Source organism: Streptomyces sp. NPDC047841, from assembly GCF_040704085.1.
Lineage (GTDB): Bacteria > Actinomycetota > Actinomycetes > Streptomycetales > Streptomycetaceae > Streptomyces > Streptomyces argyrophylli.
Genome location: NZ_JBEYRP010000017.1, coordinates 150,838 through 206,584, shown reverse-complemented (window position 1 = coordinate 206,584; position 55,747 = coordinate 150,838). Strand labels below are relative to the sequence as shown.

At 73.0% G+C, this 55,747-nt stretch carries 52 protein-coding genes, 2 pseudogenes and 1 riboswitch (1 of these 55 cut by a window edge); of the genes and pseudogenes, 24 read left to right on the top strand and 30 right to left on the bottom strand.

Going from position 1 to position 55,747, the window contains the following annotated elements; translation table 11 throughout:
* From AB0947_RS28675 to AB0947_RS28655, 5 genes are all read right to left on the bottom strand, one after another.
* A protein-coding gene (locus tag AB0947_RS28675) for an AAA family ATPase (protein ID WP_366753215.1) crosses the window boundary here: on the bottom strand, positions 1-156 show its 5' portion. It extends 2,592 nt beyond the left edge of the window; the window shows 156 of its 2,748 coding nt (coding positions 1-156); it begins with the start codon at positions 154-156; the stop codon falls past the left edge of the window.
* A gap of 135 nt (positions 157-291) precedes the next feature.
* On the bottom strand, positions 292-1,356 hold the full coding sequence (locus tag AB0947_RS28670) for a helix-turn-helix domain-containing protein (RefSeq protein WP_366753214.1): 1,065 nt from the start codon (positions 1,354-1,356) through the stop codon (positions 292-294).
* Between the two features lie 155 nt (positions 1,357-1,511).
* Complete coding sequence (locus AB0947_RS28665) at positions 1,512-2,363, bottom strand: NmrA family NAD(P)-binding protein (protein ID WP_366753213.1); 852 nt, start codon at positions 2,361-2,363, stop codon at positions 1,512-1,514.
* 742 nt (positions 2,364-3,105) lie between these two features.
* Positions 3,106-3,681: a DNA starvation/stationary phase protection protein gene (locus tag AB0947_RS28660; protein ID WP_058083357.1), complete on the bottom strand. Its 576-nt coding sequence runs from the start codon at positions 3,679-3,681 to the stop codon at positions 3,106-3,108.
* A gap of 131 nt (positions 3,682-3,812) precedes the next feature.
* Positions 3,813-4,256 (bottom strand): SsgA family sporulation/cell division regulator, encoded by a 444-nt coding sequence (locus tag AB0947_RS28655; protein ID WP_366753212.1) that lies wholly within the window; start codon positions 4,254-4,256, stop codon positions 3,813-3,815.
* A 249-nt stretch (positions 4,257-4,505) separates the two neighbouring features.
* On the opposite strand from AB0947_RS28655, the gene AB0947_RS28650 reads away from it, so the two are divergent.
* The 8 genes from AB0947_RS28650 to AB0947_RS28615 all read left to right on the top strand — a co-directional run bounded on the left by AB0947_RS28650 (position 4,506) and on the right by AB0947_RS28615 (position 13,917).
* Positions 4,506-5,495, top strand: coding sequence for a pirin family protein (locus AB0947_RS28650; protein WP_366753211.1), 990 nt, complete (start codon positions 4,506-4,508; stop codon positions 5,493-5,495).
* A 21-nt stretch (positions 5,496-5,516) separates the two neighbouring features.
* Entirely contained in the window at positions 5,517-5,855 is a 339-nt protein-coding gene (locus AB0947_RS28645; RefSeq protein WP_366753210.1) for a GNAT family N-acetyltransferase, read from the top strand.
* A 266-nt stretch (positions 5,856-6,121) separates the two neighbouring features.
* On the top strand, positions 6,122-8,398 hold the full coding sequence (locus tag AB0947_RS28640) for a xanthine dehydrogenase family protein molybdopterin-binding subunit (RefSeq protein WP_366753209.1): 2,277 nt from the start codon (positions 6,122-6,124) through the stop codon (positions 8,396-8,398).
* Positions 8,395-9,327 carry an FAD binding domain-containing protein gene (locus AB0947_RS28635; RefSeq protein ID WP_366753208.1) on the top strand — a complete coding sequence of 311 codons (933 nt, stop codon included), beginning with the start codon at positions 8,395-8,397 and terminating at the stop codon, positions 9,325-9,327. Before AB0947_RS28640 ends, AB0947_RS28635 begins: the two co-directional genes overlap by 4 nt.
* On the top strand, positions 9,324-9,806 hold the full coding sequence (locus AB0947_RS28630; protein WP_366753207.1) for a (2Fe-2S)-binding protein: 483 nt from the start codon (positions 9,324-9,326) through the stop codon (positions 9,804-9,806). The genes AB0947_RS28635 and AB0947_RS28630 overlap by 4 nt, the downstream gene beginning before the upstream one ends.
* 65 nt (positions 9,807-9,871) lie before the next feature.
* A complete protein-coding gene (locus AB0947_RS28625; protein ID WP_366753206.1) occupies positions 9,872-10,861 on the top strand; it encodes an amidohydrolase family protein in 990 nt (329 codons plus the stop codon).
* A gap of 20 nt (positions 10,862-10,881) precedes the next feature.
* Positions 10,882-12,096, top strand: coding sequence for an XdhC/CoxI family protein (locus AB0947_RS28620; RefSeq protein WP_366753205.1), 1,215 nt, complete (start codon positions 10,882-10,884; stop codon positions 12,094-12,096).
* Positions 12,097-12,174: 78 nt separating this feature from the next.
* Positions 12,175-13,917 (top strand): pyruvate dehydrogenase, encoded by a 1,743-nt coding sequence (locus AB0947_RS28615; protein ID WP_366753204.1) that lies wholly within the window; start codon positions 12,175-12,177, stop codon positions 13,915-13,917.
* 12 nt (positions 13,918-13,929) lie between these two features.
* Here the strand turns inward: AB0947_RS28615 and AB0947_RS28610 are convergent, their stop codons facing one another.
* Positions 13,930-15,579: an MFS transporter gene (locus AB0947_RS28610; RefSeq protein ID WP_366753203.1), complete on the bottom strand. Its 1,650-nt coding sequence runs from the start codon at positions 15,577-15,579 to the stop codon at positions 13,930-13,932.
* Between the two features lie 201 nt (positions 15,580-15,780).
* On the opposite strand from AB0947_RS28610, the gene AB0947_RS28605 reads away from it, so the two are divergent.
* Entirely contained in the window at positions 15,781-16,761 is a 981-nt protein-coding gene (locus tag AB0947_RS28605) for a helix-turn-helix transcriptional regulator (protein WP_366753202.1), read from the top strand.
* 76 nt (positions 16,762-16,837) lie between these two features.
* Here AB0947_RS28605 and AB0947_RS28600 read toward each other — a convergent pair whose 3' ends face one another.
* The 4 genes from AB0947_RS28600 to AB0947_RS28585 form a co-directional block, all read right to left on the bottom strand.
* Complete coding sequence (locus AB0947_RS28600) at positions 16,838-17,575, bottom strand: YoaK family protein (RefSeq protein WP_366753201.1); 738 nt, start codon at positions 17,573-17,575, stop codon at positions 16,838-16,840.
* The gene (locus tag AB0947_RS28595) at positions 17,556-18,080 is read right to left on the bottom strand and encodes a DoxX family protein (protein WP_366753200.1); all 525 of its coding nucleotides are present in this window, start codon (positions 18,078-18,080) and stop codon (positions 17,556-17,558) included. Before AB0947_RS28595 ends, AB0947_RS28600 begins: the two co-directional genes overlap by 20 nt.
* Positions 18,081-18,133: 53 nt before the next feature.
* Positions 18,134-18,796, bottom strand: a complete 663-nt coding sequence (locus AB0947_RS28590) for a hydrolase (RefSeq protein WP_366753199.1) — start codon at positions 18,794-18,796, stop codon at positions 18,134-18,136.
* A gap of 104 nt (positions 18,797-18,900) precedes the next feature.
* Positions 18,901-20,769, bottom strand: a complete 1,869-nt coding sequence (locus tag AB0947_RS28585) for an amidohydrolase (protein WP_366753255.1) — start codon at positions 20,767-20,769, stop codon at positions 18,901-18,903.
* Positions 20,770-21,197: 428 nt separating this feature from the next.
* On the opposite strand from AB0947_RS28585, the gene AB0947_RS28580 reads away from it, so the two are divergent.
* From AB0947_RS28580 to AB0947_RS28555, 6 genes are all read left to right on the top strand, one after another.
* Positions 21,198-22,169: an alpha/beta hydrolase gene (locus AB0947_RS28580; RefSeq protein ID WP_366753198.1), complete on the top strand. Its 972-nt coding sequence runs from the start codon at positions 21,198-21,200 to the stop codon at positions 22,167-22,169.
* A gap of 17 nt (positions 22,170-22,186) precedes the next feature.
* Entirely contained in the window at positions 22,187-22,903 is a 717-nt protein-coding gene (locus tag AB0947_RS28575) for an alpha/beta hydrolase (RefSeq protein ID WP_366753197.1), read from the top strand.
* Between the two features lie 177 nt (positions 22,904-23,080).
* Complete coding sequence (locus tag AB0947_RS28570) at positions 23,081-23,503, top strand: hypothetical protein (protein ID WP_366753254.1); 423 nt, start codon at positions 23,081-23,083, stop codon at positions 23,501-23,503.
* Positions 23,504-23,615: 112 nt separating this feature from the next.
* Positions 23,616-24,815 (top strand): pyridoxal-phosphate dependent enzyme, encoded by a 1,200-nt coding sequence (locus AB0947_RS28565; protein ID WP_366753196.1) that lies wholly within the window; start codon positions 23,616-23,618, stop codon positions 24,813-24,815.
* Entirely contained in the window at positions 24,812-26,053 is a 1,242-nt protein-coding gene (locus tag AB0947_RS28560) for an MFS transporter (RefSeq protein WP_366753195.1), read from the top strand. Before AB0947_RS28565 ends, AB0947_RS28560 begins: the two co-directional genes overlap by 4 nt.
* 50 nt (positions 26,054-26,103) lie before the next feature.
* The gene (locus AB0947_RS28555; protein ID WP_366753194.1) at positions 26,104-27,270 is read left to right on the top strand and encodes an aminotransferase class I/II-fold pyridoxal phosphate-dependent enzyme; all 1,167 of its coding nucleotides are present in this window, start codon (positions 26,104-26,106) and stop codon (positions 27,268-27,270) included.
* A gap of 11 nt (positions 27,271-27,281) precedes the next feature.
* On the opposite strand, the gene AB0947_RS28550 is transcribed toward AB0947_RS28555, so the two are convergent.
* The 5 genes and pseudogenes from AB0947_RS28550 to AB0947_RS28530 form a co-directional block, all read right to left on the bottom strand.
* Complete coding sequence (locus tag AB0947_RS28550) at positions 27,282-29,198, bottom strand: cellulase family glycosylhydrolase (RefSeq protein WP_366753193.1); 1,917 nt, start codon at positions 29,196-29,198, stop codon at positions 27,282-27,284.
* 248 nt (positions 29,199-29,446) lie between these two features.
* Positions 29,447-31,768: a Tat pathway signal sequence domain protein gene (locus tag AB0947_RS28545; protein WP_366753192.1), complete on the bottom strand. Its 2,322-nt coding sequence runs from the start codon at positions 31,766-31,768 to the stop codon at positions 29,447-29,449.
* A gap of 306 nt (positions 31,769-32,074) precedes the next feature.
* Positions 32,075-33,187 carry a glycoside hydrolase family 19 protein gene (locus tag AB0947_RS28540; RefSeq protein WP_366753191.1) on the bottom strand — a complete coding sequence of 371 codons (1,113 nt, stop codon included), beginning with the start codon at positions 33,185-33,187 and terminating at the stop codon, positions 32,075-32,077.
* A gap of 130 nt (positions 33,188-33,317) precedes the next feature.
* Positions 33,318-33,593 carry a septal ring lytic transglycosylase RlpA family protein gene (locus AB0947_RS28535; RefSeq protein ID WP_366753253.1) on the bottom strand — a complete coding sequence of 92 codons (276 nt, stop codon included), beginning with the start codon at positions 33,591-33,593 and terminating at the stop codon, positions 33,318-33,320.
* Positions 33,594-33,650: 57 nt separating this feature from the next.
* Positions 33,651-34,106 (bottom strand): annotated as a pseudogene (locus tag AB0947_RS28530) (lectin); the annotation flags it as partial.
* A 283-nt stretch (positions 34,107-34,389) separates the two neighbouring features.
* Here AB0947_RS28530 and AB0947_RS28525 point away from each other — a divergent pair.
* On the top strand, positions 34,390-35,607 hold the full coding sequence (locus tag AB0947_RS28525; RefSeq protein ID WP_366753190.1) for an alginate lyase family protein: 1,218 nt from the start codon (positions 34,390-34,392) through the stop codon (positions 35,605-35,607).
* A gap of 23 nt (positions 35,608-35,630) precedes the next feature.
* Here AB0947_RS28525 and AB0947_RS28520 read toward each other — a convergent pair whose 3' ends face one another.
* A complete protein-coding gene (locus AB0947_RS28520) occupies positions 35,631-36,533 on the bottom strand; it encodes a DUF6424 family protein (protein ID WP_366753189.1) in 903 nt (300 codons plus the stop codon).
* Between the two features lie 201 nt (positions 36,534-36,734).
* Complete coding sequence (locus AB0947_RS28515; RefSeq protein ID WP_366753188.1) at positions 36,735-37,211, bottom strand: SRPBCC family protein; 477 nt, start codon at positions 37,209-37,211, stop codon at positions 36,735-36,737.
* 327 nt (positions 37,212-37,538) lie between these two features.
* Here AB0947_RS28515 and htpG point away from each other — a divergent pair, with 327 nt between their 5' ends.
* Positions 37,539-39,449, top strand: coding sequence for a molecular chaperone HtpG (htpG, locus tag AB0947_RS28510; RefSeq protein ID WP_366753187.1), 1,911 nt, complete (start codon positions 37,539-37,541; stop codon positions 39,447-39,449).
* 173 nt (positions 39,450-39,622) lie between these two features.
* On the opposite strand, the gene AB0947_RS28505 is transcribed toward htpG, so the two are convergent.
* The 4 genes from AB0947_RS28505 to AB0947_RS28490 form a co-directional block, all read right to left on the bottom strand.
* Entirely contained in the window at positions 39,623-40,048 is a 426-nt protein-coding gene (locus AB0947_RS28505; protein WP_366753186.1) for a pyridoxamine 5'-phosphate oxidase family protein, read from the bottom strand.
* A gap of 96 nt (positions 40,049-40,144) precedes the next feature.
* The gene (locus tag AB0947_RS28500; protein ID WP_366753185.1) at positions 40,145-40,360 is read right to left on the bottom strand and encodes a hypothetical protein; all 216 of its coding nucleotides are present in this window, start codon (positions 40,358-40,360) and stop codon (positions 40,145-40,147) included.
* Positions 40,361-40,485: 125 nt separating this feature from the next.
* Positions 40,486-42,003 (bottom strand): MFS transporter, encoded by a 1,518-nt coding sequence (locus AB0947_RS28495; RefSeq protein WP_366753184.1) that lies wholly within the window; start codon positions 42,001-42,003, stop codon positions 40,486-40,488.
* Between the two features lie 79 nt (positions 42,004-42,082).
* On the bottom strand, positions 42,083-42,982 hold the full coding sequence (locus AB0947_RS28490) for a LysR substrate-binding domain-containing protein (protein WP_366753183.1): 900 nt from the start codon (positions 42,980-42,982) through the stop codon (positions 42,083-42,085).
* A 142-nt stretch (positions 42,983-43,124) separates the two neighbouring features.
* On the opposite strand from AB0947_RS28490, the gene AB0947_RS28485 reads away from it, so the two are divergent.
* On the top strand, positions 43,125-44,132 hold the full coding sequence (locus tag AB0947_RS28485) for an aldo/keto reductase (RefSeq protein ID WP_366753182.1): 1,008 nt from the start codon (positions 43,125-43,127) through the stop codon (positions 44,130-44,132).
* Between the two features lie 40 nt (positions 44,133-44,172).
* Entirely contained in the window at positions 44,173-44,589 is a 417-nt protein-coding gene (locus AB0947_RS28480; RefSeq protein WP_366753181.1) for an SRPBCC family protein, read from the top strand.
* Between the two features lie 35 nt (positions 44,590-44,624).
* Here AB0947_RS28480 and AB0947_RS28475 read toward each other — a convergent pair.
* Positions 44,625-45,294, bottom strand: a pseudogene (locus tag AB0947_RS28475) (TetR family transcriptional regulator).
* A gap of 127 nt (positions 45,295-45,421) precedes the next feature.
* Here AB0947_RS28475 and AB0947_RS28470 point away from each other — a divergent pair.
* Positions 45,422-45,667, top strand: a complete 246-nt coding sequence (locus tag AB0947_RS28470; RefSeq protein WP_366753180.1) for a hypothetical protein — start codon at positions 45,422-45,424, stop codon at positions 45,665-45,667.
* A 15-nt stretch (positions 45,668-45,682) separates the two neighbouring features.
* Here the strand turns inward: AB0947_RS28470 and AB0947_RS28465 are convergent, their stop codons facing one another.
* From AB0947_RS28465 to AB0947_RS28435, 7 genes are all read right to left on the bottom strand, one after another.
* Positions 45,683-46,474, bottom strand: a complete 792-nt coding sequence (locus AB0947_RS28465) for a beta-glucanase (RefSeq protein ID WP_366753179.1) — start codon at positions 46,472-46,474, stop codon at positions 45,683-45,685.
* A 162-nt stretch (positions 46,475-46,636) separates the two neighbouring features.
* Positions 46,637-46,810: a hypothetical protein gene (locus tag AB0947_RS28460; RefSeq protein ID WP_366753178.1), complete on the bottom strand. Its 174-nt coding sequence runs from the start codon at positions 46,808-46,810 to the stop codon at positions 46,637-46,639.
* Between the two features lie 29 nt (positions 46,811-46,839).
* Complete coding sequence (locus tag AB0947_RS28455) at positions 46,840-47,196, bottom strand: PRC-barrel domain-containing protein (protein WP_366753177.1); 357 nt, start codon at positions 47,194-47,196, stop codon at positions 46,840-46,842.
* Positions 47,197-47,259: 63 nt separating this feature from the next.
* Positions 47,260-48,471: a spore photoproduct lyase family protein gene (locus tag AB0947_RS28450; RefSeq protein WP_366753176.1), complete on the bottom strand. Its 1,212-nt coding sequence runs from the start codon at positions 48,469-48,471 to the stop codon at positions 47,260-47,262.
* Positions 48,472-48,591: 120 nt separating this feature from the next.
* Positions 48,592-48,933, bottom strand: a complete 342-nt coding sequence (locus AB0947_RS28445; RefSeq protein ID WP_366753175.1) for a DUF3140 domain-containing protein — start codon at positions 48,931-48,933, stop codon at positions 48,592-48,594.
* Between the two features lie 5 nt (positions 48,934-48,938).
* A complete protein-coding gene (locus tag AB0947_RS28440) occupies positions 48,939-49,175 on the bottom strand; it encodes a DUF2945 domain-containing protein (protein WP_366753174.1) in 237 nt (78 codons plus the stop codon).
* A gap of 130 nt (positions 49,176-49,305) precedes the next feature.
* Positions 49,306-49,923, bottom strand: a complete 618-nt coding sequence (locus tag AB0947_RS28435) for a hypothetical protein (protein ID WP_366753173.1) — start codon at positions 49,921-49,923, stop codon at positions 49,306-49,308.
* A 342-nt stretch (positions 49,924-50,265) separates the two neighbouring features.
* Positions 50,266-50,347, top strand: a riboswitch (cobalamin riboswitch).
* A 129-nt stretch (positions 50,348-50,476) separates the two neighbouring features.
* Here AB0947_RS28435 and AB0947_RS28430 point away from each other — a divergent pair.
* The 3 genes from AB0947_RS28430 to AB0947_RS28420 are packed head-to-tail and all read left to right on the top strand — an operon-like array spanning position 50,477 to position 53,309.
* Positions 50,477-51,532, top strand: a complete 1,056-nt coding sequence (locus AB0947_RS28430) for an iron ABC transporter permease (RefSeq protein ID WP_366753172.1) — start codon at positions 50,477-50,479, stop codon at positions 51,530-51,532.
* Positions 51,533-51,534: 2 nt separating this feature from the next.
* Positions 51,535-52,302, top strand: coding sequence for an ABC transporter ATP-binding protein (locus AB0947_RS28425; RefSeq protein ID WP_366753171.1), 768 nt, complete (start codon positions 51,535-51,537; stop codon positions 52,300-52,302).
* Between the two features lie 8 nt (positions 52,303-52,310).
* Positions 52,311-53,309, top strand: a complete 999-nt coding sequence (locus tag AB0947_RS28420) for an ABC transporter substrate-binding protein (protein ID WP_366753170.1) — start codon at positions 52,311-52,313, stop codon at positions 53,307-53,309.
* A gap of 101 nt (positions 53,310-53,410) precedes the next feature.
* Here the strand turns inward: AB0947_RS28420 and snpA are convergent, their stop codons facing one another.
* Positions 53,411-54,100 carry a snapalysin gene (snpA, locus tag AB0947_RS28415; RefSeq protein WP_366753169.1) on the bottom strand — a complete coding sequence of 230 codons (690 nt, stop codon included), beginning with the start codon at positions 54,098-54,100 and terminating at the stop codon, positions 53,411-53,413.
* Between the two features lie 181 nt (positions 54,101-54,281).
* Between snpA and AB0947_RS28410 the strand changes: the two genes are divergently transcribed.
* Complete coding sequence (locus tag AB0947_RS28410; protein WP_366753168.1) at positions 54,282-55,286, top strand: LysR family transcriptional regulator; 1,005 nt, start codon at positions 54,282-54,284, stop codon at positions 55,284-55,286.
* The last annotated feature ends 461 nt before the right edge of the window (positions 55,287-55,747 follow it).

The following is a 55,747-nucleotide window of genomic DNA, read 5'->3' as shown; positions in this document are numbered from 1 at the left end:
GAGCGTGGTCTTGCCGATGCCCGGTTCCCCGCGGAGCACGGTGAGCGCGCCGCCTCCGGTGCGGGCCACCGAGTCGATCAGTGTCCGCAGCACGTCCAGTTCGGCCTCCCGGCCGCGCAGCCCGCTGCGCGACAACGGTCCGCCTGACCCCGCCACCTGAGCCCTCCCCGTCCGCACGCGCCGGTCGGGCCGGCGCCCCAGGGCCACTATGGCAAAAACGGCAGCTCAGCGCATTGTGGGGAAGTGACGACGCGTGACCCCGCTCACTGCCGGCCGGCTCGTCCGACCGGCTCAGGCCGACACGGGCGGCGCGACCGACGGTGACGCGGGGTGTACGGGCGTCCCGCCCCGCAGCGACGCGGTCCGCGGACTCAGGGCGGAGTCGCGCCACGCGGCGGGGGAGGTCCCGTAGGCGGCGCGGAACACCCGGCTGAAGTGGGAGGCGCTGGAGAAGCCCCAGCGGTGCGCCACCGCGGCGACGGTCAGGCCCGCCGCGTCCCGGCGGGCCAGGTCGCGACGGCAGTGCTCCAGCCGGCGCTGCTGGATCCACCGGCTGACGGTGATGTCCTCCAGCTCGAACAGCTTGTGCAGGTAGCGCACGGAGATGTGGTGGGCCCGGGCGATGGAGTCCGGCGACAGCTCCGGGTGCGCGAGGTGCCGGTCGATGTACGCCCGGATCCGGACCAGCGACGTCCGGGCGCCGCTCGCCGAGTCCTCGGTTCCCCTGCCGCACCGCTCCTCGGCCAGGGTCCGCACCAGGTCCACCACGTTGCGGGCGATCAGCTCGCCCGTCCGCTGGGGATACGTCGCCGCGCTGTCCACGAGCCGGGACAGGAGCGGGGTCAGCAGGCCGCCGACCGCCGATTCGGGGCCGAGCGGGGCCGCCGTGATCTGCCGCAGGTCCGACTCGCCCAGACCCAGGACCTCCCGGGGCAGCACCAGGGACTTCGTCCGGAAGTGCTCGGGGAGGGTCAGCCGGACGGGCCGCGCCATGTCGTAGAAGAACAGCTGCCCCGGACGCACGTGGGCCTCGCGGCCGTCCTGTTCGATGCGGGCGGCGCCCGCGCAGAGCAGCTTCACCACGACGTAGTCGTCGTTGTCGCTCCCCGCGATGAGCCGCCGGGTGCGGTGGGCCCGCAGCGGATCGCTGTCCACCGTGACGGTCTGCACCGGGCCCAGCGACGACGTACGGATCGTGCCGCGGTCGACCTCGTCGGGAACGCCCATGTCCACGGCACTGAACGTCTGGGCCAGGGCATCGCGCCAGTACGCCCGGCGTCGGTGGGCGGGAACCGTCTTCGTGGTGTAGTGGGTGCCCGGGGTCCCCGGGTCCAGTGTCGAGGGATTCGACGACATGATCTCCGCCCTTCGGCCGCTGCGCTTTCGAAAACACAGCGTGCCAGGGCGGCCGGATGACCACATCGCGCGAACGCGTGAGACCAGGGGTACGGGACGACGAGCCGTGCTCAGGCCGGCCGGATCAGCGGGGACCGGTTTCAGCGGGGCCGGTTTCAGCGGGCCCCCGCCCAGGTGCGCCGTGCCCAGTCCGCGAAGGACGTCCAGCGCACCTCCGGGTGGGCGGCGTGCAGTGCGGGGATGTCGACGCGGTAGCCGGGTCCGTTCAGGAAGGTCCACATGGCGTGCATGTCCGGATTGCCGATCGCCGCCAGCGGGACCTGCTCGTGCCGGACCTCCCGCCCCAGCGCCGCGCCGAGCGCGGCCGCCATCTGGGCCGGGGTGGGCGCGTCGCCGGCCAGCTCGATCCGCCGCCCGGCGTAGGGGGCGGGGTCGAGCAGCACCTCCGCCGCGAACGCGCCGAGGTCCGGACGGGCGAGCTGCTGCAACGGCCGGTCGGGCGGCAGCGGCAGATCGAGGACGCCGTCCAGGATGCGCTCCGCTCCGCCCAGCGCGTTGTCGAAGAAGTAGGTCGGCCCCAGGATCGTGTACGGCACGTCGCCGGCGGCCAGCTCCGCCTCGATGCGGGCCTTGCTCTGGAAGTGCGGCACCCCGCTGTCCTGGTCGGCCCCCGCCACGGAGCTGAACACCAGATGGGGAACGCGTGCGTCCGCCGCGGCGGCGAGGATGGCCCGCCCCTGGTCCACCTCCGCGTCGACTCCGGCCTCGAAGGGCGTGGTGAACGCGAAGACGCCCGCCACCCCTCTCATCGCGGAGGCCAGCGACGCACGGTCGCCCAGCGATCCCGCCACCACCTCGACGCCCCGCTCGGCCAGTTCCCGGGCGGAGCTCCGGCCCGGGTCACGGACCAGCGCGCGGACCCGCGCCCGGCGGCCCAGCAGCGCGTCGGTCACCGCCCCGCCCTGCCCTCCGGTCGCCGCGAGCACCAGAACCGGTTGGTCGTTCATCGGGGTTCTCCCTCTCTCGTACGTGGTGATGGGCGCCGGCCGGAGCGCGCGGCCCCCGGCCACCTTCCACCCTGGCCGGCCGTACCCGGCGTCACGGCGCGCGGGTGGCCTTGACCGTCCCCGTGGCGGACGACCTGGCCCGTGCCCGGTCCGGGTGCCGGCCGGGGTGCCGCCCGGCACGGACCGGCGGCCACGGTGGCGGCTCCGCCTGCGGTGGTGTCCGCCTCCCGCCGGGGCCGGTCACGGCGGGCACCGTCGTCGTGGCTGCGCGAGCAGCGCCCGCGGCCTCGGTCGGCGGGGGTGGACGGCGCAGGGCAGGCAGGCTGTGGGGGCTGGGCTGGGCTGGGCCGGGCCGGGCCGGTGGGCGGCCCCGCTCGTGACGCGTCCTGCGCCGGGCATGGCCGTCGCCGTGGCTGCCATTGGCAGCGCCCGCTGGTACGGAGGGCTCGGACCGGAACCTCGATCGAGCGCGGGGCAGGCCGGGCCGGCTGGCGGCCCTGCCCATGGCGCGTCCACCCTCCCGCCGCGGGCCGGTGCGCCGGCGCCGGGCGCGCGATCCTGGTGGGCGGCCGTCGCGAGCGACGCCCCGCCGGGTCGCGTTATCCGCTCGCGCCGCGCCGCGCCTCCCCGCGCCGCCCCTCCCCGGGCCCGGTCCGCGTGGGATCACCGCGTGGGCGGCGGGGCGGGCGGGGTCGTTGCCGGACACGCCGCCCGTTCCGCCGTGGGCGGTCCCCGCCGGGCCTCAGGAGCGGACGAGCGGGGTGTCCACCAGGTGCTCGGCCAGGAACCAGGCCTGGAGTTCGCCGGTGCGGATGATCTGGGACACCAGCAGGTCGTTGGTGCCGTCGTCACCCAGCTCGACGGTGCGGGCGGCCGCGTCGTGGGCCTCGGTCAGGATGGTCTCGTGGGCCTCCAGGAGCCGCGAGAGCATCGCCGGGACCTCCTCCACACCGTCCGGCGGGCGCGGGATCGACGTGATCTCGGCGACGTGCCGGGGGTCGCCCACCGCGACGCCGCCCAGGGTCTGGACGCGCTCGGCGAGGGTGTCGACCAGTTCCAGCTGCTCGCCGGCGTGCTTGTCCAGCAGCAGGTGCAGCTGGTAGAAGGTCGCGCCCCGCATGATCCAGTGGTGCTTCTTGTAGAGGCCGTAGAGGATCTGGGTGTCGGCCAGCACCTTGTTCAGGCGCTGGCAGGAGTACATGCGCGCCTCGTAGGACAGGGCGATGGGGAACTGCTTGACGGTTCCGAACTCCTGGATGACCGCGCCCTTCTGGTGCAGCCAGGGCTGGCTGCTCGGGGGCTGGGTACCGGTGGTCATGTCGTGCCTCCTGCGGATGGCGTGCTTGCGTACGAGGTCGACGCTAGGTGCCGAACCGGGGGGCGGGTTGCCCGGGAGTGCACGCATGGGTGCTCGTCAGCGCACCGGGCGGAACCCGCGGCACGGGCGGGTCACTCGCTGCCGGCCGTGAGCTGTTCCACGACACGGTCGAGGTCGATGTGGCGGTGCTCGGTGCCCGGCGGCACCAGTACCTCGGTGCGGTGCAGGAAGGCCGTGACGGAGGCGCTCGCCAGGTCCAGGAGCGCCGATCCGGCGCGCGTCCGGAGCAGGACGCGGACCGAGCCCGGCCGGCCCTGGTGCCGCGGGTAGACCACCACGTCCCCGGCCCCGGCGGGCCGGCGCAGCCCCTGGGCGAGGAGTGACCGGGCGAAGACCCACTCGACGCGGAGCGCGGAGGGGGTGCCCAGGCACAGGCGGACGGCGTAGGGGTCCGCGGCGGAGTACTGGAGTTCGGCCGGTACCGGTATCGGCAGTTCGTCGGCCACGGTGACGCGGACGCTGGTCTTGCATACGATCGGGTCCTCGTCCGCGGCCCCGGAAGAATCGTTTCTCATGCCGTCCCCCTGTGTGTGACGTCTCGGTTCGGTGTGCCGGCCCGTGCCCTGACGGGCCGGGGTGCTGACGACGGTACGGCGGGTCCGGGGGAGTGGCTTGCCGACGAGCGCACGGGTTGTTGCCCGAAGAAGAAGCACCCGCGTACGCGGCCCGCGGGGCGTCCGGGGGCCGGTCCGCCTGGCGTCCGGGCCGGTCCGGCCGGATGATGGTTGAATGTAGAACAATTACTGGGTGGAGAGGTGATCCCGATGAGCAATGTCGAGACGGAGCCCGTCGAAGTGCGCTGCGGCACCGAGGCGGACGGCGGGCCGCCGGCCGGGACGCCCCGGGTTGAGGTGCTGACCCCGCGCGACGTCCCCCTGGGCGGCCCGCGCGCGATGACCGTACGGCGCACCCTGCCGCAGCGCGCCCGGACCCTGATCGGCGCCTGGTGCTTCGCCGACCACTACGGCCCCGACGACGTCGCCGAGACCGGCGGCATGGACGTCGCCCCGCACCCCCACACCGGGCTGCAGACGGTGAGCTGGCTGTTCAGCGGGGAGATCGAGCACCGCGACAGCCTGGGCAGCCACGCCCTGGTACGGCCCGGCGAGCTGAACCTCATGACCGGCGGGTACGGCATCAGCCACTCCGAGGTCTCCACCCCGCGCACCACCGTCCTGCACGGCGTCCAGCTCTGGGTGGCGCTCCCGGAGGAGCACCGTGCCACCGCGCGGGACTTCCGGCACCACGTCCCCGAGCCCGTGACGGCCGACGGCGCCGAGATCCGGGTCTTCCTCGGCTCCCTCGCCGGCAGCACCTCCCCGGTGCCGGCCTTCACGCCCCTGCTCGGTGCCGAGATCGTCCTGGAGCCGCACGCGGCCGTCACGCTCGCCGTGGACCCCGGCTTCGAGCACGGTCTCCTGGTCGACCAGGGCACCGTCCGCCTCGCCGACGTCCCGCTGAAGCCGGCCGAGCTGGGCTACGTGCACCCGGGGCCCGGCACGCTGACCCTGGCCAACGAGTCGGACGGTGTCGCGCGGACGGTCCTCCTCGGCGGAACGCCTTTCGAGGAGGAGATCGTCATGTGGTGGAATTTCATCGGCCGGAGCCACGAGGATATCGTCAGGGCCCGCGAGGACTGGCAGAATTCCTCCGATCGCTTCGGCGCCGTCGAAGGATATCCGGGAGACCGTCTTCCCGCCCCCGTCCTGCCGAATGCCACCATCACCCCGCGCAGGAATCCGCCGCGTCACTGACGCCCTTTCGAAAGGCACCCCATGACCCAGCCTTCCGCCACCCCGGTCGTCGAGCGTGTGGACGCCAGGAACCGCTACGAAATACACGTCGACGGCAAGCGCGCCGGCCTGACCGCCTACCGCGACCGCGACGCGCAGCGCGTCTTCTACCACACCGAGATCGGCGACGCCTTCGCCGGACAGGGCCTGGCCTCCCGGCTGGTCCAGGAGGCGCTCACCGACGTACGGGAGTCCGGGAAGCGGATCGTGCCCGTCTGCCCGTACGTGGCGAAGTTCCTCCAGCGGCACGAGGAGTTCGCCGACCTCGTCGACCCCGTGACGCCCGACGTCCTGCGGTGGCTGGAGACCGAACTGGGCTGACCGGCCACGACCCGGCCGCCGGCCGTCCAGGGCCGGCGGCCGGCTGTCCGGGCAGCGCACCAGCTCTGGCCTCACAGTGCACACCGCCCGTGTTCCCCTCGCCCCGCGGCCGCTCGTGCGGTTAGTGTCCAGGCAGTCGAATTCCACCGGCGTGGGCGTTCCCCGCGAACGCCCACGCGGCGACGGGCCGCATATTCCGCACACCTTCGCATTCGAATAGGGCCGTCGCCGGTCAATTCCCGCCACCACACGAACGAGGTGTTGTCGTGGAGCGATGGACAAGGCGCGAGGACGAACGGCTGCTCACCGGGAAAGGCCGGTACGTCGCCGATATCCGGGTGCCCGGATGCCTGGACGCCGCATTTGTGAGAAGCAAGGTCGCCCACGGCTCGCTGCGCGGCGTGGACTGTGCCGCGGCGCGGGACGTGCCCGGCGTCGTGGGCGCCTGGTCGGCCGCGGACCTGCCGGACCTGCCGCCGGTCCCGTACACCCTGCTCGCCGGGCTGTCGACGCGGGAAGCGGTCGCGGGCCGGGAGTGGCCGGCGCTCGTCAAGGACCGGGTGCGCTATCCCGGCGAGGCGCTGGCCGTGGTCCTCGGCGAGGACCGCTACCGGGCCGAGGACGGGGCGGCCGAGGTCACCGCCGTGGTCGATCCGCTGCCCGCCGTGGTGACACCGTCCGAGGCCCTGGACGACTCCGTCCGCCTGTTCGACGGCCTCAGCAACACCGCCCTGCGGGGCGAGGCCGGCACGCCCGTCGACCCGGCCGTCTGGCAGGACGCGGCCGCCGTGGTCGAGGCCACCTACCGGCAGCAGCTGCTGATGCCCAGCCCCATGGAGTGCCGCACGATCCTCGCCGTGCCCGAGGGGGACCGGCTGACCGTGTGGTCGGGCCACCAGATGCCGCACCGGCTGCGCCGCGAACTCGCCGCGCTGCTCGGCTGGTCCGCCGACCGCGTCCGGGTCGTCGTCCCGGACACCGGAGGCGCCTTCGGCTCCAAGAGCGCCGCCTTCCGCGAGTTCGTGGTCGTCGCCTACCTGGCCGTCACGCTCGGCCGGCCCGTGCGCTGGATCGAGGACCGCCTGGAGTCCATGCTCGTCGCCACCCGCGGCCGGGGCCAGGACCAGACCGTCCGGCTCGCCGCCGACGCCGAAGGGCGCCTGCTGGCCTACGAGTTGACCATCCACGCGGACGTCGGCGCCTATCCGCACCTCGGCGCGGGACTGCCCATGCAGACGGCCTGGATGGCGCCCGGCGCGTACACCACCCCGCACGTCCACGCGACCCTGCGCTCGGTGCTCACCAACACCATGGTGACCTACCCCTACCGCGGCGCCGGACGCCCCGAGGCCGCCATCGCCATCGAGCGCACCATGGACCTGCTCGCCCGGCGGCTCGGCATCGACCCGGTCGAACTGCGGCGCCGCAACTTCGTCCCGCCCGACGCCTTCCCCTACGACACACCCACCGGCCGACGCTACGACAGCGGGAACTACGCCGCCGCGCTGGACCTCGCGCTGGAGACCGTCGGCTACGAGAAGTGGCGCGCGGAGCAGGCCCGCCGCCGTGGCGACCCGGACGCGCTGCCGCTCGGCATCGGCGTCTCCTGCTACGTGGAACGCTCCGGCGGCGAACCCGGCGGACTGCACGAGTTCGGCAGCCTGGAGGTCCACGAGGACGGCACCGTCACCGCCCGCTGCGGCGCCGCCCCCAGCGGCCAGGGGCACGAGACGGTCTTCCCGGCGCTCGTCGCCAAGACCCTCGGCATCCCCGAGGCGCGGGTGCGTCTCGTCGAGGGCGACACGGACCAGCAGCCCGAAGGAATCGGCTCCTTCGCCAGCCGGTCGGCACAGGTCGGCGGCGCGATGTTCCAGCAGGCGGCCCACCGCCTGATCGAGCAGGCCCGCGAGCGGGCGGCCCGGCTGTGGGGCCTGCCGGCCGACGAGGTCGCGTGGGCCGACGGCACCGTCCACGCGACCTCCGGCGGCCCGGCCGTCCTGGGCCTGGCCGAACTGGCCGGGGCGACCGGGCCGCTGCGCGTCGAGACCCGCTACGAGGCCGCGATGGCCTTCCCGTTCGGCGCGCACGTCGCCGTGACCGAGGTGGACCCCGACCTCGGCACCGTGAACGTCCTGCGCCTGGTGGCCGTGGACGACTGCGGAGTGGTCCTCAACCCCACCGTGGTGCACGGACAGGCGTACGGATCCGCCGTGCAGGGCATCGGCCAGGCCCTCTACGAAGGAATGACGTTCGACGCGGACGGCGTACCCCACCTGGCGAACGGATTCCTGGACTACCTGCTGCCCACGTACACGGAGATCCCGCCCATCGAGATCAAGGACACCTGCACCCCCAGCCCCGGCACCCCGCTGGGCGCCAAGGGAGCGGGCGAGTCGGGCTGCATCGGCACACCGGCCGCCATCGTCAACGCCGTGGCCGACGCCCTGCGCGTCGCCGACCCCGACCTGCTCCAGATGCCGCTCACGCCGGACAGCGTCTGGCGGGCGGCCCGCGCCCCCCAGCACGAGGAAGGTGTCCGGTGAAACCCGCGTCCTTCGACTACGTCGTCCCGCGCACGGTCGCCGAGGCCGTCCAGGCGCTCGGCGACACCGGCCGCACGGCCCAAGTGCTTGCCGGCGGGCAGAGTCTGATCCTGGAGATGCACCTGCAGCGCGTCCGGCCGCGGCTCGTCGTCGACATCAACCGCATCCCGGAACTCGACGGCATGCGCGTCGACGGCGACGAACTGCGCGTCGGCGCCCTCGTCCGGCACGCGGCCTTCGAGCGGGCCGGCGCCGTCCCCGGCCCGCTCGGCACCCTGCTGTCCCGGGCCGTCGTCAACATCGCCCACCCGCCCATCCGTTCCCGCGGCACCATGGCCGGCAGCTACGGCTGGGCCCACCCCGCCTCGGAGTGGTGCGCCATCGGCGTCGCCCTCGACGCCACCGTCGAGGTCACCGGTCCCGACGGCGCCCGCTCCATCCCCGCGCGGGACTACTTCCTCGGGCCGTACCGCACCGCGCGCCGGCCGCAGGAGCTGATCACCGCCGTACGCCTGCCGCTGCTCGGCGGGAACACCGGCGTCGGCTTCGTCGAACACCGCCGCACGCACTTCTGCTTCGCCCAGGTCGCGGTCGCGGCGGCCCTCACCGTGACCGACGGCGTGATCAGCGACGCACGCATCGGACTGGTCAACTGCGCCGACCGCCCGCTGCGGGCCCGCGCCGCCGAACAGGCCCTGATCGGCGCCGGCTTCGCACCGCCGCCCGAGGGGTCCCGGCTCCCCGGCGGCCATCCGTTCGCCCGCGCCGCCCGGGCCGCCGCCCAGGAGGACGCCGCACCCCTCGCCGAACCGTACGCCGACGTGGAGTACAAGCGGCAGGCCGTCGCCGTCCTGGTCGGCAGGACACTCACCGAGGCGGCGACCGACCTGCGCCCGCGTCCCGCCCCACGACAGGGAGACCCCCGATGAGGATCACGCTCACCGTCAACGGCACCGCGCACGCCCTCGACGTCGAACCCCGCCGCCTGCTCGCCGACGTCCTCCGCGACGACCTGGGCCTCACGGGCACCCACCTGGGCTGCGAGCACGGCGTCTGCGGGGCGTGCAGCGTGCTCATGGACGGCGAGGCGGTCCGCGCCTGTCTGGTGCTCGCCGTACAGTGCGACGGCCGCTCGGTCCGCACGGTCGAGGGCCTCGCCGGGCCCGACGGCGAACCCCACCCGCTGCAACGGGCGTTCTCCGCCGAGCACGCGCTCCAGTGCGGATTCTGCACCCCCGGCTTCCTCATGGTGGCCGCCGGAGCGCTCGACGCCGACCCCGACCTCGCCGACAAGCCCGAGGCCGTCGAGAGCGTCGTCGGCTCCAACATCTGCCGGTGCACCGGCTACGAACCCATCCGGCGCGCCATCGCCCGCGCGGCCCGGGAACAGCGGGAGACCACCGCCTGACCCACGCCGGCCCCGCACGGACCGCCCCCGCGAGGCGCGGCCCAGGACCGACCGAGGAGACACACATGAACGGCGACATCCGCGCCGGAGTGATCGACGTGCACGCCCACTGGCTGCCCCGCGACCTGCTCCCCCTGCCGCCCGGGAACCCGCTCGGCGGCATGAACGACCGCGACGGCGAACTCTTCCTCGGCGACGTCCCGCTGTCGTTCCCGACCACCGCGATGACCGACATCGACACCGTCGTCGCCGACACGCTGAAGGCCGGACTCGGCGCGCGCGTCATCTCCGCACCCCCCTTCGCCTTCCCCGTGCACGCCCCCGCCGACGCCGACGACTACGTCGCCGCCTACAACGAACAGCTCGCCGACGCCGTCTCCCGCACGGACGGCACCCTCGTCGGACTCGGACTGGTCCGGCTGGACGACCCCGGCGCCGCCCGCAGGGAACTGACCCGGCTCGCCGCCGCCGACGGGATCGCGGGCATCGCCGTCCCGCCCGTGGTGGACGGCCGCTCCTACGACCGGGGCGTCCCCCGGCAGATCCTCGGCATCGCCGCCGAACTGGGCCTGTCCGTCCTCGTCCACCCGATGCAGCTGCCGCGCCCCGAATGGGACCACCACTACCTGGTCAACCTCCTCGGCAACCCGGTGGAGAGCGCGACCGCCGTGGCCGCGGTCCTGCTCGGCGGCGTCCTGGAGGAACTCCCCGGCCTGCGGATCTGCTTCGTCCACGGCGGCGGCTGCGCGCCCGCGCTGCTGGGCCGGTGGGGACACGGCTGGCGCACCCGCGAGGACGTGCGCCGCGGCAGCGGCCGGCCCCCGGCGGAGTCCTTCGGCCTGCTCTACTTCGACACGGTCACCCACGACCCCGAGGCGCTCACGCTGCTGCGGGCCCACGCCTCGCCCGACCGCATCGTGTGCGGCAGCGACTACCCCTTCGACATGGCCCAGCCCGACCCGGTCGGCTTCCCGGCGGCGCACGGCATCGACGCCGCGGCGCTCGAAGCGAACGGCCGCCGGTTCCTCGGGCTCACCCCGGCGAACGACGGCTGACGGCAGATCGGAGACATCCCATGCGAGACCTGGCACCCCGCCTGCTGGAGTGGCAGGCCGCCGGAGCCCGCTGCGCCCTCGCGAGCGTCGTCGCCGTCCGGGGCAGCGCGCCGCTGCGCACCGGAGCGGCCCTGTGCGTCCACGAGGACGGCACGGTCCTCGGCAGTGTGTCGGGAGGCTGCGTCGAAGGCTCCGTCTACGACCTGGCCCGGGAGGTGCTGGACTCGGGACAGGCGCGGTACGTGTCCTTCGGGTACGCCGACGACGACGCGTTCGCCGTGGGGCTGATGTGCGGAGGCGAGATCGACGTCCTCGTCCAGGCCGTGGACGAGGACCTGACACGGGTCCTCGCCGCCGCCCACCTGGCCGCCGCGGCACGGCGCCCGGTCGCCGTGGCGCGCGTGCTGCCGGGAGCGGACGCGGGCGCCGGCTCCGTCGCCGTGTGGCAGGACGGCCACTTGGGCAGCACCGGCGACCCCGCCCTGGACATCGCCGTCCTCGCCGACGCCCGCCGCCTGCTCGACCGGGACGGCACCACCGTACGGACGTACGAGGCCGGCGCGTCACGGACGTACGAGGCCGGCGTGCCGAACGGGTCACGGGCCCCGCGCGTGCTGTTCGAGTCCTGGACCCCGCCGCCCCGGCTGCTGGTGTTCGGCGCCGACGCCCACGCCGCCGCGGTGAGCCGCGTCGGTGTCCTCCTCGGCTACCACGTCACGGTCTGCGACGCCCGCGCCCCCTTCACCACACCCGAGCGCTTCCCGGACGCCGACGAGGTCGTGGTCGACTGGCCCCACCGGTACCTGGCGGCCACGCGGACCGACCACCGGACCGTGGTGTGCGTGATGACGCACGACGCCAAGTTCGACGTCCCCGTCCTCGCCGAAGCCCTCGGCCGCCCTCTGGCCTACGTCGGAGCGCTCGGCTCCCGCCGCGTCCAGGCACGCAGGCGGGAGGACCTCGCCGCGGCCGGCGTGTCGCCCGGTGCCCTCGCCCGGTTGCACGCGCCCCTCGGCCTCGACCTCGGCGCGTCGACCCCCGAGGAGACCGCCGTGTCCTTCGCCGCGGAACTCATCGCCGTCCGCTCCGGCCGCACCGCCCGCCCCCTCTCCCTGCTGGACGGCCCCATCCACCCGACCGCGGCAACGGACCGTCCCGGCGCCGCCGGCGCCCGGTGCGCTCCCGGAACCGATCCCGTGCGCGGACGGACAACGGCGGCACTGCGCGCTCACTAGCGTGGGCCGGGCGCGAGGCAGGCCCTCCGTGCCCCCGCCCGGAGGGTCGTGCCGCAAGGCCCGAACCCGAGGAGTCCCATGGCCAAGCAGACCATCGCCGAACAGTACGTCGACCTCATGGCGCGCGCCGGTGTGCGCCGCATGTACGGCGTGGTCGGAGACAGCCTGAACCCCGTCGTCGACGCGGTCCGGCGGCACGCCGACGTCGAGTGGATCCAGGTGCGCCACGAGGAGGTCGCCGCGTTCGCCGCCGGAGCGGAGGCCCAGCTCACCGGACGGCTCGCGGCCTGCGCCGGATCCTGCGGGCCCGGCAACCTCCACCTGATCAACGGCCTGTACGACGCCCACCGCTCGATGGCGCCCGTGCTGGCGCTGGCCGCCCACATACCCAGCGGCGAGATCGGTACCGGCTACTTCCAGGAGACCCACCCCGACCGGCTGTTCGCCGAGTGCAGCCACTACTCCGAGCTGATCTCCTCACCCCGTCAGATGCCCCGCGTGGTGCAGACGGCCATCCAGCACGCCGTCGGCCGGCGCGGGGTCTCCGTCGTCGCCCTGTCCGGTGACACCGCCGCCGAGGACTCCCCGGACGCGGCACCCGAACTCGCCATGCCCCTGGACCTGCCCGCCATCCGTCCCAGCGACCACGAGATCGCCCGGCTCACCGAACTGGTGGACGGCGCCGAACGCGTCATGGTGTTCTGCGGCCGGGGCGTCGCCGGAGCCCACGCCGAGGTGATGGAGTTCGCCGGGAAGGTCAAGGCCCCGGTCGGCCACGCCCTGCGCGGAAAGGAGCACATCCAGTACGACAACCCGTACGACGTCGGCATGTCCGGACTGCTCGGCTACGGCGCCGCCTACGAGGCCATGCACGAGTGCGACCTGCTCGTCCTCCTCGGCACCGACTTCCCGTACACCGACTTCCTGCCCCGCCACGTGCGCACCGTGCAGGTCGACGTGCAGCCCGAACGGCTTGGCCGGCGCACCCAGCTCGACTTCGCCGTCTGGGGAGACGTGCGCGAGACCCTGCGGTGCCTGACGCCCGCGGTGCGGGAGAAGGGGTCGCGCCGGTTCCTCGACCGGATGCTGGAACGGCACGCGCACGCACTCGAAGGCGCCGTCGGCGCCTACACGCGCGACGTCGACCGGCACACCCCCATCCACCCCGAGTACGTGGCCTCGGTGCTCGACGAGGAGGCCGCCGACGACGCCGTGTTCACCGTCGACACCGGCATGTGCTGCGTGTGGGCGGCGCGTTACCTCACGCCCAACGGCCGCCGCCGCATCCTCGGCTCCTTCGTGCACGGTTCCATGGCCAACGCGCTGCCCCAGGCCATCGGCGCCCAGTTCCTCGACCGTGGCCGGCAGGTCGTCTCGCTCTCCGGCGACGGCGGGTTCTCCATGCTCATGGGCGACTTCCTCACGCTCGTCCAGTACGACCTGCCGGTCAAGGTGGTCGTCTTCAACAACTCCTCCCTCGGCATGGTCGACCTGGAGATGATGGTCGACGGCCTGCCCCCGCACGGCACGACCTACCCGCACGCCGACTACGCCGCCATCGCCACGGCCGCCGGAGCGCGCGGCATCCGGGTGGAGCAGCCGGGCCAGGTCCGCGACGCGCTGCGCGAGGCGTTCGCCCACGACGGGCCCGCTCTGGTGGACGTCGTCACCGACCCCGCCGCGCTGGCCGTGCCGCCGAAGATCACCACCGAACAGCTCACCGGGTTCGCCCTGTCCGCGAGCCGGACCGTCCTGAGCGGGGGCGTCGGCCGCATGGTCCACCTGGCCCGGGCCAACCTCCGCAACATCCCCCGCCCCTGACCCGGCACGCCCCTACCCGGCGAGCGCGGGGCCGGACCCGGCCGGTACGGCCGGCCCCGCCACCGTGTCGAAGGCATGGGTCACCTCGGGCACCGTCCCCGGCGCGAGCAGCTCACGGGCCTGCTCCTCGCGCCGCCGGTCGGTGTCCGTCCACCGGACGTGGTGCTGGGCGAGGTGCTCCGCCCAGGAGCCGACCAGGTAGTTCTCCACGAAGCGCGCCGGATCGCCGCCGTCCTGGTAGAGACCCCAGGACAGGGCGCCCGTACGGCGCCGGGACCGGGCGACCTGGCGCATGCGGTGCGTGAACGCGGCCCGGTTCCCCTCGGGGACGCGGTAGACGACGGAGACCAGGACCGGGCCGTCGGCCTGACCGGGCTCGAACACCAGGGGAGGGGCCGGCCAGTGGTCGGACGGCGTGGGGTTGATGCCCTCGGCGTCGTACAGCGGCCACCGGCGCACACTGGCCGCGCCGAGCAGCATCACCGCACCGGCGACCAGCAGGCACGCGCTGAGCCCCACCCAGTCGGCGACCGCGCCCCACAGCGGTGCCGCGAGCGCCTGACCGCCCTGGAAGACCAGCAGGTACACCGCGAGGCCACGCGCCCTGACCCAGCCGGGCAGCCGCGTCTGCACGGCCGCGTTCAGCGTGGACAGCACCCCGATCCAGGCGAGTCCCGCCGGCAGCAGCGCGAGCGCGACCAGCCAGGGTGTGCGGACCGTCGCCAGTACGGCGAGCACGCCGGCGAACACCAGGGCGCCCGCGGCGAGCATGCCGTTGGCACCCAGCAGGGCACGCGCACGCGGCAGCGCGAACGCCCCCGCCACGGCCCCCACGCCCACCGCCGCCAGCAGCAGCCCGTACCCGCCCGAGCCCAGGCCGAGGACGCGGCTCGCGGTCAGCGGCAGCAGCGCCCACAGCGCGGCACCGCCGGGGATGAACAGCAGCGTGCGCAGCAGCACCCGGCGCACACCGGGCGCGTTCCACACGTAGCGGCGTCCGGCGTACAGGGCCGCCAGCAGACCGTCGTTCCCGGAGGCGGTCACGGTGGCCGGCGGGCGCCGCCACGCCACGAGGACGGCCGCGATGCCCAGGTAGGAGGCCGCGTTGAAGGCGAACACCCAGCCCGCGCCGGCCGCCGCGACCACCGCACCGCCGAGCGCCGGGCCGACGGCACGGGCCAGGTTCACGTTCACCGCGCCCAGCGCCGCCGCCTGGCCGAGCCGCCGGCGCTCGACCAGTTCCGGCTGGATCGCCTGCCACGCCGGACCCATCAGCGCGGTGCCGCAGCCCAGCAGGAACGTGAGCACGAGCAGCACCGCGGGCGTCAGGACGTCCAGGAACGCCAGCACGGCCAGCACACCGGACACCGCGAGCATCGCGAACTGCGCTGCCAGCAGCACCGAGCGCCGGTCGAAGCGGTCGGCGACCACCCCGGCGGGCAGGGCCAGCAGGACCACCGGGAGGCCGGCCGCGGTCTGCACCAGCGTCACCAGCGCGGCACCGTGCCCGACCAGCAGCCACTGGGCGCCCACCGTCTGCATCCAGCTTCCGGTGTTCGAGACCAGCTGGGCGATCCACAGGGCCCGGAAGACGCGCGCCGCGAGCGGCGCCCAGGGGGAGTCGGTCGCGGCGGGCGCGGAGGCTGAAGAGGGGCTGCTCATGTCCGGGACAGTAGGGGCCGCGGTCCCGCGGCTCTTGACCGCCAGCGCATGGGCTGTGATCCGGCAGCGCAGCCCCGGTCACTGTCTTGTCACTCTTTTCGCACATGCACCGGCCTACGCTCCGGGCGAAGTGGAGCCGATCGCGCATTCCCCGGCACGGCCGCTTCAAACACGGCAACGGTTCGGAGGCAAGGGCGGTTCATGTCCGGCACAGGCACGTCCCTCATCGGCAGGCACACGATCGGCAGGCACACGATCGGCACGTCCACGGCCGGCACCTCACCGGACGGCAGGGTGTGGCGGATGCCCATGGGCCTGGACATCGTCATCAGGGACGCGGCGCCCGCACGCCTGCCCCGGGAGGGAACGTCCGGCCGGCCGCCGGGCCCCGCGGCACCTGCCCGGCGGCTGACCGCCCGGCAGAGCGGCGAGTACCTCTTCGTGGGGCTGCGCGGCACCGGCGGCGCCTTACTCGCGCGGCAGCCCGGCACGGACCTCCTCCTCGGCCCCGGCGACATCTGTTTCTACGACGTGCACCAGCCCCCGGTGCTGGACTTCCCGCGCCATGCCCGCCTGAAGGTGTTCCTGCTCTCGCCCCAACTGCTCGGCCTGGCCCGGTCGGACGTGCCCCGCCTCACGCACGCCCCGGTCACCCCGGCGTCCCGGCTGGGCGCCCTGCTCTCGCCGTTCCTGTCCGACTTCGCCGACACGGCGGCGGTGGCCCGGTCCGAGGTCGGCGACATGCTCGCCTGGAACGCCGTGAGCCTGCTGTCCACCCTGGCCGGCGAACACCTGGCCGACCAGGCGCGGGGACGGCAGCCGGGCACCCGGGCGCCGCTGATGTCGGACATCCTGGACTTCATCGACCTGCGGCTGAGCGACACGGACCTGTCCCCGGAGACGATCGCCCGCGCGCACCACATCTCCGTCCGCTACCTGCACAAGCTGTTCCGGGAGGAGGGCACGACGGTCGGCCGGCTGATCCAGCGCCGGCGGCTGGCCGAGTGCCGGCGTGTCCTCACCCTGCGTTCGGCGGAGCACCTGACCATCGCGGCTGTCGCGCACCGCTGGGGCTTCGCGAGCCCCACCCACTTCAGCCGGGTGTTCCGCGCCACCTACGGCATGTCGCCCAGCGCCTGGCGGGACTTCGCCGGGCGGGGCGACCGGGAGAGCGCGCGATGAAGCCGTCCGGACGGATGGCTTCCGACCGGACGGCTTCGTTCGGGCGACGGACCTCGGTCCGCACCGCGGCCTGCCGTCAGGACGGCGGCCGGGTCCAGGCGGCACCGTCGGCGGACAGGCGGTGGGTCAGCACGGAGGTGACCGCCAGAAGCAGCAGGCTCAGGCCCAGGGTGAGCACGAGGTGCCCGTGCAGGACGAGTTCCGCGCCGACGAGGGCGCCGAGCAGCATGGCCACCACGGACAGGATCCGCCGGCCGGGCCTCGGCGCCGCACCGCCCGCCGGCGGCGAGTCCGCGGCCAGACCGGTGAGGGTCAGCGTCAGCACGGTCGTGGTGAGGTCGGGCACGCCGAGGCGCCGGGCGACCGCGTTCTGCAGCCCCATGGCGAGCCCGAGGCACACGATCAACGTGTACTCGACGCCGGTGGTGACCCGGCCGCCGGCGAGCGCCGTGACGACGACGGTGACGGCGACCAGCACCGTCTGCGCGGCGGCGGCCGTCTTCAGCAGGTTCCCGCGGTGCCCCGCGAACAGGGTCCCCAGCCGGCCGCCGGCCAGCGCGCCGGTGAGGAAGGACGCCAGCGCGACGACGGAGGCGAGCACGGACAGGGTCTGGGCGCCCGCCAGGGCGAAGCCGAGGAACACCACGTTGCCCGTCATGTTGGCGACGAAGACGTGGCCCAGCGCCAGGTAGCTCACCGCGTCGACCAGACCGGTGACCACGGTCAGGGTGAGCATCAGGGGAGGCAGCGGGCCGTGCCGGTCGCCCTTGGGCGGAACCAGCGTGTGGGCCGCGTCAGTCAGCAGGCTGCGCATGGGTCTTTCCTTCCGGAGCCAGGGCCGGGCGGTGCAGCACCAGCCGGGTCAGCAGCCCGCTCGCCGGGCCGATTACGATCACGGCGACCGCGACCCACACCGGCCACGGCGTGACGCCGAGCGCGTGGTCGAGGGACCAGGCGCCGGGCCCCGTGAGGGCCAGCGCCGCGGAGACGACCACGAGGACCAGGGGGTACTCGTAGCCGTCATTCTGCACCCACAGGCCCCTGGGCCACTTGACGGTGCCCGCGACCGTCATCACGCCCATGGCGGCCATCGCCGCCAGGGGCGTGAGCAGACCGGCGGTCAGGAACAGGCCGGCCCCGATCTGGCCGGCGCCCGCGACGACCGCGGTCAGCCGGCCCCCGCGGAACCCGTCGTGCCGGAACTCCTCGGTTCCGCCTGCCAAGCCGTGGCCCCCGAGCCGGAAGCTCACCTTCTGCACCCCGTGGCCGGTGATGAGGAGTCCCACCACCACCCGGAGGACCAGCAGTCCCGCGTCCATCTCTTCCTGCCTGTTCCTGACTCGGTCCTTGATCGCCGTGCTGGGGAGGGGGCTCAGCCGGCCGCGTGGCCGCCGATGAAGGCCTGCGCGTACACCAGGCCGAGGCCGTAGGTGCCGCCGTGCTCCTTCACCACCTCCGTCACCGGCACGTACGTCTCGCTGCGGGCCCAGTCACGCTGGAGCTCCAGCAGCACCTGCACCCAGGTGACCGGCACGGCGCCGCCCTGGATCATGCGCTGGACGGCGTGCTCGTGGGCCTGCGGGCTGACACCGCCGGACGCGTCGGTGACGACGTAGACCTCGTAGCCCTGGGCGATCGCCGAGAGCACCGGCAGGACGACGCAGACCTCGGTCCACAGACCGGCGATGATGAGCTTCTTGCGGCCGGTCGCCTTGACGGCCTCGACGAACGCGGTGTCCTCCCAGGCGTTCATCGTGCTGCGGTCCACGATCTCGTGGTCCGGGAACACGTCCGCGAGCTGCGGCAGGATCGGGCCGGAGAAGGACTCGGCGGCCACGGTGCTCAGCACGACCGGCACGTCGAACACCTTGGCGGCCTTCGCCAGACCCACGGTGGCGTTGATGATCGCGGTCCGGTCGCCGCTGCCGGTGCCGAAGAACATCTGCGGCTGGTGGTCCACGAACAGGACCGCGCAGTTGTCCGGGGTCAGCAGGTCGGGGCTGGGGGACGCGGTGACCTGGGCGATGTCGACCATGAGAGTGCCTTTCCATGGGTGGGTGACGGCGCGGACGAGTGCCCGCGCCGGACAACGACCGTCCTGGGGACGGGGTTGGTGGGTGTGGAGGGAGCGGGGACCGCTCAGAGGACGAAGCAGGGATCGAACGGCATGTCGGCGGCGCCGGGGGTCAGACCGCGCCGCGCGCGCCAGGCGCGGTGCTGCTCCGACTCCGCGACGGCCTCGCCGAGGGCCTCGGCCTGGCGCGCGCCGTCAGGCCGGGACGCCTGGTAGCCGCCGAAGTGCGCCACCGGGCTCCACGCGGGGGTGACGGGCGGCAGTTCCTCGTCCAGGCCCTCGTATTCGCGGGCGGCGTAGACGATCCGGCCGCCGGTCACCGTGAGCAGCGACTCGATGTGCGCGATCTCCGGCTCCGGCACGGTGAAGAAGTCGTCCGACAGCACCGCGAGGTCGGCGTAACACCCCGGCCGGAGCACGCCCTTGACCTGCTCCTCGCCGGTCAGCTCGGCGCCGGCGACGGTGAACATCCGCAGCGCGGTCTCCCGGTCGACGCGGTTGCCGGGGGAGCGGAGCACCAGGTCGCCGATGTCGCGACCGCTCACCAGCCAGTGCAGGGCGACCCAGGGGTTGTAGGTGGAGACCCGGGTGGCGTCCGTGCCGGCGGCCACGGTCAGCCCGCGGTCCAGCATGGCCCGGATGGGCGGGGCGTCCGCGGCGGCCCCGGGGCCGTAGCGGCGCAGGAACGCCTCGCCCTGGAAGTACAGCCGGTTCTGGACGGACATGGCACCGCCGAGCGCGGCGACCCGGTCGAGGCTCTGCGCGGACACGGTCTCCGCGTGGTCGAACAACCACCGGTTGCCCGCCGGGAAGAGCCCCTCGGCCGCCAGCTTCTCGAAGACCGCGAGATCCCGGCGGATGGTCTCGTCGTACGTGGCGTGCAGCCGGAACCCCCAGCCGTTCTCCATGAGGAGACGTACGGCCCTCTCGAACTCGCCCTCGTAAGGGCCGAGTTCCGGGCGCGGCTGGCTGAAGTTCTCGAAGTCCGCCGCCGCCCAGGTGAGGTTCTCGCCCGCGCCGTTGAGACGCAGCCACGCGTCCCCGTCCTCCGGGCGGGCCATCTCGATCCAGCGCGTGAGGTCGGCTATCTCCTGGCCCGCGGTCTGCGGGAAGAGGTGGTAGGCGATGCGCAGCGACAGCTGCCCGGCCTTCGCCAGCTCGATGACGGTGCCGTAGTTGTCGGGGAAGTTCTGGAAGCCGCCGGCGGCGTCGATCGCCGAGGTCAGGCCGAACCGGTTGAGCTCACGCAGGAAGTGACGGGTCGACACCTTCCTGTCCTCCCCCTCCAGGACCGGCGCCTTGGCCAGCGTCGAGTACAGGACGAGGGCGCTCGGCGCGGCCAGCAGCATCCCGGTCGGCTCCCCGTCCCGGCCGCGGACGATCTGCCCGCCCCTCGGGTCGGGCGTGTCCTTGGCGTACCCGGCGGCCCGCAGCGCCGCCCGGTTCAGGACGGCCGACTGGTACAGGTGCAGCACGAACACCGGGGTGTCGGGGGCGGCGGCGTTCAGCTCGGCCACGGTCGGCAGCCGCCGTTCGGCGAACTGGTCGGCCGACCAGCCCCCGACCACCCGCACCCACTGGCCCTTCGGCGTCCGCGCCGCCTGCTCCCGCAGCATCGCCAGGGCCTGACGGAGCGTGCGGACCCCGTCCCAGCGCAGCTCCAGCACGTAGTTGAGACCGCCCCGGATCACATGCAGATGGGCGTCGTTGAGTCCCGGGATCATCCGCCGGCCGAGCGCGTCCACCACCTTCGTGGCGGGCCCGACGTGCGGGGCGACGTCCTTGTCGTCGCCGACGACCGTGATGACGCCGTCCCGTACCGCGAGCGCCTCGGCCCGCGGGCGGCGCGGGTCCCCCGTATGGATACTGGCGTTGCGGACGACCAGATCCGCGGCATCGTCGATGGCCCGGGGAACCAGCCCGCCGACCGGCATGACAGACACGTGTGCGAGACCTCTTCCGTGGTGGGCGTCCTGGATGTCCGCCGCGCCGCGCTCGGTGGCCGGGAGGAGCACGAGCGGTGCGACGGGAGAAGCGATCAGAGACGCGGGCGAGAAAAGCGGTGATGGCGCGAGAGTCCGTGGCCGTGCCGATGGGCGGACCGCGACCGCTGTGCCCTCACGCTAGGGCCGGTGATCACCGCCGTGTATCCCGTCCGTGCACTGGGCCGTTCCCCACAGCGCACAGGGCGCGCGGCGGGCGGCATTCGTGCACTTTCAGGACGCGCGGTGTGCACGGACGGGCAATCGCCCGGCCGGCGGCGGTCCTAGGGTTGCGCTCAGCGGCGCCGGAGTGCCCAGCACGACGATCCGGCTCGTACGCCGGAACGACCGGCGCCCCTACGCACGTCCAGGAGATGCACATGTCTGACGCCCAGGAGCCGGTGACCCCGGTGCTGGAGCCTGCCGCGGCCGAGTTCGTGGCGGCGACCGCCAATCCGCCCTACCTCTTCGACCTGGCCCCCGCCGAGGGCCGCAAGGCCGTCGACGAGGTCCAGTCCGGCGAGATCGACAAGCCCGCCGTCGACGAGGAGTGGATCACCGTCCAGGGCGGCCCCACCGGCAGCGTCCGGGCACGGATCGTCAAGCCCGCCGGCGCCACCGGCACCCTCCCCGTCATCTTCTACATCCACGGCGCCGGCTGGGTCTTCGGCAACGCCCACACCCACGACCGCCTCGTGCGCGAACTCGCCGTCGGCGCCGAGGCCGCCGTCGTCTTCCCCGAGTACGACCTCTCGCCCGAGGTCCGTTACCCGGTCGCCATCGAGCAGAACTTCACCGTCGCCAAGTGGGTCGTGGAGGAGGGCGCCGCCAAGGGCCTGGACGGCTCCCGCCTGGCCGTGGCCGGTGACTCCGTCGGCGGCAACATGACCGCCGCGCTGACCCTGATGGCCAAGGAGCGCGGCGGCATCCCGCTGGTGCAGCAGGTGCTCTTCTACCCGGTCACCGACGCCAGTTTCGACACGTCGTCCTACCACCAGTTCGCCACCGGCTACTTCCTGCGCCGCGACGGCATGCAGTGGTTCTGGGACCAGTACACCACCGACGAGTCCGAGCGCGCCCAGATCACCGCCTCCCCGCTGCGCGCCACCACCGAGCAGCTCACCGGGCTGCCCCCGGCCCTGGTCATCACCGGCGAGGCCGACGTGCTGCGCGACGAGGGCGAGGCGTACGCCAACAAGCTCCGCGAGGCCGGTGTGCCCGTCACCGCCGTCCGCTTCCAGGGCATCATCCACGACTTCGTGATGCTCAACGCCCTGCGCGGGACGCACGCCGCCGAGGCCGCCATCACCATGGCGGTCCGCACGCTGCACGCGGCCCTGCACACCGCCTGACCCGCGAGGAGACACACGTGAGCACCACGCCCACCGTCGTCCTGGTCCACGGTGCCTTCGCCGACGCGGCGAGCTGGTCCGGGGTCATCGAGGAGCTCCAGACCCACGGCATCCCCGTGATCGCGCCGCCGAACCCGCTGCGCGGCCTCGCGTCCGACGCCGCGTACGTCGCCTCCGTCGCCGCCCAGATCGACGGCCCGGTCGTGCTGGTCGGCCACTCGTACGGCGGTGCGCTGATCACCGTGGCCGGCACCGCCGAGAACGTCGTCGGCCTCGTCTACGTGGCCGCCTACGCGCTCGAAGAGGGCGAGAGCCTCGGCGAACTCCAGGGCCGCTTCCCGCTCTCGCCGCTGGTGAGCAACCTCAAGCAGTGGACGTACCCCGTGCCGGGCGGCGAGCCCGCCGTCGAGGTCACCATCGCGGAGGACGCCTTCCCGTCGGTCTTCGCCGCCGACGTGCCCGCGGAGGTCACGAAGGTCCTCGCGGCGGCGCAGCGCCCGCTGGCCGCCGCCGCCTTCGAGGAGACGGCGTCCGCCGCCGCCTGGAGGACCAAGCCGTCCTGGGCCCTGGTGGCCGGCGCCGACAACGCCATCAACCCGGAGGTGGAGCGCTTCGGCGCGCAGCGGGCCGGGGCGACGACCGTCGAGATCGAGGGCGCCTCGCACGCCGTGGCCGTCTCCCAGCCGAAGGCGGTCGCCGAGCTGATCCGCGACGCGGTCCGCGCGGCCGGCTGACCCGGCCCCACGAACGACCGCGCGGACGTCTCCCCCGTATCGCGTCCGCGCGGTCTCGTCCGGTCAGGCGCCGCCCCCGGCACCGGGGCCGCTCGGCACCGGAGCCCTCGCGCGGGCGAATCGCGCCCTCGCCGATGTGACAGACCGTCATCGCGTGATTACTGTGGGGCTGTGATCATGTCGTGGGGCAGCGGTGGCGGACGCGCGGGGCGCTTCCGTCGTGCCGCCCCGCTGATCGGGCTGGTCCTGGTGATCGCCGCCCACCTCACCGGCGCGGTGCACGCCTGCTCCTTCGCCGGCCCGGACCCGAGCGCCCCGGTGGCGCAGGACGTCCGGCTGGTCGCGGACGGAGCCGACGAGCCGGGCTCGAACGGGCCGCCCCAGCACCGGCACGCGGCGGACGGGCACGCCGACCACACGGCGGACCGCCCGCGTGCCGCCCTGGACGACACCGCCCTCGACGGCGAGTCGTACCAGCCGCTCCTTCCCGCCGGGCTGGGCGGGCCCGTCACACACACCGTCCGGCGCGGCCCGCCCGGTGTGTCACCCTCCTGTGCGCACGGTTCCCCGCTCGCGCTCGTCTGCGTGCTACGGCAGTAGGCCCGCGCCCGCACGCCCCCCGCCCCCGCGCGGTCCGGGCGTGCCTCGCGCGCCGCCCCCCACCCGCACAGCGCCCGCCGCACCCCCGCCGGGCGCGAAGGAGCCGTACGCCATGCACCCCTCCCTGCCCGGATCCCTCCCCGAAGCCCTGCCCGGATCCCTCCCCGAAGCCCCGCCCGGATCCCTCCCCGGACTCCTCCCGGAAGCCCTGCCCGAGCCCTTCCGGACCCGTACCCCCCGCCTCCGGACCGCCCGGCGCCCCGCCCACCTGGTCGGCGACACCCCGGTCCTGTGGGTGGACGAACCCTTCGCCCCGCCCGGCCGCGGCTTCCACGCCAAGCTGGAGGGCGCCAACCCCGGCGGCATCAAGGACCGGCCCGCCCTGCACATGGTCCGCGAGGCCCGCCGGCGCGGCGACCTCGCGCCGGGCGCGCCGGTCATCGAGTCCTCCAGCGGCACGCTCGGCCTCGGCCTCGCCCTGGCCGGACTCACCTACGGCCACCCGGTGACCGTCGTGACCGACCCCGGCATGGAACCGGCCATGGCGCGCCTGCTGACCGCGCGGGGCGCACGCGTCGTCCAGGTCGCCGCGCCGCACCCCGAGGGCGGCTGGCAGGAGGCGCGCCGCGCGTGCGTCGCCGAACTGCTGGCCCGCACACCGGGCGCCTACTGCCCGGACCAGTACCGCAACCCCGACAACGCCGCCGCCTACCGGCCCCTCGCGGCCGAGCTGATCGCCCAACTCGGCTGGGTCGACGTGCTGGTGACGGCGGTCGGCACGGGCGGGCACTCCGCGGGCGTCTCCGCCGTACTGCGGGGGATCTTCCCGCGGCTGACCCTCATCGGGGTGGACTCGGTCGGCTCGGCGATCTTCGGCCAGCCACCGGGACCCCGGCTGATGCGCGGCCTCGGCTCCAGCATCCACCCGGACAACGTCGCCTACGCGGCCTTCTCCGAGGTCCACTGGGTGGCCCCGGCCGAGGCGGTCTGGGCCTGCCGCCAACTCGCCCGCCGGCACTACGCCTCCGGGGGCTGGAGCGTCGGAGCGGTGGCACTGGTGGCCGGGTGGGCGGCGCGGACGTACCCGGCCGGGACGAGGATCGCCGCGGTCTTCCCCGACGGCCCGCACCGCTACCTGCACACGGTCTACGACGACGGCTGGTGCCGCGAGCACGGCCTGCTGGGGCGGACACCGCCGCCGGAGCCCGACGACATCACCGAGCCGGACGCGTGCGTGGTGACCCGGTGGACGCGGTGCGGCCGGGTCCGTGACCCGCTCGCGCGCGACCTGACGAAGGCGGGTGCCCGGTGAAGCGGCCGCGCCTGCCCCTGGCCTCCTTCGACCGGCCGGCCCGGCTGCTGATGGTGAACCAGTTCGCCATCAACCTGGGCTTCTACATGCTCATGCCCTACCTCGCCGACCACCTGGCCCACGGCCTCGGCCTCGCCGCCTGGGCGGTCGGCCTGGTACTGGGGGTGCGCAACTTCTCCCAGCAGGGCATGTTCCTCGTCGGCGGCACCCTCGCCGACCGCTACGGCTGCAAGCCGATGATCCTGACCGGATGCGCCCTGCGCGCGGTCGCCTTCGGGCTGCTGGCGGTCGCCGGCTCGCTCCCCGCCCTGGTGGCGGCGTCGGCGCTGACCGGCCTGGCGGGCGCGCTGTTCAACCCGGCCGTGCGGGCGTATCTCGCGGCGGACGCCGGCGAGGAGCGCAGGGTGGCGGCGTTCGCCGCGTTCAACGTCTTCTACCAGGCGGGCATCCTGGTCGGTCCGCTCGCCGGGCTCGCCCTGCTGACCTGGAACTTCGGCGCGGTGTGCACGGTCGCGGCCGTCATCTTCGGCGCCCTCGCCGTGCTGCAGTCCCGCGCCCTGCCCGCCCGGCCCCCCGCCGGCCGCGGCGCCGGGCCCGCCTGGCGGGCGGTCGCCGCCGACTGGCGCACCGTCGCCGCCAACCGCCCCTTCCTGCTCTTCGCGGCCGCCATGAGCGGCTCCTACGTCCTGGCGTTCCAGGTCTACCTCGCCCTCCCGCTGCACGCCCGCGCACTCTTCGGCGAGCGGACCGGATGGGTCACCGGCGCGGTCTTCGCCGCGTCGGCGCTGGCCGCGCTGGCGGGCCAGCTCAAGCTGACCGCGTGGGCGCAACGCACCCTGTCCGGCCCGCGGGCCGTCGCGTGGGGGCTCACGGTCATGGGCGTGGCCTTCCTGCCACTGCTGCCCCGTTCGAACGGCGCGCCGGCCGGACTGTGCGCGCTGACGGTGTGCGCGGTCCTGCTGGCCTGGGGCGGGGCGCTGCTCTACCCCTTCGAGATGGACACCGTGGTACGGCTCTCCGGCGACCGGCTCGTCGCGACGTACTACGGCGCCTACAACACCGCCTCCGGCATCGCCGTCTCGCTGGGCAACCTCGCCGTCGGCGCGCTGTTCGACACCGGGGTGCGATGGCTGCCGTGGGCGGCCCTGGCGGCGACCGGCCTCGGCTGCGCCGGACTGGTCGCCCGGCTGCACCTGGGCGGGCACCTGGCGGTACGGCCGGCGCCGGTGGCCGGATGACGTGTCGCCCGGGGGGTGCTTCCACGTCCCGCCGGCGTCAGGATGGACGGATGGCAGCACAGAGGCACCCCCTGTTCGACGACCTGGACGTCCGCGCGCTGTCCCGGCGGCCCGGCGCCAAGTGGAGCGGCGCCGAGCCGGACGTACTCCCCGCGTGGATCGCGGAGACGGACTTCCCACCGGCTCCCGCCGTGCGTGAGGCCCTGGCGCGGTGCGTGGACGACGGCCTCGGCTACCCCGCCTGGGACGGACGGTCCGTCCACAACCCCCTGCGGGCCGCCTTCGCCGAGCGGATGCGCGCACGGCACGGCTGGGTGCTCGACGCCTCGCACGTACGGGAGTTCACCGACATCAACCAGGGCCTCCAGGCCGTACTGAACGTCGCCACGCGGCCGGGCGACGGTGTCGTGGTGCACACCCCGGCCTATCCGCCGTTCCTGGAGACGATCGCGGGCATGGGCCGGCGCCTCCACCCGGTGCCGTACACACCGGACGGCGGCGGCTGGACGTTCGACACCGACCGGCTCGACCGGGAACTACGGGAACGGCCGGCGCGGGTACTGCTGCTGGTCAACCCGCACAACCCGACGGGACGCGTGCTGCGCCGCGAGGAACTGGAGACGCTGGCAGGGCTCGCCCTCCGCCACGGCCTGCTGGTCGTCGCGGACGAGATCCACTCAGACCTCGTGCACGCCCCGCACCGGCACCTCCCGTTCGCCTCGCTCTCGGCCGAGGTGGCCGCGCGCACGGTGACCCTGACCTCGGCCACCAAGGCGTTCAACGTGCCGGGGCTGCGCTGCGCCGTCGCCCACGTCGGCGCGGCCGGGGTGCGCGAGGCGCTGGCGCACCCCGCCCACCTGTACGGCGAGCCGAACACCTTCGGCGTCGCGGCCACCCTGGCCGCCTGGCGGGACGGGGACGCCTGGCTGGCGGAGCTGAGGACGGTCCTCGCGCGCAACGCCCGGTCGGTGCGGGAGGAGCTTCCGCCCGGTGTGCGCCACCGGACGCCGGAGGCGACGTTCCTCGCCTGGCTCGACTGCCGCGAGCTGGAGCTGGACACCGATCCGCAGACCTTCTTCCTGAACAGGGCCCGCGTCCTGCTCAACGACGGGCGCACGTTCGGAGCGGAAGGAGAGGGCTTCGTACGGCTCAACTTCGGGACGTCGGAGAGCATCCTGCGGGAGATCCTGCGCCGGCTGCGCAACGCCCTGGTCTGAGGCCCCGGCGCTCAGGGCAGGGCGCGGCACAGCAGGGCCGCGGGGCCGGGGCGGCTGCCCACGCGGGTGGTGAAGGCGATCCCGGCGGCGTACTCGGTCGCCGCGCACTGGCCCTTGTAGGCGCCGTACGCGAAATCCCCGCCGGCGCCGTCGGCGGGACGGCTGTCGGACCGGTCGAACCACACCGTGCGCCCGGAGCCCGGCAGCGTGGTCCGTGCCGGGACGCACAGGGCCGCCGACACGCGCTCGCCCCGCAGGCTGTAGCCGATGAGGAACTGGCCGGAGGGGCACTGGTACTTGGTGTACCCGGACGCCCAGTCCCCGCCGGCCGGTACGTACCGCTCGTCGGTGACGACCGTCTGGCGGGCGTCGGCGGCGCGCAGCTCTCCCGCCCCGGCGTCGGTGCACAGGCCACGCCCGCCGGTGTGGCTCAGCCCGGCCAGTCTCGTACCGTCGGGGCAGGCCGCCTTGTACGCTCCCGGGTCCCAGTCTCCCGTGGCCCGCACCCGTGGCGACGTCACCGCGTCCCCGTGATCGGTGCTCAGCATGCGCCAGAGCGGGACGGAGGCCACGGGACCGGTCGTGCCCGGCGCGGACATCAGACGCTGCCACGCGGTGGCGCGCCAGTCGCCGGGGTCGAGGACGCCGGAGCGGTGCCCCGCGCTGTCGTAGCGCAGCAGTGCCCAGTCGTCGTGGCCCTCGAAGCCGACCAGCGGCCAGAACGCGAAGTCGGCGTCATGGTCCGCGAGGTAGTCGGTGACATTGCCGAACCAGGCGCGGGCCGCCGCGTTGGTCTCGCTCGAGCCGATGCCGAACTCGCTCACCCAGACGGGGGCGGTGTAGTGCCGGCCGGTCTCCTCCACGAAGAACGCCTCGTCGTCCAGGGCCGCGGCCAGTTCGGCGCGGGACAGGTCCTGGTAGCGGGCGTCGTGGGTCTCGCCGACGCCCGTCGCGCCGCTGTGGCGGGGGCCGGTGTAGCCGTAGAAGTGGGCGGAGTAGACCAGTTTGCGGGCGTCCAGGAGGGTGTGCGAGAGGGTGCGCGCGGGGGTGAGCACCGGCCGGCCGTGGGGGAGTCCGTCGACGGGCACCCCGGTCCAGTTGATGCCCTCGATCACGATGAGGAGGCGCGGGTTCGCCTCGGTGAGGATGCGGTCGGCGGCCAGCCGGGCCGCGCTGTACCAGTCGTGGTCGTCCCCCAGGCCCCAGTTGGGGTCGTCCAGCACGTCACGCCGTACCTCGTTGTACAGGTCGGCGCCGACCACGCGGGGCACGGAGGCGTAGCGGCGGGCCATGAACACCCAGTCGTCCGCCCACTGCGCGGTGGTCTGCGCGCTGTTCCACCGCTCGTTGCCGTCGATGCCGCAGCACCACCGCGAGGTGTTGGTGTGGTTGTTGAGCACGACGGCGAAACCGCTCTGGCCGAGCGCCTCCACCACGGCGTCGTAGACCTCCAGCGGTGTCCTGCCGCGCAGTTCGGGGTTGGCCGCGACCGCGCTGTCGGGGACGGGCGCCGTGTTGTGGATCATCTCGTCGGAGAACGGCAGCCGGATGGTGTTGACGCCCAACTGGTGGAATTCGGCCAGCAGTTCGCTCAGTGGCGCGCGGTCCAGGCCCAGCGGTATGCCGTGCGAGTCCTGCCCGGCGTGGTGGTTGGCGGGGTCGGCGGCGCTGCCGCTGCCGGTCCAGGAGCCCTGCGCGCCGTCCCAGTTGGCGCCCTTCAGCCGGAAGCGGTCGCCGTGCGCGTCGACGATGTACCGGCCCCGGGTCGACAACGGCGCGGACCAGGCGGTCTGGTCCGGGGTGCCCGCGGCGACCCGGGCCGGTGCGCCGGGTGGCGCCGCGGCGGCGGGGACCGTGGTGGTGGCGGCCGTGAGGAGGAGTCCCACGGCGGTGACGGCGAGCCGCAGCGCGGCTGGTGGCATCGGCATGAGGGCAGCCCTTGGGGTCGGAGGCGCGGAGCCGGGCGGTGGCCGGTCGGTGGCACCGCCCGGCCGGAGTGTCCACCACCGTGCCGGGAAGGACCGCGAAGGTCCATACCTGCGTACGCCGGCCTACGCCGGCCTACGCCGGCCCGGCGCGGGCGCGCCGCGCCGCGATCGCGGTCCTGATCGGAACCGCCATGAGGATCCTCCCGGGAGAAGGAGCCGGGGTGAGGGAGGAAGGGTACGGACGGCCGCTACGGCAGTCCCCAGGCCGGGCCGGGTTCGCTGACGGCCACCGGGGCGATGACCAGGTCGGGACGGGACCCGGAGTGGACCAATACCTCGCGGTCCTTGGGCAGGTCGATGGCGAGGGTGCCGTCGCCGAGGTCCCGGGTGTGCGCCGGGGAGCCGTCGTCCAGCAGCACGGTGAGGGTTCCGCTCAGGCCGTGCCGGAGCTTGAGCGGCTCGCCCGCCAGACTCCTGACCCGGATGAACCGGGTGACGCCCGCCTCGCGGACGGCGCTCACCAGGAAGGCGCCCTGCGTACGGAAGTCGTGCAGGGTGACGTCCGCCCAGGCCGAGGGGACGGCGGGGAAGACGCGGATCACGCCGCCCCAGCTCTGGCAGAACATGTCGTGCAGCGACTGCGAGGCGGACAGCGGGGTCTCGATCACCGGACCGGCCTCGGTGTAGTGCGTGTTGGCCCGGCAGGGGTAGCGGGTCGTGGGGTCGAAGAACTTCCGCAGATAGCCGAGGGCGGTGTCACCGTCACCGGCCATGGCGTGGATCGACGCGGCCCCGGTGTAGCTGTAGCCGCGGTGGGCGCCGGTCAGCGCGTGCCAGTGGGTCACCGACTTCATGATCAGCTCGCGGTTCTCCGGCTGGTCCCAGTTGACCAGGTACAGCGGGTACACCATCAGCAGGTGCGAGTAGTGCCGGTGGGACTGCGCGTACGGGGTGTCGGCGCCGATCATGAACCCGTTGTCGTCGACCGGGTACGGAGTGAGCCGGGCCAGCACGTCCTGCCAGCGCGGCGCCGACTCGTCCTCGATGCCGAGGAGTTCGGCCGACTCCAGGAGCGTCCGGCAGCCCCAGCGGATCAGCGCCAGGTCGTAGTTGGTGTCCTGCGGCGGGACGACGGGGTATTCGGGCGAGAGCGTGCTCGGCAGGTGGAGCCTGCCGTCGCTGCCCGGGGTGAGGAAGTGCAGGTAGTAGTTGACTGCCCGGCGCAGCACCGGGTAGATCGTGTCCCGCAGCAGCGACTTGTCCATGCTGTGCCGGTAGGACAGCCACACGTTGTGCAGCGCCCAGGTGAGGTCGCCCGTCTCGGCGCCGGTTCCCGGCAGGCCCACCGAGCGGTTGGCGAACATGTCGGAGCTGCGGCCGATCCCAGAGCTGTCCTTGCGGTAGGCGGCGGGCACGTTGGCGACGAGCTGTTCCTGGTTCTGCCGCAGGGTGCCGGCGAGCGCGTCGAGCTCCAGGTGGTTGGAGCCGTGGATGAGCCAGTACTCCAGCTGGACGTTGAGGTTCCACCAGACCGCCGGCCAGGGCGTCGGCTCCAGCCAGGGCCCGCTGGTGGCCATGACGGGCCCTGTGGCGCGGCTGGCGGAGGCGACCTTGTAGAGCTGGATCCAGTGGAAGCTCTGCAACCGCTGGTCCGGGAACGACACGAAGCTCTTGCGGTAGAAGGCGTGCCACCAGCGCACGTGCCGCCGCCTGAGGGCCGCGTACGACGTTCCGCGCCGCAGGTTGCGCAGCGAGTCGGCCTCCGCGGCGGTTGCGGAGGGGAAGCTGTGGCCGACGCTGAGCAGCAGTGCGCCGCCGGTGCGGCGGTAGGCGGTGGCGGTCTGCCCGCCCCCGGTGAGCGGCTGGAGCACCTGCTCGGTGCCGTCGGACGCGGTCCGGGTGGTCCAGGACGGGTTGCCGGTGTAGCCGGCGGGCGGGGGCTCCTGGATCCTGCGGGGGCTGACGGCCTCCTCGGGGTGGAACGTCCAGGCGACCCGCTCGCCGCCGTCCGGCGTCACACGGACGGCCAGGACCTCGTCGTGGATGAGGGCGGCCAGGGTGAGCGTGCCCGCGGTGGTGGTCACGGTGCCGGTCAGCTCGGCGTTCCACAGGCTCAGCCGCCAGTCCACGGCGGTGATGGTGCCGACCGGTTCGAGGGTGAGGTGCCCGACCGGCAGCCGGCAGGTGCCCCAGCCGCTGCCGAACTCGGGCCGGTGGTCCTGGACCCGGCCGTGCTGGACGGTGAACCGGATCCGGTTGGCGTCCGGCTCCCGGTAGATCATGCTGCCGAGCAGCCCGTCGCCCAGGAAGGGGCCCTCGTACCAGAGGGCGGGCAGCCGGCTCCACAGCAGGTCCTGGCCGCGCAGGAACCTCTCCCAGGCGCTGTCGTCGGCCATGGCGGAGCGGAGCCGCCACGGCCGTCCGGCGCCCGCGGGGCCGGTGTCCCCGCTCGTCCCCGCCTGTCGCGCGTGCGCCGCCCCCGGCAGCGCCGCCACCGCGGCTCCGCCCAGCGCGGTACCGAGCACGGATCTCCTGGCCACCGGTGAGCGCTTGTCCGACTGTGAGGCCATCGTCGTCCTCCAGACCTGACGGATCGTCGATACATCGGGTGTATCGGCGAACCTAGGTACCTTGCGTGCACCTGTCAATCGTCTGGACGGGGGAGCAACCTGGTCAAGATGAGCAACACATCGGATGTCTAGGGCCTCGGTGGCTGGACGTGGCAGGTGAAAGGGTTCGCCTCCGGCCGGTCCGGCTGGTCCGGCCGGTCCGGCTGGTCCGGCTGGATCGCGGAACCCGGTGGAGCGACGAGAAAACCCCTGGCGCTGGGCCCCGGTCGGTGCCGGTCCGTGCGCCAGGGGTGCACTGAGGGTGTGTCAGCAGTACAGGTTGCCACCCGGGCTGACGCCGAGGATCTGGGTGAACCTCTGGTAGGCGTCGACGCGGCTCTGGACCTGGGCGGGGTTCTTGCCGTCGCATTCCAGGGAGCCGTTGATGGAGCGGATGGTCTGGCCGAAGCCGGCACCGTTGACCATGGCGTTGTGCGGGGTCATCGTGCCGGGCCCGGACTGGGTGTTCCAGTACCACAGGCCGGTCTTCCAGGCGACGGCGGAGTCGTTCTGCACCAGCCAGGGGTTGTTGAGCAGGTCGATGTGGAGCGCGTCACCGGCGGCCTTGTAGTTGAAGTTCCAGGACAGCTGGATGGGGCCGCGCCCGTAGTAGGCCGCCTGGCCCGCCGGGCAGCCGTACGGCTGGCTCGGGTCGCAGTAGTGCGGGTAGTTGGCGGTGTTCTGCTCCACCACGTACACGAGCCCGCCGGTCTCGTGGCTGACGTTGGCGAGAAAGGCGGCGGCCTCCTGCTTCTTCACGGTGTCGCTGCCGGTGTTCGCGAAGCCCGGGTAGGCGCTGAGGGCGGCGGTGAGACCGCTGTAGGTGTAGAAGGGGTTCCGGTTCGGGAACATCTGGTTGAACTGGGCCTCGGAGACGACGAACCCGGAAGGCGTGGTACTGCCCCCGCCGCTCGCCGGCGCGTTCCACTTCTGGTTCGCCCCGCCGGTGCAGCTCCAGATCTGCAGGCGGGTGCCGTTGGCGGAGGTGTTGTCCCGCACGTCCAGGCACTTGTTCGCGGCCGGGTTGACGATGTCGTGCGCGGCGGTGACCACCCACTGCTGGTTGGCACCGCCGGAGCAGTCCCACAGCTGTACGGCGGTTCCGTCGGCCGTGCCGCGGTCGACGACGTCCAGGCACTTGCCGAGCGCCCGCAGGGTGCCGTCACCGGCGTTGGACCACCGCTGGGCGTTGGTGCCGTTGCAGTCGTAGAGCTGTACGGCGGTGCCGTTGGCGCTGTTCGCGCCCGCCACGTCGACGCACTTGCCGGCGAGGCCGGTGATCTGTCCGTCGGCGGCCCGGGCCGGGGTGATGGCGAACAGCACGGCGAGGCAGGCGGCGACGGAGGCGGCCAGCATCCGTCCGGGGTGCACGCGTGTCATCGGTATCCGTCCGAAGTACGGGACATTCATGGGGGATGCGCTCCAGTTCACGGGGCGTACTGCGAGGGGGGATGCGCGGAGGCGCGGGGCCGGCGCACGACGCCGGCCGGTGACTCCGCGTGTCGGCAGGTCAGTTGAGGACGGTCTGGGTGACGGTGATGTGCCCGGCGTCCGGGTTCAGGCTGCCGCCGAGCCGGCTGAACGCGCCGTCGGTCAGGTCGAGGCACTTGGGCTCCTGCGGCGTCTGCGCGAAGGTGCCCCGGTCGTTGATGCGGACGACCAGCGACCGGCCGTTGGCGACGTTGGTCACCTGGACGCGGGTGCCGAAGGGCAGTTGCGGCTGGCGGCTGAGGGAGGTCGCCGCCGTGTCGGCGTTGTTGTCGAAGACCTCGCCGCTGGCCGTCAGGGCACCGGGCGGCTGGGGCCCGTAATGCGTCGCCCAGCACTGGTCGGACGGCTGCTGCGCGGCGGGCGCGTTCCACTTCTGGTTGGCGGCGCCGGTGCAGCTCCAGATCTGTGTCCGGGTGCCGTTGGCGGAGTTGTTGCCGGTGACGTCCAGGCACTTGTCGGCCTGCGGGTTGACGATGTCGTGGGCGGCGGTGACGGTCCACTTCTGGTTGGCGCCGCCGGTACAGGTCCACAGTTGCGCCTTGGCGCCGTCGGCGGTGGAGTTGCCGGTGACGTCGAGGCACTTGCCGAGGGCACGGAGGGTGCCGTCGCCGCCGACCGTCCACTGCTGGGCGTTGGTGCCGTTGCAGTCGTAGAGCTGTACGGCGGTGCCGTCGGCGGAGCTCGCACCGGCGACGTCGAGGCACTTGCCGGCCAGGCCGGTGATCGTGCCGGTGGCGGCCTGCGCGGGGGAGGCGGCCAGCAGCCCGGCCGAGACGGCGAACGCGGCGGCGAGCACGGTCCTGAACAGCGGGGCGCGGTGGGGGAAGGGCGCGGACAAGGGAGGAGATCACTGCCTTTCGCGTCGATGAGGGAAAGGGAGGGCCTCGCCGGGTCGAACGCTGCGCGCGAAGGCCCGCCCGGCACCGGGGACGGTAAGAGGTCTGAACCAATCACGTCAAGACATGAAGAGGCTTGCGTGTGACGGGAGTTGTCGCTTCCGGACTCTTGACGGCCACCTGGTCCGTACCTATGGTCTCGTCAACTCGACGTTCAGTCAGCCGCACTTCGTTCACATACGAGGACGGGATCAGATGCAGGACACACCCGCTCGGCGCCGTCGCACCTCCCCGCGTTCCGCTCTCGCCCTCACGGCGGCGGCCACCCTGCTCACCACCGGACTGCTCTCCTGGCCCGGCAGCCAGCGGGCGGAGGCCGCACCCGCCGCCTTCACCCACCCCGGCGTCACCGTCTCCCGCGCCCAACTCGACTTCGCCCGCGGCAAGGTGCTCGCCGGCGTACAGCCCTGGAAGGGCGCGTACGACCAGATGATGGCCAGCAAGTACGCGAGCCTCAGCCGCACCCCCCAGCCGCGCGCCGTCGTCGAGTGCGGGTCGTACTCCAACCCCAACTACGGCTGTACGGACGAACGCGAGGACGCGATCGCGGCGTACACCGACGCGCTCGCCTGGTACATCACCCGGGACGAGCGCTACGCCAAGAAGGCGATCGAGCTGATGGACGCCTGGTCAGCCGTGCTCCAGGACCACACCAACAGCAACGCCCCGCTGCAGACGGGCTGGGCGGGATCCTCCTGGCCGAAGGCCGCCGAGATCATCAAGTACACGTACACCGGCACGTGGGCCAACTCCGGCCGGTTCGCGACGATGCTCCGCAACGTCTATCTGCCCGAGATCATCAACGGCTCGAACTCCAACGGCAACTGGGAGCTGTCGATGATGGAGGCGGCCGTCGGCATCTCCGTCTTCCTGGAGGACAAGGCGTCGTACGACACCGCCATGGCGAAGTTCCGCACCCGCACCGCCGCGTACGTGTACCTCGCCTCCGACGGCGACCTGCCGAAGACCGTGCCGAGCCAGAACCTGAACACACGCGACAAGATCGTGTCCTACTGGCAGGGACAGTCCACCTTCGTCACCGGACTCACCCAGGAGACCTGCCGCGACTTCACCCACACCGGATACGGCATCTCGGCCATCTCACACGTCGCCGAGACCAGCCGCATCCAGGGGCAGGACCTGTACGGCACCGACGTGGGCGAGCGCCTGCGGCAGGCGCTCGGCTTCCAGTCCAAGTACGAACTGGGCGCCGCCGTCCCGAGCTGGCTGTGCGGCGGGTCGGTCAACCGTGGGCTGGGCCCGGTCACCGAGGTCGGCTACAACGCCCTGCACAACCGCCTGGGCATCGCCATGACCAACACCCAGGCCCTGACCGAGCAGAACCGCCCGGCCGGCAGCAACAACCTCTTCGTCGCCTGGGAGACCCTCACCCACGGGGACAACCCGAACTGAGTCACACGCCGGTGTCGCCCCGCTCAACGGGCCCGCGCGCCCCGTCCGTTCCCGTGCGCGTGGGCCCGGCGAGCCGTCAGAGGGCCCGACGCGGTGCGGTGTCCCGGCCCGATCTGGCCGGCGAACGCCTGGAGCGCGGCGGAGCTGTTCGGCGGCAGCACCGCCATCAGCCCGCGGTCCCGCGCCTCGGCCAGCGTGTCCGCGGCCTGGCTGCCCTCGGAGGCGTGCACCAGACGCACATGCCCGTCACCGGAACCCCGCCGGTCCACCGGTGCCACGGCGCCGTGCGTGCCGTCGGGCAGGGTCACCCACAGCTGGAAGTCGTCGTACCGGAAGAAGTCCGCACCCTTGACGGGCCACGGGTAGTGGTGCTCACCGGGCACCTCGGGGAGGATGCCCTGGTGATCCGAACGGCTCAGCGGTACGCAGGAATTGAAGAGCGAGTCGGTCCACGCCTCGACACCGTCGGCGTCCGTGATCGGGGTGCGCAGCAACTCCTCGGCCTCCCCGTAACCGAGTTCCGCCAGGGCGGGCAGCGTCCCGGGGAACCCGGCCACGAGGACGGCGGCGTCCTGGCGCAGCCGGTCGATCCTGGACGGCTCGGCGCAGAACTGCATGCTCCACTCGATGCCCGCACGGGCCCGGTACATCCGCCAGCCGCTCGTCGTCTTCACCCACAGGCTGCCCCCGTGGTGCATCTCCCAGTGCGCGGGCGCCACGGGCCGGGGCCCGTAGGGCAGGTCGGCGTCGTCGATCTCGTCCAGGATCTTGTGCGCCGTGCGTTTCGCGGCCTGGAAGAACGAGGACTCGAAGCGCTCCGGGTGCTTGACCAGCCGGATCCTCCAGGGGTGGTTCTCCGATTCCTCACCGCCCGGCTGGATCGTGTCGGGTATCCGGGCTGCGGCGACGGTGCCGGTGCGGGTCATCACGACCTCCTCCTGCCGCCCACGGCCCGGAGCACGGACCGTGGTCCGAGTGTCCCCTGTGACTATCGTGTGCTGTGGGGCGGCAGTGTGCGAGCCAGGGCGCGCCCGGCGAACGGTCGGTGAGCCCGCGTGCGCGGCGCGGCAGCAAACGGCCGCCGAGCCTGTGCGCCCGGCGGCGTATGCGTGACGGCCGCGTCCTGATCAGAGGGACGAACCGCTGTCCCCGGGCCGGACCCGGCCGCGCCAGGAACCGGACTCCCCGCCCTGTTCCTCGATGAACTGCTTGAACCGCTTCATGTCTCCCTTGACGCGCCGGTCGATCGTGCCGATCAGGTCCGCCACCTTCTCCACGGCTCCGCTGGGCTCGACATCCATCACCAGCTCGACCTTGGTGTGCATGTCGTCCAGGCGCTCGAAGCGGACGGTGCCCTTCTGGCTCGTGTCGCCGCTGGTGGTGCGCCAGGTGATGCGCTCGTCGGGCAGTTGGTCGACGATCTCGGTGTCGAACTCGCGCCGCACTCCGCCGACCTTCATGGTCCAGTGATTGTGCCGGTCGTCCAGCTGCCTGACCTCCTCGACGCCTTCCATGAAGTTCGGGAAGTCCTCGAACTGCGTCCACTGGTTGTAGGCGGTGTGCAGCGGAACGTCGACCTCCACCGCTTCCTTGACCGTGCTCATCTCCGTACCTCCGTTGTCCTCGCTCGACGGACGGCGGTCCCGGACCGTTGCCGGGCCTGGACCCGGCGAGTACCCGGCGAGCCGCCGGTTATGAGCCCCGGCTCCGGCAACGGCACCGGTGCGGCGGCGCCGTTCCCCAGCGTGAGAGACTGACCACGCAGCGCGCCGGCGGGCCGCGCGTGGGCGCCGGGGCGGACCCGAACGGTACGGATCCGGCCACCAGCCGCTCTTCCAGCCACGGCCTGCTCTTCCGGCCACCGCGCTGACGTGGTGTTTTACAGTAGCTCCACCAGTTCCGGCGACAGGACCTGTGAGGTATTCGCGAACATGCCGACCGAGACCTTCGAGTTCCAGGTGGAGGCGCGTCAGCTGCTGCAGCTGATGATCCACTCGGTCTACTCGAACAAGGACGTCTTCCTGCGGGAGCTCGTCTCCAACGCCTCGGACGCGTTGGACAAGCTGCGCCTGGAGAAACTCTGGGACGACTCGCTCGACGCCGACGTGTCCGACCCGCACATCGAGATCGACATCGACAAGGACGCCCGTACGCTCACCGTGCGGGACAACGGCATCGGGATGTCGTACGACGAGGTCGGGCAGCTCATCGGCACGATCGCCAACTCGGGCACCGCGGAGTTCCTGCGGGAGCTGCGCGAGGCCAAGGACGCGGCCGGGGAGGAGGGACTCATCGGCCAGTTCGGCGTGGGGTTCTACTCCGGCTTCATGGTGGCCGACGAGGTCACCCTGCTGACCCGGCGCGCCGGCGAGGGCCAGGGCACCCGCTGGACGTCCCGCGGCGAGGGCACGTACACGCTGGAGCGGGTGGACGACGCGCCGCAGGGCACCTCGGTCACGCTCCACCTCAAGCCGGCCGACCCGGAGAACCAGCTCCACGACTACACCTCGCCCTGGAAGATCAGGGAGATCATCAAGCGGTACTCGGACTTCATCACCTGGCCCATCCGGATGGTGCCCGAGCGCTCCGCCACGGCCGGCGAGGACGACGGGGCGCCGGAGCCGGAGACGCTCAACTCGATGAAGGCGCTGTGGGCGCGGCCCCGCGACGAGGTGTCCGACGACGAGTACCACGAGCTGTACAAGCACATCGCCCACGACTGGCGCGACCCGCTGGAGACGATCCGGCTCCAGGCGGAGGGCACCTTCGAGTACCAGGCCCTGCTGTTCCTCCCCGAACACGCCCCGCACGACTTGTTCACGCGGGACTTCAAGCGCGGCGTGCAGCTCTACGTCAAGCGCGTGTTCATCATGGACGACTGCGAGGCGCTGCTGCCGCCGTACCTCCGCTTCGTCAAGGGCGTGGTCGACGCCGCCGACCTCTCGCTCAACGTCTCCCGCGAGATCCTCCAGCAGGACCGCCACATCGAGATGATGCGGCGCCGGCTGACGAAGAAGGTCCTGTCCACGGTCAAGGAGATGATGACCAAGGACCAGGAGCGGTACGCCACCTTCTGGCGGGAGTTCGGCACGGTCCTGAAGGAAGGACTGGTCACCGACTCGGAGAACCGCGACGCCCTCCTCGCCGTCGCGTCGTTCGCGAGCACCCACCACGACACCGAGCCGACCACGCTCAAGGGGTACGTGGAGCGGATGAAGGAGGGTCAGGAGGACATCTACTACCTGACCGGCGAGTCGCGGCAGAGCATCGAGAACTCCCCGCACATGGAGGCGTTCCGGGAACGGGGCATCGAGGTGCTGCTGCTCACCGACCCCGTGGACGAGGTGTGGGCCGACGCCGTCGGCGAGTACGAGGGCAAGAAGCTGCGGTCCGTCGCCAAGGGGCAGATCGATCTCGACGCCGAGGACGAGACCACCGCCGACGAGGAACGGGAGAAGCAGACCGAGGAGTACGCCGGGCTGCTCGGCTGGATGAAGGAGCAACTGGACGAGGACATCAAGGAGGTGCGCCTGTCCTCCCGGCTCACCGTCTCCCCGGCCTGTGTCGTCTCCGACGCGCACGACCTGACCCCGGCCCTGGAGAACATGTACCGCGCCATGGGCCAAGAGGTGCCCCGCGCCAAGCGGATCCTGGAACTCAACCCCGGCCACCAGCTGGTGAAGGGCCTCAACCAGGCGTACAAGGAGCGCGAGGACCGCACGGAGCTGGCCGAGACCGCCGAGCTGCTGCACGGTCTGGCGGTGCTCGCCGAGGGCGGCCAGCCGAAGGAACCGGCCCGGTTCGTGAAGCTGATGGCGGACCGTCTGGAACGCGCGCTGTAACGGTGCCCTCCGGGGCGGGCGGTGTACTCGGCGCCGAGTACACCGCCTCGCTCCCCGCTGTCCGTGGGCACGACGTCCCGGCTGTGATCATGGCCGGATTCTGTCCCCAGGCACCGCCGACGACGACCCTCCGCGGACCGGCGGGGGAGACGGCACGGTGCCGGCCCGTGCCGTCAGACGGCCCCCAGGTCGGCGGCGATCCAGTGCTCGGGCCGCATGTAGACCAGGAAGTGCTCGCCGAGCCGGGTCCGGTCGTACTCGACGAACGCGGCGACCTTCTCCTTGGGCAGGTAGCGCGCCGCCATCTCCCAGGAGTGCTCGTGGCTGTCCGGGGCCGTCCTGGTGACCGGTCCCTCGACCGACACGTAGCGCACGGTGGGCTCCGTGCGCTGCACCATCAGGCTGAAGCGCCCCGCGGCACGGATCGCCCGCGCCTTGCGGGAATCGGGGCCGGTGCGCACCCACAGCTCGCCACCCGGCGTGTACTGGTACCAGATGGGAACCGTCAGCGGGGCGCGGTCCGGCCGTTCGACGACCGACAGCGCGCCGATGTGGGGCTCCGCGAGAAACCGCTCTCGTTCTTCGATGGAGAGTGTCACGTGGCCGACCCTAACGCCCGGGCCGCGCGGCCTGCCGTAGCGGATTCCGCCGAGTTCAGCGGCCCGGCCGCACGCGGGGCGTTCGCCGAGAGCGTGCTAGCCGGCGTCGCGGTCCAGGACGCGGCGGGCCGCCTCGGCCTCCGCCGCCGCCGGGGACAGCTCGTCGAGCGTGTCCAGCTCGTCGTCCGCTTCGAGTTCCCGTTCCCAGGCCGCCGCCAGGGCTTGCTGCTCCTCGCGCGGCCGCGCGCCGACGGCCTCGCGGTGGTGGGGGTCCAGCGCCGCCAGGAATCGTTCGACCGGGTCCGTCGGCATGCGGTGCTCCTTGTCGCCACTGGGTGCCGCTCCGGCCCAGCATGGCCAACCCGGGGCGCGTCGGCAGCCCGACACGGCCCGGCGCCACCCTGATGGCCCTGCCGCGTGCCGTGACCGCGGGCCGGTCAGGTGTGCCGGGCGTGCACCGGGTCGTGGGCGATCTCGTCCGGGCACGTCCCGTGCGGGTCGCTCAGCCGCCGGTCCCGCTGCCAGTCGAAGGCCGCGAGCGCCAGGGACGCCGCCATCCCGACGAGGGCGGCGCACAGCGCGGTCAGGAGGGCGGCCCGGTAGTCGTGGCCGCGGCCGAGCACCAGGTAGAACAGGCCGGGCAGGGCGGCGGTGCCCAGCGTGGCGCCCAGCCGCTGCCCGGTCTGCAGGGCGCCGCCCGCCGCGCCCGCCATCCGCACCGGCACGTCCCGCAAGGTCATCGTGATGTTGGGGGAGACCACGAAGCCGCCGCCGACGCCGCCGAGGAACAGCGCCGGGGCGGCGACCCAGGGAGCGACGTCCAGGGGCACGAAACGGAGCAGCAGCGCGGTGCCGCCCAGACCGGCGAGCACGCCCGTCAGGCCGCACACGGTAAGCAGCCGGCCGTACCTGTCCACCAGCCGCCCGGACACCACGGCCGCGCTCGCCGAGCCGAGGGCGAACGGCGTCACGGCGAGACCGGAGCGGAGCGGGGAGAAACCGAGGCCGTGCTGGTAGAAGAGGGCGAACACCAGCCAGACCCCGCTGAAGCCGATGAAGTACAGCGTGCCGATGCCGGCGCCGACCGCGTAGCCCCGCACGGTGCTGAACAGCCGCGGGTCGAGCAGCGGCTGGGCGTGCCGGGCGACCAGGCGGCGCTGCCACTGGACGAAGACGACGAGCACCGCCGCGCCCGCCGGGAACAGCCACCACAGGCGGCCGAGACCACCGGAGTCCGCCTGGACCAGCGGATACATGAGCGCGAGGACGCCCAGGCCGAGGAGCACGACGCCGGGCACGTCCACCCGGCCCCGCCCGGAGCGCCGGGTGCGCGGCAGCAGGCGGCGGCCGAGGAGGACGGCGAGGATGCCGATGGGGACGTTGACGTAGAAGATCCACCGCCAGCCCTGGGCGCCGGAGGCGAGGGCGAGGATGACACCGCCGGTGATGGGGCCCGCGGCGGAGGAGATGCCGACGGTGGCACCGAAGAAGCCGAAGGCCCGGCCGCGTTCGGCGCCGCGGAACATCTGCTGGATGAGCGCGGAGTTCTGCGGGGCCATGAAGCCGGCCGCCAGGCCCTGGGCGAGACGGGCCGCCACCAGCAGCATGATGTCGGGGGCCGCTCCGCACGCCGCGCTGAAGACCACGAAACCGCCGAGGGCCAGCAGGAAGATACGGCGCCGGTCCAGCGCGTCGCCGAGACGGCCGGCGGTGACGAGGGCGAGGGCGAAGGTCAGGGCGTATCCGGAGACCACCCACTGCACCTGGGCCGGGGAGGCGCCGAGATCCCGTTGGACGGTCGGCAGGGCGACCGCCACGATCGTCACGTCGAGCAGGCTCATGAAGCCCGCCACCAGGGTGACCCACAGGGCGCGCCACCGGCGCGGATCAGGCTCGTACCCGGCCTCCTGGGCGCCCGCGTTCCGACCGCCCGCCGCCGATGTCGACGCTGTCAACCTGGGACTCCTCTCACCAGGGCCGCACTCGGTCGGACCAGGTTCCCGCGCCGGGCGGAGGCACACATGTCCCGCTTGCTCACACGGTCGCGGCCCCGCCCAGGACCAGCTCGCGGAACGACGGCACGACCGGGCGGAGATCCGTCCGGTGCCAGGCCGCCCAGAGCCGTACGGACGCCTCATGCCAGGGTAGTTCCCGTACGGTGATGGTTTCGCCGGCGCCTCGGAGCATGCTCTTCTGGATCAGCGCGAGGCCCAGTCCGGAGGCGACGAGTCCGAGGGCGGTCTGCGGCTCGGCGGCGTCCAGCCGCACGTCCGGCGTGAACCCGGACGCCGCGCAGGCCGCGATGAAGACGTCGCGCCAGGCCGGGTGCTGGGAGTCCGCCACGGCGATCCAGGACTGCCCGTCGAGATCGGCGGCGGTGACGACCTCCTGCGCGGCGAGCGGATGCCCGTGGGGGAGCGCGAGCATCAGCGGGTCCTCCAGCAGCAGCGCCGAGCACAGGTCGGAATCGTCGTCGGCGGGCGGCTCGTGGACGAGCGCGATGTCCAGGCTGCGCTGCCGCAGACCCTCGAACTGCTCGGCGGGGCTCAGCGGGTACAGGGCGACGTGGATGCCGGGGCTGCGCTGCTGGAGGGCGCGCAGCGCGCCGGGCAGGATGCCGGTGTGCAGGGCGTGCGGGACGTACCCGATACACAGTCCCCCCTCCTCGCCCCGGCCCAGCCGCCGGCCGAGGTTCTCCAGCCGCTCGGCGTGCCGCAGCAGCGCGCGGGCCTCGCTGAGGAAGACCCGGCCGTCCGCGGTGAGCCGGATCCGCTGCTGACTGCGCTCGAAGAGCGTCAGACCGAGCTTCTGCTCCAGCTGGGCTATCTGCCGGCTGAGCGGCGACTGGGAGATGTGCAGGGCCTCCGCGGCCCGGCCGACGTGTTCGGCCTCGGCCACGGCGACGAAATAGGTGAGCTGGCGCAGATCAAGCATGTAAGACCTCTGGGGACTGAAGTCTGTCCAACTATGTCTTGGACAGTCTCAACCTCTCGATCCTAGCCTCGGTGACACAAGGACGACGACCCGCCGGACACCCCGCGCGGCACCCGTCACCACTCTCACCGAAAGACCTTCCATGAGCATCAAGAACCTGCTTCCCGGACGTCTCGGCTTCGGCACGGCCCCGCTGGGCAACATGTTCCGCGCCATCCCGGACGAGGAGGCGGCGGCCACCGTCCAGGCCGCCTGGGACCACGGCATCCGTTACTTCGACACCGCCCCGTTCTACGGCGCGGGGCTCAGCGAGATCCGCCTGGGCGAGGTGCTGTCCGGCATGCCCCGCGACGCCTACGTCCTGAGCACCAAGGTCGGCCGCGTCATCCTCGACGAGGCCGAGGACCCGGCCGCCCGCGAGCTGGGCGAGAAGGGCGGACTGTTCGAGCACGGACGCCCCAACAAGATGGTCAACGACTACTCGGCCGACGCCACCCTGCGCTCCGTCGAGGACAGCCTCAAGCGCCTGCGGACGGACCGGCTCGACATCGTCTGGGTGCACGACGTCGCCCAGGACTTCTACGGCGACGAGTGGCTGGCCCGGTACGAGACCGCCCGCACCGGAGCCTTCCGGGTCCTGGACCGGCTGCGCGACGAAGGCGTCATCAAGGGCTGGGGCCTCGGCGTCAACCGTGTCGAACCCCTGGAGGTGACCCTCGACCTGGACGAGCCCAGGCCGGACGCGTTCCTCCTCGCCGGGCGCTACACCCTCCTCGACCACGAGCGCGCCCTCCAGCGGCTGCTGCCCGCCGCGGCCGCGCAGAACGTCGACATCGTCGTCGGCGGCCCCTACAGCTCGGGCATCCTCGCCGGCGGCACGCACTTCGAGTACCAGCAGGCCCCCGCCGAGATCGTCGCCAAGGTCGAGCGGATCAAGGCGCTCGCCGCCCGGCACGGCGTCGGCATCAAGGCCGCCGCGCTGCAGTTCTCCCTCGCCCACCCGGCGACCGCCGCCGCCATCCCCGGCGCCACCCGCCCCAGTCGCGTCGCCGAGGACGTCGCCGCGCTCACCGAGACGGTCCCGGCCGCGTTCTGGGCCGCGCTCCGCGAGGAGGGCCTGATCGCCGGCAACGCCCCGCTGCCCGCCTGACCGTCCCCCGTACCAGACCTGATCCACCCAGGAGAAACCCATGGCCACCACCACCGCGTCCCTCGACGTCCCCGTGCCCGCCGAGCGCGTGTGGCAGCTCATCGGCGGCTTCGGCTCGCTGCCCGACTGGCTGCCGTACATCCCCGGCAGCGAACTCGGCGAGGGCGGCCGGGTGCGCACCCTGACGAACGAGGAGGGCGGTGTCATCGTCGAACGGCTGGAGGCGTTCGACCATGAGGCGCGCACCTACACCTACTCCATCGTCCGGGCCCCGTTCCCGGTCACCGACTACCGGTCCACCCTCACCGTGCGCGAGACGCCCGACGGCCACGGCGCCCGCGTCGAGTGGTCCGGCACCTTCACCCCCGCCGGTGTCCCGGACCAGGAGGCCGTCGACCTCTTCCACGGCATCTACACCGACGGGCTGGCCGCCCTGCGCCGGACCCTCGCCGGCTGACCGCGCGGGCGCCGCGCGCGGGACGCGGCGCCCGGTCAGCCGGCCGCCGCGGACTGCACGCCGAGCCCGGTGAGGTAGGCGGTGAGGACGCGGCTCAGGCGGGGTTCCACCTCGACGACGGCATGGCTCAGCCGGGGATCGCTCGCGTACAGCTCCCGCAGGCGCGGCCCCGGGCTGGCCATCTGCCACAGCGCTCCGGCCATGCCGGTCGCGGTGGCCACCGTGTCCACGGCCTGCGGTTCGGTCAGCCCCAGCAGCCGGTGCAGCTCGCCGCCGATCCGCTCGACCTCCCCGAGCGTCCGAAGCTTGAAGGACCGCACCGACTCGGTCGACACGTTCCGTTCCAGGTTCAGGGGCGCCTGGGCGAGCAGGTCGCAGAACAGGGGGCGCGCCGCGAGCGTGCCGGCGATGACCCCGGCGACCTCGGCGGGGGTGGCGTGCGGCCGGCCGGCGAGGTCGCCGCACAGGTGGGCGGACCACTGCCGCCACCCTTCCGCGGTCAGTTCGAGGAAGATCTGCTCCCTCGTCTCGAAGTAGCGCAGGCAACGCCGATTTGTGCATGCCCACGGCCGCCGCGATGTCGGTGAGGGTGACGTCCCGCACGCCCTGCCGGCCGGCGAGCGTGCGGGCCGCGGCCAGGATCGCCTGTTCCCGGACCTGTTTGGCCTCGGGGCTGCGCGCACGCTGAAAGGCAAGCTCACTCATGAGGGACATCAATAGGAGGGGTAGCGCAATGGCGTTGCGTAATCCTCCGTGAGGCGCCGCCCCCCTCCCGTTTCCCCGGCCGGCCCACGGGAACCCGGCCGTGCCGACGACGGATCGGAGGACGGCCATGACGGGACACACCGACGAGCCCGCCGACCGCTTCGCCCGGGCCCGCGACGAGGAGGAGCCCGGAGCGCACTCGGGCAGCGAGAGCCAGGCCCGCGACCGGACGATTCCGGGCACGGCCGGCGCCAAGGAGGGCTACCAGCCCGACGAGGGCACAGCGGCCGGTGAGCCGCTGCGAGGCGTGGAGGCCGAGGAGCGGCCGGGGGAGCGCCGGCGGGACGACGAGGAGACCGGTTCCGACCGGTAGACAGGCCGCACGGCCTCATCCGGGGCCATCGGCGCGGTGCCGGTCGGCGGGGCCGCCCACGGTGGCGGTCCCGCTGTGCTGACCCTCGCCCTTCCCGCCGCCCGGGCCGGGACGGCGTACGACGAGACTGCTCACCTCGAAGCTGATCTCGGCCGTGCCGGCCTCGGGCGGCGGGTGGTAGCGCCCGGCGCTCACCGAGAGGTTGACGATCAGGTAGGCGTGCCAGGCGCGGCCCACGCCCCGCCCGTCCGAGAACACGCGCGTGCCGTTCAGCCACCAGACCACCGAACGGCGCCCGAAGTCGGTGCGCAGGTCCACCCAGGCGCCGGGACCGACGGCGTCGTCGCGCACATAGCGCTCGGCGCCACGCACATGGTTGGTCAGTTCCAGCAGGTCGGGGTGGTCCGGGTGGTACTCGAAGACGTCGATCTCCTGGTCGCCGTCCCGCCAGGTCCAGATGGCCGGCCAGGCGCCGATCTCCCGGGGCAGCCGGACGCGGGCCTCCAGCACGTCCCCCGCCCGGACCGTGAACCCCTCCTCGCTCCCCTCGGTGGTCAGCAGCCCCGTGTCCCACAAGCCGTCCGGCCGGCGCGTGGCCCGGAAGACTCCGGAACGGCTGTGATCGGCGTCGGCCACCAGGTAGTCGAGCTTGTCGTCGCCCGGGTTGACCGGGCCGCCGTCCGGATAGGCCCACGAACGGCCCGCGACCCACTGCGTCTGCGAGGCGAAGTCCGCCGTGAACACGACGTCGGATCCGGTAGGGCGACGCGGAGCGGGCAGGCGGCCGTCCGGTGCGTGTTCCTCCATACCCGATGTCTCACCGGCACTCGCCCCGTCATGCGCCCGGACGCCGATCCGGCACCGAGATTGACCCGTCCGGGTGAACGGCGGGCGGCCCGGCGCGGCCTCGGCGCGTCGCCGGGGCCCCGTCGAGCCGTATTGGCACCTTCGCCGCGTGCGCGCAAGCGGTCAGCGGGCGAGCCGGTGCTTCCTGCCTCCCCGGCGAAGGCGCACCGCGGCGAGGACGAGGTCGGCGACGAGCACGACGGCGCCGATGACGAAGAGATAGAACAGGCCGTGGGCGACGAAGCCGATGATGCCCAGGACGACGGCCACGAGGACGAGCAACAGGAACAGACTCATCGGATCTCCCGGCGTTCTCCGCGCGTCGGTCAACGGCGGGCCAGGCGCCGCTCACCGCCGGCGCCCGGTGTGTAGGTCAGCTCGTAGTGGGAGAAGACACCCGGCTCCTCGGCGACGGGCAGCTCGCCGTCGGTGTCGATCGCCGGGGCCTTCTTGACCTGGTCCTTGCTGTGGACGACCTTCAGGTAGCCAGGACCGACCGTCGCACCGACAAGCGGCACGAACGCCAGACGGCGACGGGTGGGCAGACCCACGGTCACCGTGGCGAAGAAGGGCTGGTCGGTGGTGGTGTCCACGTAGATCGACTCCATGACGCCGATCTTGTGCCCCTTGGGGTCGACGACGTCGTGTCCTCGCCACTCACGGATATCGGATGCCTCGAACATCAGAACCTCCTCTGCGGGGGTACCCACGATCGGGCCGGTGATGTGGCCGCGCCACCCGAATCCTCAGAAGGCGTACCGGATGCGCAGCCAGGGGGCGTGGGACGCGACGAGGTCCTTCAGGGTGCGTACGGCCTCCGCTTTGACGTGCGTGGCGTAGCGGACGTTCAGCGCGCCGTTCTCCGAGCGTTTGCCCTGTTGCAGCGCGGGCTGCCACAGCACCTCCTCGGCGCGGGGGTGCCATCCCAGATTGACCTCGTGCAGCTCCCGGTTGTGCGTGAGCATGATCACTTCGGCGGCGGCCTGCCGTTTGACCCTCTCGGGCAGAGCGTCGTCGAGATGCCGCAGCAGTTCGGTCCAGGCTTCCTGCCAGCCGGGGCGCACCACCACGGGGGAGAGGTTGAAGTGGACCTCGTACCCCGCGTCCAGGAAGTCCGCCGCGGCGGCGATCCGGTCGCCGACCGGTGACGTCCGCAGGTCCAGCAGCCTCGAGTCGGCCGGGGGCATCAGCGAGAAACGGATGCGCGTCCGGCCCCGCGGGTCCAGGGCCAGCAGGTCGGGGTTGACGAACTTGGTGGCGAACGACGCCTTGGCCGTCGGCCACTGGCGGAAGGCGCGGACAAGATCCGCGGTGTTGTCGCTGATGAGCGCGTCCACCGAGCAGTCGCCGTTCTCCCCGATGTCGTAGACCCAGGCCGACGCGTCGCACTGGTTCGGTTCCCGTTTCCGGCCCTGCCGTGCGACGTGCCGTGCCAGGTGGGCGATGACGCCGTCGATGTTGGTGAAGACGGTGATGGGGTTGGCGTACCCCTTGCGCCGCGGTACGTAGCAGTAGGCACACGCCATCGCGCACCCGTTGGAGGCGCCGGGGGCGATCCAGTCGGCGGACCGGCCGTTGGGCCGCGTCACCAGCGTCTTCTTCTCGCCCAGGACCAGCGTCTCCCCCTTCACCCGCACCCAGCGCTCGACGTTCCCCTCGTTGCCGTGCAGCCCCGGGATGCGCCAGTGGGAGTCCACCTCGATCACCTCGGCCTCGGGGAAGCGGGCGAGGATCTGACGGCCGCGGGCCGAGGAGGCGGCGGCCGGCTCGGCGTAGACGGTGCGTACCGGCAGCAGGCGGCGGGCCGCGGGGGAGTCACGGAACCATGGGCGGTGCTCCGGCCCGGGAACCGTGCCGGTCCCGCCGGTCCCGTGTGTGCCGGGCGCGGCGGTGTCCAGCGCGTCGAGGTCGAACAGGGCGTCGGGGCCGTCGTCCGGTCCGGCGGAGGGGTGCCACATCTCTGCTCCGCTCGGGAAGGTGCCGTGGTGGGGTCTCCACTCCACTGTAGGCACGTGCCGCGGCGGCGATTCCGCGCGCCCGGCCGGCAGGGGGGAGCCGGCGCCGCAGGGACCGGGGACTCAGCGGTCGTCCAGGGGGTCGTGGCCCCAGTTCATCAGCGAGTGGCGCCAGCGTGTGTCGCGTACGTCTCCGGACGGGCGCTGTGCGAGGTGGCGGCGGATGTAGCCGGTCACTTTGCGCATGTGCGCGTAGTCCGTGTCCGAGAGGTCGCCCTTGTTCTTGCGGAGGATGTCCACGATGGCGCGGCCGGAGGCGTGCCCGGTGGACTCGCCCCCGTCCTTGTGCTGTCCGGCGGCCCGGGATTCGTCGGTGGCCAGCCACTTCTCCAGGGCGGAGGGTGTCATGTTCACCAGTTCGCGAAAGCTGTCCCGGATCTCCCGGTGCTCCTCCTCGGCCGTCACCGGGCCTACTTCTTCCGCTTGAGCGCGGACGGCTTGTGCACGGCCGTGCGGCCGGACTTGTCGCTGCGGACCTCGTACTGCGGGTCCTCGGGCGAGGCGTCCACGGTGCGTCCCGACGCCTCGGTGCGCTCGGTGATCTTCTTCTCCACGGTGCCCTCGGTCTCGCTTCCGTGACTGCGCCAGGCCACCTTGTCGCCCTTGGACGGTTCCTTCTCGCCTGATGTGCGCTTCGCCTTGGCCATGGTCGTACTCCCTGGAGACAGAGGTTCCGGCGTGCGGGTGGAAAGCGATGTGTCCTTCCACCACCTTGCCGGGAGAGGGCGCGGTCCGCACCTGTGGGCCCGGTCCGGCCCTCTCCGCGGGCCGGGGAGGTCAGGAGAGCTTGTCCACCGCCGTCCGGGTGGTGGCCTTGAACGCCTTGACCGGGGCGTCGCGGAACGAGCCCATCTGGGACCACTTCACGACGGTGACGGTCCTGCCCTCGCGGCCGACCGAGAACAGGGCGATGTCGGAGGCGCCCCACGTCGCGGTGGTGTGGATGCCGTAGACGTGGGCGCCCGCCGCCACCTCGACCTTGCCGTAGTACTTCTTCGCCGCCGTGATGTCCGGGGACTGCGACTGGAGCTTCTTCGCGCAGCCCGCGAGGTCCTCGCGCAGCAGGGCCGCGAAGTCGGCGGCGCGCTGTGCGTCGCGCTCCACCACGGTGACCTGCAAGGCGTTGGTGTCGAGGTCCGTGTGGAAGGCGCGGTGTACGGAGGTCGACGGCAGGGCGTCGCCGACGCAGACCGGCAGCGGGTCCGGCCGGCCGGCGGTGACCGGGCCGGCGTACCAGGGCGACGACGGGTGGGGCGGCAGGTCCGCCGGGCCGAGGAAGGCGGGTGCGTCGGCGGTGCGGGCGGCAGCCGTCGCCGGGACCGCCGCCAGGGCGAGGGCGGTGCCGGTGGCCAGGGCCGTCAGAGCATTGCGGATGTCCCGCGTCCGGATCGTCATGGTGTCCCCCTGTGCGGAGTGATGCGCTCGATGCCGGTGAGGAGGGATTCCTCCCGGCCGTCATGTGGAGTACGACCCGCCCCGGGCCCGCTTCGTTGTGCCCCGAATGGCACGGAACGGTCACAGACGTCACCGTTCGGTCGCCACGCCCGGCACGCACCAGGGCCCGGCAGGCCGCACGGCCCGAAGGCGAGGTGTCCCGGCTGCCGGTCGAGCCGGAGCCGGAGCCGGAGCCGGTACGGATCGGGCGGCCACGCCGATCGCGGCCGGCCGCACCGAGCAGCGCGCACCCGTCACGAGGGGCCCTCGTGACGGTTTGTTAGGCTCGCCTTGCCTCCCGTGGGGGAAGTCCGGTGAGAGTCCGGCGCTGACCCGCAACGGTGTGCGCGGGGACCCTGTGGTCCTCGCGCGAGCCCGATCGCCCGCGGAGGGGTCAGCGACCCGTTTGACTGCTCGCCGCGGACTGCGAGAGGGGGGCCGCGTGGCCGGCACGGCCGTACGGGCTGTCCCTGTTCGACGTCCCGCGGCGGCCCGTGCGAAGGACGGCCCCACCGTGCGTCGAAGAACGGCACCCCGCCGGATACCCGCGCTGCCGCTCGGCCTGGGGCTGGCGGTGCTGCTGGCGCTCTCGCTCCTGTGCGGTGTCGCGCTCGGCGCCGCCGGAATCGGCTGGGCCGACGCGCTCCGCTTCCTGTGGGCCGGGCTCACCGGCGGCACCGTGCACGCGCACGACGCGGCCCCCTACTCCATCGTCTGGGAGATCCGGCTGCCCCGGGTCCTGCTCGCCGCCGTCGTCGGGGCGGGGCTCGCGGCCGTCGGCGTGGCCGTCCAGGCCATGGTCCGCAACGCGCTGGCCGACCCGTTCGTCCTCGGCATCTCCTCCGGCGCCGCGGTGGGCGCCAACGCCGTCATCCTGCTCGGCGCGCTGGCGGGACTCGGGGTGTGGGCGCTGTCGGTGTCGGCGTTCGCCTCCGCGCTCGCGGCCATGGCCCTGGTCTACGCCGTCGCCCGCTCGCCGCACGGACTGACCCCGCTGCGGCTGATCCTGACGGGCACCGCGCTGGCGTACGGCTTCGAGGCCGTCACCACGGTCATGGTGTTCGGCGCGGCCCGGGGCGAGGCGGCCCGGTCGGCGATGATGTGGCTGCTGGGCAGCCTCGGCGGCGCCACCTGGGCGCAGGTGCCGCTCGCCGCGGTGACCGTCGTCGCCGGATGGGCGTGGCTGCGCCGGCGGGCCGAGGCGCTGAACGCGCTCGCCATGGGGGACGAGACCGCGGCCTCCCTCGGTGTCCCGCCACCCCGGCTGCGGCGGGAGCTGTTCGTGGTGACCGCGGCCGTCACGGGAGCCGTCGTCGCGGTCAGCGGGGCCATCGGGTTCGTCGGGCTGATGGTGCCGCACGTCGTGCGCATGCTGGTCGGTGCCGACCACCGCCGGGTGCTGGCGGTGGCCCCGCTCGCGGGAGCGGTGCTGCTGGTGTGGGCGGACGTGCTGTCCCGGCTGCTGCTGGCCCCGGCCGAACTGCCGGTCGGGGTCATCACCGCGGTGGTCGGTGTCCCGGCGTTCCTGCTGCTGATGCGGCGGGGCGGCTACGCGTTCGGGGGGCGCTGAGCGTGCGGCTCGACATCGAGGACGTCACGGTCGAGGCGGCCGGAACCCGCCTGGTCGAGCACATCGGCCTCACCGTGGGCAGCGGGACGTTCGCCGGGCTCGTCGGCCCCAACGGCAGCGGCAAGTCGACCCTGTTGCGCACCGTGTACCGGGCGCTGCGGCCGGCCGCCGGGGTGGTGCGGCTGGACGGTGACGACCTGCACGCCATGGAGCCGCGGGCCGTCGCCCGGTCGCTCGCGGCACTGCCCCAGGAGTCGTCGGCCGAGTTCGACTTCACCGTGGCCGAGGTGGTCGCCATGGGCCGGCTGCCGCACCGCGGCCGTACGGCCGCCGCGGACCGCGAGATCTGCGCGCGGGCGATGGACCGCACGGGCGTCACCCACCTCGCCGGCCGGGGGTTCCCCGGCCTGTCCGGGGGCGAGAAGCAGCGGGTCCTCATCGCCCGCGCGCTGGCGCAGCAGCCACGGGTGCTCGTCCTGGACGAACCCACCAACCACCTCGACATCGCCCACCAGTTGGACGTGCTCGGCCTGGTCCGGGACAGCGGCCTGACCGTGCTGGCCGCGCTGCACGACCTGAACCTCGCCGCCGCGCACTGCGACGTCCTGTACGTCATCGACAAGGGCCGGATCGTCGCCGCCGGCCCACCGCTCGACGTCCTGCGACCCGCCCTGCTCGCCGAGGTGTTCGGCGTCCGGGCACACCCGGTACGGCATCCCGTGACCGGCGCCGTCCAGCTCCTGTTCGACCGGCTTCCGCCCACCACCTGAGGATCACCATGCGCACGCTGCTCGCCGCCGCCCTCTGTCTCGCCGCGACCGCCACCGGCTGCGGCGCCACCGTCGAGTCCGCCCGGGACGCGCGGTCCCCCGCCGTCACGCTCACCAACTGCGGCCGTGAGGTGACCTACGACAAGGTCCCCGAGCGCGTCGTCACCAACGACGTCGGCATCACCGAGCTGATGTTCGCGCTCGGCCTGGAGGACCGCATGGCCGGCTTCGCCATGCCCGACGACAAGGGCGACCTGAGCCGCGTGCCGTGGAAGGACGGTTACGACAAGGTGCCCTGGCTGTCCAAGGACCAGCTCACCAAGGAGAACGTCCTGGACGCCCGCGCCGACCTCGTCGTCGCCGGCTGGAACTACGGCTTCCGCGAGGACGGCGGCTTCACCCCCGACGTCCTGGACAAGCTCGGCATCCCCTCGTACGTGCTCACCGAGTCCTGCCGCAACGGCCGTACGAAGACCTCGCGGGGGATCATGCCGCCCCTGGACGCCCTGTACACCGACCTCACCAACCTCGGCAGACTGTTCGGCGTCGAGGAGCGGGCCGCAGCGCTGGTCGACGGCTTCAAGGAACAGATCGCCGGCGTACGGGCGAAGGCTCCGAAGGGCGCCGGCCGCCCCTCGGTCTTCCTCTACGACAGCGGCCGGGACACCCCCTTCACCTCCGGCCGCTACGCCGCTCCGGAACAGATCATCACCGAGGCCGGCGGCGTCAACGTCATGCACGGCGTGGCGGACTCCTGGACCACGGCCGGCTGGGAGACCGTCGTCGAGCGCGATCCGGACGTCATCGTGATCTGCGACTACGGCGACGTCAGCGCCGAGCGGAAGAAGCAGTTCCTGCTCTCGTACGCCCCCTTGCGCGACGTCTCCGCCATCAGGCACCGGCGGATCGTCGCCCTCGACTACGCCGACCTGGTGGAGAGCCCCCGCAACCCGTCGGCCATCGCCCGGCTCGGCGCCTACCTGTGGACGGTGGCGGGGCAGGGGTGACCTTGGGAGCCCGGTGCGGTGGCCCGTACGACGGCGGTACGGACCGCGGCATCACCGAGCCGCGGTCCGTACCGGGGTGAACCGGGAGGGCTGTGTGGGGATCAGCCGCCGTGGTTCACCTTCGCCAGGGCCTTGGCCAGGCCGTTGGCCCACAGCTGGTTGACCCGGGAGCGCTCGGTGGCGTTCGGGTACCGGTTGGTGCAGGACGGGCCGGGGCCGCCGCCCGACATCAGTTCGCTGCACGGTCCGCTGTAGTGGTCGGGCAGGCCCAGCACGTGGCCGGTCTCGTGGGCGGTGACGCGGACGGAGTCGTACTGCTGGTTCTGCGCGTAGTCCAGGAAGATGTAGCCGCTGCCGTGGCCGTTGGTGGAGGCGTAGGACCCGCGCGAGTCGTTGCCCTCGTAGTAGGCGAAGTCGCCGGCGCCCGAGGTCGCCTGGAGCTTGACGTTCGACACGGAGCTGTTCCAGATGGAGGCGGCGCTCGATATCTGGGAGCGGAAGCTCGGGGCCTGGGAGGCGTTGTAGTAGACGGTCACCACCTTCAGCGAGGGCTGGTCGGCCTGCCGCTCGGCGACCGACTTCAGCACCGCGTCGAAGAACGCCTTGCTGCCGGCGCTGTCGGCCGTGCCCACGTAGCCGGCGGTGGCGGTGCGGGCCGGTGCCTGGGCGGTGCTCTGGGCGCTCGCCGGGCTCGCGGTACCCAGTGCGGCGGAGGCCAGACCGAGACCGAGGGCCAGGGTCAGCAGTCGTCTGGTCTGCTTCGAGCCGGTGCTGCTGCGGAACGACGCCATGGGGGGCTCCTTCTCGTCCTGTGGGGTGGAACGATCGGTTGCCAGTGAGTCTCGGGCAGACCAACGGGGCGCGGGATGATGGCATTCGGGGATAGCCCGGGGCTATCGCGGGCCGACTCGTCCCTGTTCGTTGGCACTTGAACATCTGGTGCGGTGCCGTGCGCCGCCTTACGCTCCCCCCATGGAGCTGGAGGTGAGGCACCTGCGCGTCCTGTGCGCCATCGCCGACACCGGCAGTCTGCACAAAGCCGCACGGCAACTCGGCCTGGCGCAGCCTTCGTTGAGCACCCAGCTGCGGCGCATCGAGCGCGCCCTCGGTGCTCAGCTCTTCGTACGCACCCGGACCGGCTGCCGTCCCACCCCGCTGGGGCTCGCCGTGCTGAGCCGGGCCAGGCCCCTGGTCGCGGAGTTCGCGGCGATCGTCACCGAGACCAGGGCGGCGGCCGCCCGTGCCGCCGGCGGCTTCCGGCTGCGCATCGGCGCCACCGCGAGCCGGGCCATCCCGAGCTGGTTGCGCCTGCTCAGGGCACGCGGGCCCGGATCCGGCCCGACGCTCCAGATGAACGTGTCCGCCAACGCCCTGCTGGGAATGGTCGCCGCCGGCCGGCTCGACATGGCGTTCGTGCACGAGGTCGAGGGCAGCCCGCTGCGCATTCCGCCCGGCCTGAGCCTGCGGGTGCTCGTCGAGCGCGAACCGCAGTTCGTCACGCTCGCCGCGGACCATCCGGCCGCGTCGCAGCCGGAGGTGAGCCTCGCCGATCTGGCCGACGACCGCTGGATGGTCGACTCCACGGTCGACGGCGAGTGGGACGGCCTGAGCCGGGTCCTGCGCGCCGCGGGCCTGAACCCCGAGATGCTGCACGGCGACTACCTCACCGCGTACTCACTGGCCGCCACCGGCGAGGTCGTCACGATCAGCCAGCCGACCGCCCATCCCCGCCCCGACCTCGCGATCCGCCCGCTGAAGGGCGACCCGATAGGGGTACGGCTGCTGCTGGTGGCCCGCACCGAGGACGAACTCGACGAGGCCTACCCGGAGTTGGAGGAGGCGTACTGGACCGTGGCCCGGGAGGCGCCGGCCTACCGGGAGTGGCTGAAGCGCGCGGACCCGCGCGGCGCCCGCGCGGGTCGTGCCACGCGCGCCCGGTGGGCCACCACCGCGGGAACCGCCGACGCGCTGACGTGAGCCGTCCCCAGCCGTTGCCCGCCGCCAAGCCGGTGAGTGCGGCGCCACGGGGACCGTCAGCCGTCGGTCCCATCCCGTGGACGAGGCCCGGTCACGCCTCCGGCGGCACCGGCCGGACCTCGGGGAAGGCGAGGTCGTGGGCACGGGTGACGGTCCCGCGTGGGCAGCCCGGCGTGATTGGGGACCGGTCGCAGGTCACCGTCCATGGCCCGGCTGTGCCCCGTTTGCCGGGCAGGTGACCGTCAGCCGTCGGTCCCATCCCGTGGATGAGGCCCGGTCACGCCTCCGGCGGCACCGGCCGGACCTCGGGGAAGGCGAGGCCGTGGGCACGGGTGACGGTCCCGCGTGGGCAGCCCGGCGTGATCGGGGGACCGGTCGCAGGTCACCGTCCATGGCCCGGCTGTGCCCCGTTTGCCGGGCAGGTGACCGTCAGCCGTCGGTCCCATCCCGTGGATGAGGCC

What these genes read in the sequence shown, in the direction of transcription:
- htpG (WP_366753187.1), top strand. Translation starts at nt 37,539, where the DNA reads ATGCCGACCGAGACCTTCGAGTTCCAGGTGGAGGCGCGTCAGCTGCTG.
- AB0947_RS28470 (WP_366753180.1), top strand. Translation starts at nt 45,422, where the DNA reads ATGACGGGACACACCGACGAGCCCGCCGACCGCTTCGCCCGGGCCCGC.
- AB0947_RS28465 (WP_366753179.1), bottom strand. Translation starts at nt 46,474, where the DNA reads ATGGAGGAACACGCACCGGACGGCCGCCTGCCCGCTCCGCGTCGCCCT.
- AB0947_RS28670 (WP_366753214.1), bottom strand. Translation starts at nt 1,356, where the DNA reads ATGTCGTCGAATCCCTCGACACTGGACCCGGGGACCCCGGGCACCCAC.
- AB0947_RS28460 (WP_366753178.1), bottom strand. Translation starts at nt 46,810, where the DNA reads ATGAGTCTGTTCCTGTTGCTCGTCCTCGTGGCCGTCGTCCTGGGCATC.
- AB0947_RS28540 (WP_366753191.1), bottom strand. Translation starts at nt 33,187, where the DNA reads ATGACACGCGTGCACCCCGGACGGATGCTGGCCGCCTCCGTCGCCGCC.
- AB0947_RS28600 (WP_366753201.1), bottom strand. Translation starts at nt 17,575, where the DNA reads ATGCGCAGCCTGCTGACTGACGCGGCCCACACGCTGGTTCCGCCCAAG.
- AB0947_RS28525 (WP_366753190.1), top strand. Translation starts at nt 34,390, where the DNA reads ATGCAGGACACACCCGCTCGGCGCCGTCGCACCTCCCCGCGTTCCGCT.
- AB0947_RS28480 (WP_366753181.1), top strand. Translation starts at nt 44,173, where the DNA reads ATGGCCACCACCACCGCGTCCCTCGACGTCCCCGTGCCCGCCGAGCGC.
- AB0947_RS28455 (WP_366753177.1), bottom strand. Translation starts at nt 47,196, where the DNA reads ATGTTCGAGGCATCCGATATCCGTGAGTGGCGAGGACACGACGTCGTC.
- AB0947_RS28440 (WP_366753174.1), bottom strand. Translation starts at nt 49,175, where the DNA reads ATGGCCAAGGCGAAGCGCACATCAGGCGAGAAGGAACCGTCCAAGGGC.
- AB0947_RS28565 (WP_366753196.1), top strand. Translation starts at nt 23,616, where the DNA reads ATGCACCCCTCCCTGCCCGGATCCCTCCCCGAAGCCCTGCCCGGATCC.
- AB0947_RS28590 (WP_366753199.1), bottom strand. Translation starts at nt 18,796, where the DNA reads ATGGTCGACATCGCCCAGGTCACCGCGTCCCCCAGCCCCGACCTGCTG.
- AB0947_RS28555 (WP_366753194.1), top strand. Translation starts at nt 26,104, where the DNA reads ATGGCAGCACAGAGGCACCCCCTGTTCGACGACCTGGACGTCCGCGCG.
- AB0947_RS28615 (WP_366753204.1), top strand. Translation starts at nt 12,175, where the DNA reads ATGGCCAAGCAGACCATCGCCGAACAGTACGTCGACCTCATGGCGCGC.
- AB0947_RS28420 (WP_366753170.1), top strand. Translation starts at nt 52,311, where the DNA reads ATGCGCACGCTGCTCGCCGCCGCCCTCTGTCTCGCCGCGACCGCCACC.
- AB0947_RS28655 (WP_366753212.1), bottom strand. Translation starts at nt 4,256, where the DNA reads ATGAGAAACGATTCTTCCGGGGCCGCGGACGAGGACCCGATCGTATGC.
- AB0947_RS28585 (WP_366753255.1), bottom strand. Translation starts at nt 20,769, where the DNA reads ATGCCGGTCGGCGGGCTGGTTCCCCGGGCCATCGACGATGCCGCGGAT.
- AB0947_RS28520 (WP_366753189.1), bottom strand. Translation starts at nt 36,533, where the DNA reads ATGACCCGCACCGGCACCGTCGCCGCAGCCCGGATACCCGACACGATC.
- AB0947_RS28450 (WP_366753176.1), bottom strand. Translation starts at nt 48,471, where the DNA reads ATGTGGCACCCCTCCGCCGGACCGGACGACGGCCCCGACGCCCTGTTC.
- AB0947_RS28500 (WP_366753185.1), bottom strand. Translation starts at nt 40,360, where the DNA reads ATGCCGACGGACCCGGTCGAACGATTCCTGGCGGCGCTGGACCCCCAC.
- AB0947_RS28630 (WP_366753207.1), top strand. Translation starts at nt 9,324, where the DNA reads ATGAGGATCACGCTCACCGTCAACGGCACCGCGCACGCCCTCGACGTC.
- AB0947_RS28550 (WP_366753193.1), bottom strand. Translation starts at nt 29,198, where the DNA reads ATGCCGATGCCACCAGCCGCGCTGCGGCTCGCCGTCACCGCCGTGGGA.
- AB0947_RS28580 (WP_366753198.1), top strand. Translation starts at nt 21,198, where the DNA reads ATGTCTGACGCCCAGGAGCCGGTGACCCCGGTGCTGGAGCCTGCCGCG.
- AB0947_RS28645 (WP_366753210.1), top strand. Translation starts at nt 5,517, where the DNA reads ATGACCCAGCCTTCCGCCACCCCGGTCGTCGAGCGTGTGGACGCCAGG.
- AB0947_RS28605 (WP_366753202.1), top strand. Translation starts at nt 15,781, where the DNA reads ATGTCCGGCACAGGCACGTCCCTCATCGGCAGGCACACGATCGGCAGG.
- AB0947_RS28650 (WP_366753211.1), top strand. Translation starts at nt 4,506, where the DNA reads ATGAGCAATGTCGAGACGGAGCCCGTCGAAGTGCGCTGCGGCACCGAG.
- AB0947_RS28570 (WP_366753254.1), top strand. Translation starts at nt 23,081, where the DNA reads ATGTCGTGGGGCAGCGGTGGCGGACGCGCGGGGCGCTTCCGTCGTGCC.
- AB0947_RS28515 (WP_366753188.1), bottom strand. Translation starts at nt 37,211, where the DNA reads ATGAGCACGGTCAAGGAAGCGGTGGAGGTCGACGTTCCGCTGCACACC.
- AB0947_RS28545 (WP_366753192.1), bottom strand. Translation starts at nt 31,768, where the DNA reads ATGGCCTCACAGTCGGACAAGCGCTCACCGGTGGCCAGGAGATCCGTG.
- snpA (WP_366753169.1), bottom strand. Translation starts at nt 54,100, where the DNA reads ATGGCGTCGTTCCGCAGCAGCACCGGCTCGAAGCAGACCAGACGACTG.
- AB0947_RS28410 (WP_366753168.1), top strand. Translation starts at nt 54,282, where the DNA reads ATGGAGCTGGAGGTGAGGCACCTGCGCGTCCTGTGCGCCATCGCCGAC.
- AB0947_RS28435 (WP_366753173.1), bottom strand. Translation starts at nt 49,923, where the DNA reads ATGACGATCCGGACGCGGGACATCCGCAATGCTCTGACGGCCCTGGCC.
- AB0947_RS28490 (WP_366753183.1), bottom strand. Translation starts at nt 42,982, where the DNA reads ATGCTTGATCTGCGCCAGCTCACCTATTTCGTCGCCGTGGCCGAGGCC.
- AB0947_RS28620 (WP_366753205.1), top strand. Translation starts at nt 10,882, where the DNA reads ATGCGAGACCTGGCACCCCGCCTGCTGGAGTGGCAGGCCGCCGGAGCC.
- AB0947_RS28665 (WP_366753213.1), bottom strand. Translation starts at nt 2,363, where the DNA reads ATGAACGACCAACCGGTTCTGGTGCTCGCGGCGACCGGAGGGCAGGGC.
- AB0947_RS28610 (WP_366753203.1), bottom strand. Translation starts at nt 15,579, where the DNA reads ATGAGCAGCCCCTCTTCAGCCTCCGCGCCCGCCGCGACCGACTCCCCC.
- AB0947_RS28660 (WP_058083357.1), bottom strand. Translation starts at nt 3,681, where the DNA reads ATGACCACCGGTACCCAGCCCCCGAGCAGCCAGCCCTGGCTGCACCAG.
- AB0947_RS28595 (WP_366753200.1), bottom strand. Translation starts at nt 18,080, where the DNA reads ATGGACGCGGGACTGCTGGTCCTCCGGGTGGTGGTGGGACTCCTCATC.
- AB0947_RS28625 (WP_366753206.1), top strand. Translation starts at nt 9,872, where the DNA reads ATGAACGGCGACATCCGCGCCGGAGTGATCGACGTGCACGCCCACTGG.
- AB0947_RS28485 (WP_366753182.1), top strand. Translation starts at nt 43,125, where the DNA reads ATGAGCATCAAGAACCTGCTTCCCGGACGTCTCGGCTTCGGCACGGCC.